43 protein-coding genes and 1 pseudogene are annotated in these 43,889 nt (G+C 68.5%); 14 read left to right on the top strand and 30 right to left on the bottom strand.

Annotated elements, in window-relative coordinates; all coding sequences use genetic code 11:
* Positions 1-1,176: elongation factor G (locus tag VKQ35_RS05525; protein ID WP_324359354.1), on the top strand; the 1,176-nt coding region annotated here is incomplete at its 5' end.
* A 104-nt stretch (positions 1,177-1,280) separates the two neighbouring features.
* Positions 1,281-2,681 carry an MFS transporter gene (locus VKQ35_RS05520; protein ID WP_324359352.1) on the top strand — a complete coding sequence of 467 codons (1,401 nt, stop codon included), beginning with the start codon at positions 1,281-1,283 and terminating at the stop codon, positions 2,679-2,681.
* Between the two features lie 22 nt (positions 2,682-2,703).
* Here the strand turns inward: VKQ35_RS05520 and VKQ35_RS05515 are convergent, their stop codons facing one another.
* Genes VKQ35_RS05515 through VKQ35_RS05505 form a run of 3 tightly spaced genes read right to left on the bottom strand, consistent with a single transcriptional unit; the run spans position 2,704 to position 6,804 of the window.
* On the bottom strand, positions 2,704-4,173 hold the full coding sequence (locus VKQ35_RS05515) for an efflux transporter outer membrane subunit (protein WP_324359350.1): 1,470 nt from the start codon (positions 4,171-4,173) through the stop codon (positions 2,704-2,706).
* A complete protein-coding gene (locus VKQ35_RS05510) occupies positions 4,157-5,683 on the bottom strand; it encodes an MDR family MFS transporter (protein ID WP_324359348.1) in 1,527 nt (508 codons plus the stop codon). Before VKQ35_RS05510 ends, VKQ35_RS05515 begins: the two co-directional genes overlap by 17 nt.
* A 20-nt stretch (positions 5,684-5,703) precedes the next feature.
* Positions 5,704-6,804 (bottom strand): HlyD family secretion protein, encoded by a 1,101-nt coding sequence (locus VKQ35_RS05505; RefSeq protein ID WP_324359347.1) that lies wholly within the window; start codon positions 6,802-6,804, stop codon positions 5,704-5,706.
* Positions 6,805-6,969: 165 nt separating this feature from the next.
* On the opposite strand from VKQ35_RS05505, the gene VKQ35_RS05500 reads away from it, so the two are divergent.
* Both VKQ35_RS05500 and VKQ35_RS05495 read left to right on the top strand, forming a co-directional pair.
* On the top strand, positions 6,970-7,920 hold the full coding sequence (locus tag VKQ35_RS05500; RefSeq protein WP_324359345.1) for a LysR family transcriptional regulator: 951 nt from the start codon (positions 6,970-6,972) through the stop codon (positions 7,918-7,920).
* 1 nt (position 7,921) lies between these two features.
* The gene (locus tag VKQ35_RS05495) at positions 7,922-8,305 is read left to right on the top strand and encodes a VOC family protein (protein ID WP_324359343.1); all 384 of its coding nucleotides are present in this window, start codon (positions 7,922-7,924) and stop codon (positions 8,303-8,305) included.
* Here VKQ35_RS05495 and VKQ35_RS05490 read toward each other — a convergent pair.
* Together VKQ35_RS05490 and VKQ35_RS05485 are read right to left on the bottom strand one after the other, a co-directional pair.
* The gene (locus VKQ35_RS05490) at positions 8,302-8,943 is read right to left on the bottom strand and encodes a glutathione S-transferase family protein (RefSeq protein ID WP_324359341.1); all 642 of its coding nucleotides are present in this window, start codon (positions 8,941-8,943) and stop codon (positions 8,302-8,304) included. The two genes, VKQ35_RS05495 and VKQ35_RS05490, sit on opposite strands and share 4 nt — an antisense overlap.
* Before the next feature lie 107 nt (positions 8,944-9,050).
* Positions 9,051-9,674 carry a DUF2306 domain-containing protein gene (locus tag VKQ35_RS05485; protein ID WP_324359339.1) on the bottom strand — a complete coding sequence of 208 codons (624 nt, stop codon included), beginning with the start codon at positions 9,672-9,674 and terminating at the stop codon, positions 9,051-9,053.
* Positions 9,675-9,857: 183 nt separating this feature from the next.
* Between VKQ35_RS05485 and VKQ35_RS05480 the strand changes: the two genes are divergently transcribed.
* Complete coding sequence (locus VKQ35_RS05480) at positions 9,858-10,622, top strand: LytTR family DNA-binding domain-containing protein (protein WP_324359336.1); 765 nt, start codon at positions 9,858-9,860, stop codon at positions 10,620-10,622.
* On the opposite strand, the gene VKQ35_RS05475 is transcribed toward VKQ35_RS05480, so the two are convergent.
* From VKQ35_RS05475 to VKQ35_RS05465, 3 genes are read right to left on the bottom strand one after another with little or no spacing between them, the layout of a single operon-like run.
* The gene (locus VKQ35_RS05475) at positions 10,619-12,445 is read right to left on the bottom strand and encodes a DUF885 domain-containing protein (RefSeq protein ID WP_324359334.1); all 1,827 of its coding nucleotides are present in this window, start codon (positions 12,443-12,445) and stop codon (positions 10,619-10,621) included. The genes VKQ35_RS05480 and VKQ35_RS05475 overlap by 4 nt on opposite strands.
* 26 nt (positions 12,446-12,471) lie before the next feature.
* Positions 12,472-14,283 carry a DUF885 domain-containing protein gene (locus VKQ35_RS05470; protein WP_324359332.1) on the bottom strand — a complete coding sequence of 604 codons (1,812 nt, stop codon included), beginning with the start codon at positions 14,281-14,283 and terminating at the stop codon, positions 12,472-12,474.
* Between the two features lie 33 nt (positions 14,284-14,316).
* Positions 14,317-16,062, bottom strand: coding sequence for a DUF885 domain-containing protein (locus VKQ35_RS05465; RefSeq protein WP_324359330.1), 1,746 nt, complete (start codon positions 16,060-16,062; stop codon positions 14,317-14,319).
* A gap of 220 nt (positions 16,063-16,282) precedes the next feature.
* Between VKQ35_RS05465 and VKQ35_RS05460 the strand changes: the two genes are divergently transcribed.
* Genes VKQ35_RS05460 through VKQ35_RS05450 form a run of 3 tightly spaced genes read left to right on the top strand, consistent with a single transcriptional unit; the run spans position 16,283 to position 19,662 of the window.
* Complete coding sequence (locus VKQ35_RS05460; RefSeq protein ID WP_324359328.1) at positions 16,283-17,569, top strand: M20/M25/M40 family metallo-hydrolase; 1,287 nt, start codon at positions 16,283-16,285, stop codon at positions 17,567-17,569.
* Positions 17,570-17,573: 4 nt separating this feature from the next.
* Entirely contained in the window at positions 17,574-18,791 is a 1,218-nt protein-coding gene (locus VKQ35_RS05455; protein WP_324359326.1) for a TIGR03862 family flavoprotein, read from the top strand.
* 19 nt (positions 18,792-18,810) lie between these two features.
* On the top strand, positions 18,811-19,662 hold the full coding sequence (locus tag VKQ35_RS05450; RefSeq protein ID WP_324359324.1) for a phytanoyl-CoA dioxygenase family protein: 852 nt from the start codon (positions 18,811-18,813) through the stop codon (positions 19,660-19,662).
* Here the strand turns inward: VKQ35_RS05450 and VKQ35_RS05445 are convergent.
* Both VKQ35_RS05445 and VKQ35_RS05440 read right to left on the bottom strand, forming a co-directional pair.
* Positions 19,659-20,399 (bottom strand): dienelactone hydrolase family protein, encoded by a 741-nt coding sequence (locus VKQ35_RS05445; RefSeq protein ID WP_324359322.1) that lies wholly within the window; start codon positions 20,397-20,399, stop codon positions 19,659-19,661. The two genes, VKQ35_RS05450 and VKQ35_RS05445, sit on opposite strands and share 4 nt — an antisense overlap.
* Entirely contained in the window at positions 20,396-21,229 is an 834-nt protein-coding gene (locus VKQ35_RS05440; RefSeq protein WP_324359320.1) for an SDR family NAD(P)-dependent oxidoreductase, read from the bottom strand. The genes VKQ35_RS05445 and VKQ35_RS05440 overlap by 4 nt, the downstream gene beginning before the upstream one ends.
* 106 nt (positions 21,230-21,335) lie before the next feature.
* On the opposite strand from VKQ35_RS05440, the gene VKQ35_RS05435 reads away from it, so the two are divergent.
* Complete coding sequence (locus VKQ35_RS05435) at positions 21,336-22,205, top strand: phytanoyl-CoA dioxygenase family protein (protein ID WP_324359318.1); 870 nt, start codon at positions 21,336-21,338, stop codon at positions 22,203-22,205.
* Here the strand turns inward: VKQ35_RS05435 and VKQ35_RS05430 are convergent.
* The 14 genes from VKQ35_RS05430 to VKQ35_RS05365 form a co-directional block, all read right to left on the bottom strand.
* On the bottom strand, positions 22,202-22,414 hold the full coding sequence (locus tag VKQ35_RS05430; RefSeq protein ID WP_324359315.1) for a hypothetical protein: 213 nt from the start codon (positions 22,412-22,414) through the stop codon (positions 22,202-22,204). The two genes, VKQ35_RS05435 and VKQ35_RS05430, sit on opposite strands and share 4 nt — an antisense overlap.
* The gene (locus VKQ35_RS05425) at positions 22,411-23,346 is read right to left on the bottom strand and encodes a DUF5996 family protein (RefSeq protein ID WP_324359313.1); all 936 of its coding nucleotides are present in this window, start codon (positions 23,344-23,346) and stop codon (positions 22,411-22,413) included. Before VKQ35_RS05425 ends, VKQ35_RS05430 begins: the two co-directional genes overlap by 4 nt.
* Positions 23,343-24,431, bottom strand: coding sequence for a tetratricopeptide repeat-containing glycosyltransferase family protein (locus VKQ35_RS05420; RefSeq protein WP_324359312.1), 1,089 nt, complete (start codon positions 24,429-24,431; stop codon positions 23,343-23,345). The genes VKQ35_RS05425 and VKQ35_RS05420 overlap by 4 nt, the downstream gene beginning before the upstream one ends.
* On the bottom strand, positions 24,428-25,486 hold the full coding sequence (locus VKQ35_RS05415) for a tetratricopeptide repeat protein (RefSeq protein ID WP_324359310.1): 1,059 nt from the start codon (positions 25,484-25,486) through the stop codon (positions 24,428-24,430). Before VKQ35_RS05415 ends, VKQ35_RS05420 begins: the two co-directional genes overlap by 4 nt.
* Positions 25,487-25,610: 124 nt before the next feature.
* Positions 25,611-27,692 carry a cell cycle histidine kinase CckA gene (cckA, locus tag VKQ35_RS05410; protein ID WP_324359308.1) on the bottom strand — a complete coding sequence of 694 codons (2,082 nt, stop codon included), beginning with the start codon at positions 27,690-27,692 and terminating at the stop codon, positions 25,611-25,613.
* 96 nt (positions 27,693-27,788) lie between these two features.
* Positions 27,789-28,901, bottom strand: a complete 1,113-nt coding sequence (gene flhB / locus VKQ35_RS05405; protein WP_324359306.1) for a flagellar biosynthesis protein FlhB — start codon at positions 28,899-28,901, stop codon at positions 27,789-27,791.
* 34 nt (positions 28,902-28,935) lie between these two features.
* Positions 28,936-29,691, bottom strand: coding sequence for a flagellar biosynthetic protein FliR (gene fliR / locus VKQ35_RS05400; RefSeq protein WP_324359304.1), 756 nt, complete (start codon positions 29,689-29,691; stop codon positions 28,936-28,938).
* A gap of 23 nt (positions 29,692-29,714) precedes the next feature.
* Positions 29,715-29,978 carry a flagellar biosynthesis protein FliQ gene (fliQ, locus tag VKQ35_RS05395; RefSeq protein WP_324359302.1) on the bottom strand — a complete coding sequence of 88 codons (264 nt, stop codon included), beginning with the start codon at positions 29,976-29,978 and terminating at the stop codon, positions 29,715-29,717.
* 79 nt (positions 29,979-30,057) lie between these two features.
* On the bottom strand, positions 30,058-31,617 hold the full coding sequence (locus VKQ35_RS05390; RefSeq protein WP_324359300.1) for an ABC transporter permease/substrate-binding protein: 1,560 nt from the start codon (positions 31,615-31,617) through the stop codon (positions 30,058-30,060).
* Entirely contained in the window at positions 31,614-32,399 is a 786-nt protein-coding gene (locus tag VKQ35_RS05385; RefSeq protein WP_324359298.1) for an ATP-binding cassette domain-containing protein, read from the bottom strand. Before VKQ35_RS05385 ends, VKQ35_RS05390 begins: the two co-directional genes overlap by 4 nt.
* 103 nt (positions 32,400-32,502) lie before the next feature.
* Entirely contained in the window at positions 32,503-35,505 is a 3,003-nt protein-coding gene (locus tag VKQ35_RS05380) for a TonB-dependent receptor plug domain-containing protein (RefSeq protein ID WP_324359296.1), read from the bottom strand.
* 371 nt (positions 35,506-35,876) lie between these two features.
* Positions 35,877-36,800 carry a LysR family transcriptional regulator gene (locus VKQ35_RS05375; protein ID WP_324359294.1) on the bottom strand — a complete coding sequence of 308 codons (924 nt, stop codon included), beginning with the start codon at positions 36,798-36,800 and terminating at the stop codon, positions 35,877-35,879.
* Positions 36,790-37,176: a MarR family winged helix-turn-helix transcriptional regulator gene (locus tag VKQ35_RS05370; protein WP_324359292.1), complete on the bottom strand. Its 387-nt coding sequence runs from the start codon at positions 37,174-37,176 to the stop codon at positions 36,790-36,792. Before VKQ35_RS05370 ends, VKQ35_RS05375 begins: the two co-directional genes overlap by 11 nt.
* Positions 37,177-37,179: 3 nt before the next feature.
* Positions 37,180-37,401 carry a hypothetical protein gene (locus VKQ35_RS05365; protein WP_324359291.1) on the bottom strand — a complete coding sequence of 74 codons (222 nt, stop codon included), beginning with the start codon at positions 37,399-37,401 and terminating at the stop codon, positions 37,180-37,182.
* A gap of 178 nt (positions 37,402-37,579) precedes the next feature.
* Between VKQ35_RS05365 and VKQ35_RS05360 the strand changes: the two genes are divergently transcribed.
* Positions 37,580-38,071 carry a nuclear transport factor 2 family protein gene (locus tag VKQ35_RS05360; RefSeq protein ID WP_324359289.1) on the top strand — a complete coding sequence of 164 codons (492 nt, stop codon included), beginning with the start codon at positions 37,580-37,582 and terminating at the stop codon, positions 38,069-38,071.
* 10 nt (positions 38,072-38,081) lie between these two features.
* Here the strand turns inward: VKQ35_RS05360 and VKQ35_RS05355 are convergent, their stop codons facing one another.
* The 4 genes from VKQ35_RS05355 to flgB form a co-directional block, all read right to left on the bottom strand.
* Entirely contained in the window at positions 38,082-38,546 is a 465-nt protein-coding gene (locus VKQ35_RS05355) for a helix-turn-helix domain-containing protein (RefSeq protein ID WP_324359287.1), read from the bottom strand.
* Between the two features lie 238 nt (positions 38,547-38,784).
* Positions 38,785-39,102, bottom strand: a complete 318-nt coding sequence (gene fliE, locus VKQ35_RS05350; RefSeq protein ID WP_324359285.1) for a flagellar hook-basal body complex protein FliE — start codon at positions 39,100-39,102, stop codon at positions 38,785-38,787.
* A gap of 16 nt (positions 39,103-39,118) precedes the next feature.
* The gene (flgC, locus tag VKQ35_RS05345) at positions 39,119-39,541 is read right to left on the bottom strand and encodes a flagellar basal body rod protein FlgC (protein ID WP_324359283.1); all 423 of its coding nucleotides are present in this window, start codon (positions 39,539-39,541) and stop codon (positions 39,119-39,121) included.
* 16 nt (positions 39,542-39,557) lie between these two features.
* A complete protein-coding gene (gene flgB, locus VKQ35_RS05340) occupies positions 39,558-40,013 on the bottom strand; it encodes a flagellar basal body rod protein FlgB (RefSeq protein ID WP_324359281.1) in 456 nt (151 codons plus the stop codon).
* A gap of 81 nt (positions 40,014-40,094) precedes the next feature.
* Between flgB and VKQ35_RS05335 the strand changes: the two genes are divergently transcribed.
* The 4 genes from VKQ35_RS05335 to VKQ35_RS05320 are packed head-to-tail and all read left to right on the top strand — an operon-like array spanning position 40,095 to position 42,582.
* Positions 40,095-40,370, top strand: coding sequence for a flagellar biosynthetic protein FliO (locus VKQ35_RS05335; protein ID WP_324359358.1), 276 nt, complete (start codon positions 40,095-40,097; stop codon positions 40,368-40,370).
* Positions 40,370-41,164 carry a flagellar type III secretion system pore protein FliP gene (gene fliP / locus VKQ35_RS05330; protein ID WP_414692312.1) on the top strand — a complete coding sequence of 265 codons (795 nt, stop codon included), beginning with the start codon at positions 40,370-40,372 and terminating at the stop codon, positions 41,162-41,164. Before VKQ35_RS05335 ends, fliP begins: the two co-directional genes overlap by 1 nt.
* A 44-nt stretch (positions 41,165-41,208) precedes the next feature.
* Positions 41,209-41,970 (top strand): retropepsin-like aspartic protease family protein, encoded by a 762-nt coding sequence (locus VKQ35_RS05325; protein WP_324359280.1) that lies wholly within the window; start codon positions 41,209-41,211, stop codon positions 41,968-41,970.
* A 42-nt stretch (positions 41,971-42,012) separates the two neighbouring features.
* Positions 42,013-42,582 (top strand): hypothetical protein, encoded by a 570-nt coding sequence (locus VKQ35_RS05320; RefSeq protein ID WP_324359278.1) that lies wholly within the window; start codon positions 42,013-42,015, stop codon positions 42,580-42,582.
* On the opposite strand, the gene VKQ35_RS05315 is transcribed toward VKQ35_RS05320, so the two are convergent.
* Both VKQ35_RS05315 and VKQ35_RS05310 read right to left on the bottom strand, forming a co-directional pair.
* Positions 42,579-43,061, bottom strand: coding sequence for a hypothetical protein (locus tag VKQ35_RS05315; protein WP_324359276.1), 483 nt, complete (start codon positions 43,059-43,061; stop codon positions 42,579-42,581). The two genes, VKQ35_RS05320 and VKQ35_RS05315, sit on opposite strands and share 4 nt — an antisense overlap.
* A 70-nt stretch (positions 43,062-43,131) precedes the next feature.
* Positions 43,132-43,889: pseudogene (locus VKQ35_RS05310) on the bottom strand (hypothetical protein); the annotation flags it as partial.

Raw genomic sequence — 43,889 nt, 5'->3', positions numbered from 1 at the left:
GGGATCGAGGCCGGCGCCTATGTGCTGAAGGCGGCCTACGCCGGCCAGTCCGGCAAGCTCGCCTATGCCCGGGTGTTCGGCAAAGCCCTGCCGGACGGCGCCGACTTCGTGCTGCCGGACGGTGAGCGCTGCCGGGCCGGCGGGCTGTTCTCGGTGCAGGGCGCGGCGATCAAGAAGATCGCCTCGGCCCCGGTCGGCGAGGTTTGCGCCATCGGCAAGGTGGAGGCGGCGCAAGCCGGCCAGATCCTCTCGACCACCGGCAAGCCGCAGACGGTGACGGCCGCCGCGACGCCGCGCCGGCCGCTGTTCGCCGTCGCGCTCTCGGCCCGCAACCACAAGGACGACGTCCGCCTCTCCGGGGCGCTCGGCAAGCTGATCGAGGAGGACCCCGGCCTACGCCTCACGCATGACGCGGAGTCCCGCCAGGTGCTGCTGGCCGGCCAGGGCGAGGGCCATGTGCGGCTGGCGCTCGAGCGGCTGAAACGCCGCTTCGGCGTCGAGATCGACACCCAGCAGCCGAAGACCGCCTACCGCGAGACCATCCAGCGCGGCACGACCCAGCGCTCGCGGCACAAGAAGCAGTCCGGCGGCCATGGCCAGTTCGCCGACGTAACGGTGGAGATCCGGCCCCTGCCCCGCGGCTCGGGCTTCGTCTTCAGCCAGCGCGTGGTCGGCGGCGCGGTGCCCAAGCAGTGGATCCCCGCCGTCGAGCAGGGCGTCCGCGACGGGCTGGAAAAGGGCCATCTCGGCTTCCCGGTCACCGACCTGGAGGTCACGCTGACCGACGGCCAGACCCACAGCGTCGACTCCTCCGAAATGGCCTTCCGCATGGCCGGGCGCCTGGCGATGGAAGAGGGCCTGCCGGACTGCGGCGCGGTGCTGCTGGAGCCCATCGAGAAGCTTACGGTCTATTCGCCCTCGCCCAGCGCCTCGAACGTCACCTCGGCGCTCACCGCCCGGCGCGGCCAGATCCTGGGTCTGGCCCCCCGGGAAGACTGGCGCGGCTGGGAGCGGATCGAGGCCTATCTGCCGCAGTCCGAACGCCAGGGGCTGATCGCCGAACTGCGCGGCCTGACCCAGGGCCTGGGCGCCTTCGAGGCCGACTTCGACCATATGGCCGAACTGACCGGCCGCCTGGCGGCCGAGGCCAGCGAGGCGGCCCGGCCACACGCTTGATCTGACGCCAAAAACCTCCCTCGGGCCCTTCGCTCGGGGGAGGAACTGCGCTACCCCTTCCGGCAAGCGCGGGATCACGCCGCGCACAGTTCGGGAGAGGGACCATGACCGCAGCCGCCGGCGCGCCCGCCGCCAAGATCAACATCGGCAAGCTGGCGATGACCTCGCTCGCTGCGTCCAGCATCGAATGGTACGACTTCTTCATCTACGGCACAGCGGCGGCGCTGGTGTTTCCCAAGCTGTTCTTCGCCGCCAGCCTGCCGCCCGCCGTGGCGCAGCTCGCGGCCTTCTCGACCTTCGCCGTGGGCTTCATCGCCCGGCCGGTGGGCGGCGTGATCTTCGGCCACTTCGGCGACCGGGTCGGACGCAAGACCGCTCTGGTGACCGCGCTCTTGATGATGGGCTTTGCGACGACGAGCGTGGGCCTCTTGCCAGGCTATGCGAGCCTGGGCGTGCTCTCTCCGCTGATCTTGATCCTGCTGCGCTTCATCCAAGGCCTGGCCGTGGGCGGCCAATGGGGCGGCGCGGTGCTGATCGCCATCGAGAATGCGCCGCCGACCAAGCGCGGCTTCTACGGCAGCTTCGCCCAGATGGGCGTGCCGGCCGGCGTGATCCTGGGCAACGCCATCTTCCTGATCATGGGCGCGACGGTGCCGCCGGACAGCTTCCTGGCGTGGGCCTGGCGCGTACCCTTCCTGCTGTCGATCGTCCTGGTGGGCCTCGCGCTCTACATCCAGCTGAAACTCGAGGACACCGCCGACTTCAAGGCCGCCCAGGCGCTGGCCGCGAAGAAGCAGGAGGACGAGGCCGCGGCGCTCGCCGCCGAGACCGGCGTCAGCCTGACCCAGGCCCAGGCCAAGATTCGCGCCGCCCAGGGCTCGCCGATCCTCAAGGTCCTGGCCAAGAACCCCAAGGAGATCGCGCTGGCGGCGGGCGCCTTCGTGGCCGCCAACGGCACCTTCTACCTGATGATCACCTACGCGGTGTCCTACGCCACCAGCACCCTGCACGTGGCCAAGACGTCCATCCTGTGGGTGGTGGTGATCGCCAGCTGCTTCTCCGCCCCGGTCCTGCCGTTGACCGCCTGGCTCTCCGACCGGGTCGGACGGCGCGGCGTCTTCATGGCCGGCGCGGCGCTGGCGGCGGCCTGGTGCGCCTGGCCGTTCTTCCATCTGCTCGACACCGCGGCCTTCCCGATGATGCTCCTCGCCATCGCCGGCGGCCTGATCTTCAACTCGACCATGTACGGCTGCCAGGCGGCCCTGATGACCGAGCTGTTCTCCACCGAGTTCCGCTATTCGGGAGCCTCGCTGGGCTATCAGATCGGCGCCATCTGCGGCGGCGGCTTCGCGCCGCTGATCGCCACGGCGCTGTTCGCCAAATACCACTCGTCCGCGCCGATCGCCGTCTACATGACCGGCCTGTGCCTGGTTTCGCTGGTCTCGGTGTTCCTGCTCGCCGAAACGCACAGCAAGGCGCACCGCGACGCCATGGCGGTAAGCTAGGGCCGCAAGCTGGGACCGCGCCCTAGCGGGCGGCGCGCCAGTCGGTGGCGGTGGCGGCGTAGAGGGCCACGAGATCGCTCATCCGGCGGCCCTGGGCTTCGACGAGCGCCCGGCGCGCGCGGCTCAAGGTGCGCTGCGCCTGGACCACGTCGACCATCGGCCCACCGCCCAGGCGCAGGGCGTTCTGGGCGTCCTGCGCGCCGGCTTCGGCGGCCTGATTGACCAGTTCGAGCGACGTGATCGACTGCTGGTCCGTGCCGAGGTCCGAGAGCACGTCGGAGACCTGCACGAAGGCCTTCAGCACCGTCTGTTCGTAGCGGGCGAGCGAGATGCGCGCATCGGCCTCGGCGGCCGCACGATTGGCCTTAAGGGTCCCCCCATGGAACACCGGCGCGGTCAGCCCGCCCAACACGGTCCAGGCCGCGGAGTCAGCCTGGAAAATGTCGCCGGGTTTGATAGCTTCCTGGGTCAGCACCGCCGACAGTTTGATGTCCGGATACTGCGCGGCCACGGCCACGCCGATGGCGGCGGTCGCGGCGTGCAGGTCGGCTTCGGCGGCCAGGATGTCGGGGCGATTGCGGACCATCTGCGAGGGCAGGCTGACCGGGATCTCGGCCGGCGCCTTAAGGGTCTTCAGGTCGAAATCGGGCGCGGTCCATTCCGACGGCGACTTGCCGACCAGCAAGGCCATCTGGTGACGGGCGATGTCGAGGTCGCGCTGCAGCGGCGGCAGCAGGGCCTCGTCCTCGGCCAGCTGGGCGACGCCGCCGGAGAGCGCGGCGTGCGCCTCGCCGCCCGCCGCCTCGGCCTGGCGGACGATCTCGATCACGCGGCGGTCGTCGGCGACGATGGCCTGGCTCTCGGCGATCTGGGCGCGCAGGCTGGCGATCTTCATGGCCTGCATGGCGATGTTGCCGCTGAGCGTCAGATAGGCGGCATCGGCCTGGCGCGCCATGGCCTCAGCCTTCGCATTGGCCTGCTCGGTGGCGCGCTTCTTGCCGCCGAACAGGTCCAGGTCGTAGCTCACCGATCCGCCCACCTGGTAGAGGTTGATGGTCGGGCTGGAGATTGGCGGCAGGCCGGGAAAGCCTGAGAAACCGAAGGCCGCCAGGTTGATCCGTTCCCGCTCGGCGGCGGCATTGGCGTCCACCTGGGCGAACTGGCCCCCGCGCACGGCGCGGGCCTGATGCTGCGCCTTTTCCAGAGCGGCGCGGGCCTCGGCGATGGAGGGGCTGTCGGCCAGCGCCTGGCGGATTGCGCCGTCCAGGTCGGCCGAGCCGAACGCCTGCCACCAGGGCCCGGCGGTGCGCGCGTCGGGGCTCAGCCGCACGCCGGGCGCGGCCGCGTCGCCGGTCATGGCGAAGCCGGCCGCGGCGGGGCCCTTGGGGCCCTCCGGCGCCTTGAAGTTCGGCCCGACCGTGGCGCAGGCGCTCAGAGTCAGGGCCGAGGCGGACGCCGCGAGGAGGGGAACAAGTCTAGTCGATCGCGGCATGCATGGGCTCCCCGCCGACAGCCCGTGGTTTGCGCATAAGCAGCAGCATGGGCATGCAGGCGATGGTGATGATGAGCATCAGGCGGAAATCGTCGACATAGGCGACCATCGAGGCCTGACGGGTGACCTCTCCGTTGAGAGAGGTGATTCCGGCCGCGGTGGCCGGGTTGAGCATGCTGGGCAAGGTGGCGCGAACCACGGCATCGGACGTGACGACCTTGCCGGCCAGGCTCGAATGCATGGTCTGGGTGTTGGCCACGACCAGCGCGTTCATGATCGAGATGCCGACGCTGGAGCCCAGATTGCGGATCAGGGTGTAGACGCCCGAGCCCTCCGGCCGCAGGTGCGGCGGGATGGTCGCAAAGGCCAGCGTCGAGAGCGGCACGAATAGCAGGCCGATGCCGAGGCCCTGGACAATGCCAGAGGTCACGAACGGCCAGACCGTCATCGACAGGTCGAAGTGCAGCATCTGCCAGAGCGCCGCGCAGCTGATCAGCAAACCCGCGAACAGGATCAGCCGCGTGTCCACCTTGCCGATCATCCGGCCGACGAAGAACATGGCCACGAACGAGCCCAGGCCGCGCGGCATGCTGACCAGGCCCGAGGTCAGAACCGGATAGCCCAGCAGGGTCTGCATCATCGGCGGCAGCAGCGCCATGGTCGAGAACAGCAGGATGCCGATGAAGAAGCCGAAGATGCTGGCGGTGACGAAGTTGCGGTCGCGGATCAGCGCCTTGTCGAAGAACGGGTGAGCCGTGGTCATGGTGTGGACCACGAACACCCAGAGACCGACGATCGCCAGGATCGTCTCCGTCCAGATCTCCCGCGACTGGAACCAGTCCTGGCTGGGCCCGCGGTCCAGCGCCATCTGGAAAGCGGCGATGAACAGGGTGAGCATGCCGAAGCCCAGGAAGTCGAACTTCTTGGCGGCCCTCAGGCGGTCGCCGGAAATGAAGAACAGGACGCCCAGGAAGGCCAAGATGCCGATCGGCAGGTTGATGTAGAAGCACCACCGCCAGGAGAAGTTCTCGGTGAAATAGCCGCCCAGCGCCGGGCCCAGGATCGGGCCCAGGATCGCGCCGGCGCCCCAGATCGCCATGGCCTGGCCATGCTTCTCCGGCGGGTTGATGTCGAGCAGCACCGCTTGACTCAACGGGATGAGGGCCGCGCCGAACACCCCCTGCAGCACCCGGAAGAGCACGATCTCAGGCAAGCTGGTGGCGATGCCGCACAGCATGGACGCAGCCGTGAATCCGCCGATCGAGATCAGGAACATCCGCTTGCGCCCGATCCGGTCGGCGAGCCAGCCCGAGAGCGGCGTCATGATCGCGGCGGAAACGATGTAGGACGTCAGCACCCAGGTGATCTGCTCCGGCGAGGCCGAGACGGAGCCCTGCATGTGCGGCAGGGCCACGTTGGCGATCGTCGTGTCCAGCGAGTTCATCACCGTCGCCAGCATGATCGAAATGGTGATCGGCCAGCGGTTCTTGGCGTCGTGTGGGGTGACCATGGGGGCGGCCTTCTACCGCCCTAGCGGCCCTGGCCGGAGGCTTGGCCAGAAGCTTGTCCCGGCGCCACGACGTCGACGGTCACCTTGGCCGAGAGGCCGGCGCGGCCGGCCATGTCCGGCGGCGGCTTGTCGAAGGCGATGCGGACGGGCAGGCGCTGGACCACCTTCACCCAATTGCCGGTGGCGTTCTGGGCCGGGAGCGCGGAGAAGGCTTGGCCAGTGCCGGGCGAGAAGCTCGCCACATGGCCTTTCAGGGCGCCGGAATAGGCGTCGATCTTGATCGTCACCGGTTGGCCGACCTTCATGTGGGCCAGCTGGTCTTCCTTGAAATTGGCTTCGATCCAGGGCTCACCGGACAACAGCCAGAAGCCCGTCTGCGAGGCGTTGAGATAGGTGCCGACCGGCATCTGGTCGACGCGGGTGACGATGCCGTCGGCGGGCGCGACCACCGTGCCGTAGGCGATATTCAGCCGGGCGCGGTCAAGCTGGGCCTGGGCCTGCATCACCGCCGGCGCCGCGGGGGCGGCCAGGTTGGGATTGCCGCCGAGGTTGGCCAGGACCTGGGCCGCCTGCTGCTGGGCGCCGGCGAGCTGCGTGCGCGCGGCCAGCACGGCGTGGTTGGCCTGGTCGACCTGGGCCTGGGAGGCGACGCCGACGTTGGCCAGGTTCTTCTCGCGGGTCGCCTCGGTGGTCGCGTAGGCGAGCTGGTCCTTGGCGGCCTGCACCATGGCCTGCTGCTGCTGGTAGCTGGCGCGGAGCGCGGCGACCTGCAGCGAGGCGTTGGCGACGGTGGCCTGGGCCGCCTCGGCGGTCGCGGCCAGGTCGCGGGTGTCGAGCCTGAAGAGCAGTTGGCCGCGCTTCACGACCTCGTTCTCATGGACGTAGACGTCGGTGACCCGGCCGCCGATGGAGGGCGCGACCGGTGCCTTGGCGATCTGCACATAGGCGTCGTCGGTGGTCTGGGTCTTGCCGCCGGTGATCAGGAAATAGGCGACGATCGCGGCGATCAGCAGCGGGCCGCCGACGATCAGCGGCCAGCGCAGCCGCTGCATGACACTGGGCTTCGCCCGGGTGTCGACATCGGCGTTGCCGCGCAGCGGGATGACTTCAGGATCGCTCACGCGAGCCCCTTTCGGAATTGGATATTTGCGGACCTGAACGCCGCAGACGGGACATCGGACGCTGGCCTTCCCTGGCCGCGCCGGCGTTCCCGTCGAGACCTGAGATAGGGCTGCCCTGGCGATGACTCAAATGATATGTTGTCACGCAACAAATGAACATGGCTCATGATCCAGGATCTCAACCTGCTGCGGGTCTTCGACGTCCTGCTGGAAGAACGCAATGTCACGCGCACCGGCGCCCGGCTCGGGCTCACCCAGTCGGCGGTGAGCCACGCGCTGAACCGCCTGCGGTACATGTTGAACGACGACCTGTTTGTGCGCGGTTCCACCGGCATGCAGCCGACCCCGCGCGCGGTGGAGATGGGACCCCAGGTGCATGCCGCGCTGAACCAGCTGCAGGCCGCGTTGGCGCCTTCCGACTTCGACCCGGCCACCAGCCAGCGACGCTTCAGCGTCGTCACCGGCGCCTACGCCAGCGCGGTCCTGGCGCCGGCGCTGGCCAGCCGCCTGGCCGAGGCCGCGCCGCAGGCCGAGCTGACGATCGCCGAGCTCGCGCTGGACGTGCTGGAGCGGATGGACGCGCGCCGCATCGACTTCATGGTCGGCAGCGTGTTGGCCGCGCCGGACCGCTTCGCCCGTGAGACCATCCTCACCGAGCAATTGGTCTGGGTCGTCCGCGCCGGCCACCCGAAGTTCCAGGGCGTCGAGGTCGACCTGCAGAGGCTGGTGTCCGTCCCGCATGTCGTCATGGCCCGCGGCATGCCGGGACTGCTCGAGGACGGCGGCGAGCGCCGCGCCTTCGTCAGCCGGGCGAGCTGGGAGGACGCCGGGGCCTTGGAGGCGGCCCTGGCGTCGCGCGGCCTGACGCGGCAGGTGGGGGTCTCCGTGCCGGACACCTACACCGCGCTGGCCATCACCAGCCGGACCGACATGGCGACCCTGATCCCGCGGCGCCTGGCGCTGCTGTCGGCGCAGGGCGGGCGCGTGCGGCTGATCGATCCGCCCTACGAAAGCCCGTCGGTGGACATCAGCCTGGTCTATCTGCGCGAACGGCTGGCCGAGCCGGCCATCGCCTGGATGCACGAGCAGATCCGCGCCGTGGCCTCGGGGCTTTGACATGCAACTCACGCTCACCGCCCTCCTGGTCCGCGACTACGATGAGGCCATCGCCTTCTACGTCGGCCAGGCCGGTTTCACGCTCAGCTCCGACACCGACCAGGGCGGCGGCAAGCGCTGGGTGGTCGTGACGCCCCCAGGCGGTGGTCCTGGCCTGTTGCTCGCCAGGGCGTCAGGCCCCGAACAGATCGCGCGGGTCGGTGACCAGACCGGCGGGCGGGTGTTCCTGTTCCTGGAGACCGACGACTTCGCCCGCGACCACGCCCGCATGACCGCCGCCGGCGTGCGCTTCCTCGAGGCGCCGCGCCACGAACCCTACGGCGTGGTCGCGGTCTTCGAGGACCTCTACGGCAATCGCTTCGACCTGATCGAGCCGCGCAGCTAGGCCGGCTGCGGCTGTTGCGCCTGCGCGGCGGCGATCAGGCCGTCGTCGATCTCGCGGGCGCGGATGGCGGCCGGGCGGCTGGAGACCCGCTCCCAATAGCTGGTGAACGCCGGTCGCTTGTCGATCGAGCCGAACTGCATGCCCCAGCCGATCTGCGAGCCGGTGTAGACGTCGGCCGCGCTGAACGTGTCCCCGCCGATGAACTTGTGGCCGGTGACCGCGGTCTCAAGGGCGTTCAGGGTGTCCTCTAGCGAGCCGAAGCCGGCCATGCGCTTCTGCTCCGGCTTGGGCTCGAAGCCCAGGCTGCGGGAGCTGACGGCAGGCTCGACGCAACCCGCGCCGAAGAACAGCCAGCGATAGTAGGCCCCGCGTTCGCCGGCCGGCGGTGCGAGGCCGGCCTCCGGGAACGCATCGGCGAGATAGGCGCAGATCGCCGCCGCCTCGGTGACGACCACATCGCCATGCTTGATCGCCGGGATCTTGCCCATCGGATTGATCGCCAGATAGTCGGCGCCCTTCAGCGTCGAGGCGTAGTCGAGGATCACCGTCTCGTAGGGCGCGCCCACCTCTTCCAGCATCCAGCGCACGATCCGGCCGCGGGACATGGGGTTGGTATAGAAGATCAGCTCTTTCGACATGGCTTGGTCCTTTGTGTGAGGGGTCCGTTTCCCGCCAGGCCGCAACATGGCGCCCGCTTGCTGACAGCATCATGTCAGCAAGCGGGCCCTGTGCTCAAGGAGGGGGCTCAAGCCATCGCCGCCGTGGGCCGGCGTGGCCGGAATACGCCGCGCACGTAAAGCTCGGCGACGATCAGGTTCGGAACCCAGGCCAGCCAGGAGATGGCGCGGTAGGCGGTCATGAACTCGATCCCCATCATCTGAGACAGCGGAATATAGACCCGCAGCAGGACGGCTCCGAAGGTCAGGGCGAAGGAGCGGATCATCCACTGGCGGTGCTCGGCGTAGCGGCCAGTCATCGCCAGCCGCAGCCCCTGGACATTGACCAGCAGCCAGATCACCGCCAGCAGGCCGAAGCCCGCCCGCGCGACGGGCCCGGCGGTCGCGCCGCCGGCCAGCAGCAGGCCGCCCGTCCCGCCGACAATGCAGGAGAAGATGTAGATGCGGCCGAGCCACCGATGCAGCCGCGGAACCCGCGCGCGCAGACGGGGCAGGAACTGCCAGGGGCCAACGAGCAGGGCGGTCGAGGCCAGGCCCGCGTGGACGAAGAGCCAGGGCCGCGCCATCAGGTTGGCGCCGACGTTCGGCGGGATCGGCATGTGGGGCACGAGATAGCGGTATGAGACGAGCGCGATGAGCACGCTTGAGACCGCGCCGAAACCCCACAAGCCTCTGGAAACATAGGAATTCACAGGACACCTCCGATTGCTTGAGGCGGGTATGGCTCGGGACGTTTTCGGGGGCGAGACGCCTTCCCGCAAACGGCGCCAATTCTGCGCGAAGGGCGACGCGAGGCCGGATCGGTCCCCGCGAACGGGGCGATTTCTGCGCGAACGGGCACGCCGCCGGGCGCCGGCCATGGCAGGATCGCGGGCGTGACCCGACCGATTCCCGTTCGCACCCCAGGCCGCACCGACGGCAAGACCCTGGCGCGGGACTTTGTCCTGATGACAGCCATGGGCCTGTTCCTGGCCGCGCTCGGCCCGTTTGGCAGCATCAGCTCGCCCATGCTCGTGCGCCTCGTTTACTGGCCGGGCGTGATCGTCGGCGGCGGCGTGATCGGCGTCGCGGTGGACGAGTTCGGCGGTAAGCGCTTCGCGAACCCCTGGCTGCGTTGGGCTTTTTCCTCGGTGGTGATGACGCCAGGCGTGTGTGTCCTGGTCTGGTTCGCCTCCCGCGCGGCGTTCGGCCCGTCGCCGATGCGGATGTTCACCGATCTTGTCTGGCAGGTCTTCGTGATCAGCGCGGCGGTCATGGGCGTTCGCCAGCTGATCGGAGAGCGGCCTTTGCGAGGCGAGGCGGTTCCGTCACCCGAACCCGTCAGCGACGAGGCCTTCCGCCAGCGGTTGTCGGCGCGGCGCCGCGAGGCCCGGTTGATCGCGGTGGAGGCGGAAGACCACTACCTGCGGGTCCACACCGACGCCGGATCGGAGCTGATCAGCGCCCGCTTCGCCGATGCGCTCGCCGAACTCACAGGCGTCGCGGGCTTCCAGGTCCACCGCTCCTGGTGGGCGGCCGGCGACGCCATCGAGGGCGTGCGCTGGCGCCGCGGCCGGGGCGAACTGCGCCTGGCCGGCGGCCTCACCGCGCCGGTCAGCCGCACCTACGCCGCCAAGCTGAAGGCCGCGGGCTGGTTCTAGGCCTGCGTCGCGATCCACTCCGAGACGTGGCGCTGCAGCACCGTCAGCGGCATGGCGCCGGAGAGCAGGACGGCGTCATGGTAGGCCTTGAGGTCGAACTTCGGTCCCAGCTTGGTTTTGGCCTCGTCGCGCACCTTGGCCCAGACGGTGTGGCCGACCTTGTAGCTGTTGGCCTGGCCGGGCCCGGCGAAGTAGCGCTCCACCTCGCGCTGCGCGCGGGTCTTCGTATTGCCGATGGTGTCGACCATGTACTGGGTCGCCTGTTCGCGGGTCCAGCGCTTGGCGTGGATGCCGGTGTCGGTGACCAGACGCGCCGCGCGGAACAGGAAGCTCTGCAGGAAACCGGCCTCGCCCAGCGGGTCGAAGTCGTTGGCGCCCATCTCCTGGGCCAGCTGCTCGGCATAGAGCGCCCAGCCCTCGACGAACGCGGAGAACTGGCCGCCGGTGCGCCTAAGGATCGGGATCTGCGTCGACTCCTGCGCCAGCGCGATCTGCAGGTGGTGGCCGGGGATCGTCTCGTGGTGCGCCAGCGTCCAGAGATTGTAGCGCGGCCAATCGGACGTCTCCTTCAGGTTGATGTTGAAGGCGGCGGCGCGGGAGCCATCCAGAGAGCCGGAGTTGTAGTAGCCGTTGGCCGCGCCATCCTGGATGAACACCGGCACGCGGCGCACCTCGACCTTGGCCTTGGGGAGCGTGTTGAAGGCCTTGGGCAGCAGCTTGTAGACCTCGACGATGTGGCCGTTCAGCAGCTTCAGGATATCGGCGCGCCCGGCGTCGGTGTTGGGGAAGACCTGATCGGGCCGGTTGTTGAGCTCGACCAGCCGCGCGCCGACCGTGCCCTGGCTCAGACCCTGCTTCTTCAGGATGGCGTCCAGGCGGCCGGAGATTTCCGCCACCTGCTCGCGGCCCAGCTGATGGACCTGTTCGGGGGTGTAGTCGGTGGTGGTCGAAGCCTTCACCGCGTCGGCGTAGTATTCCTCGCCGTTCGGCAGCGCCCAGGCGCCGCTGTCGGGCTTGGTCCTGGCCTTCAGCGCCGTCATGGCGGCGATCTGGCGGTCGAGCGCCGGGAAGACGGACGTCTCGACGATCTTCGTCGCACGACCTTCCCAGTCGCCGCTGAGGTTGGCCGCCTTGGCCTTCTTGACGATGGAGGCGACCAGGATGGTCTGCGCCGCCGGCTGGTCGCGCAGCGCCCTCATCTGGCCGATGGAGAGGTCGCAGATGAAGGTGGCCGGGATCGCGCCCAGCGCCACGTCATGCTTCTGGCGGGCGAGGTCGTTGTCCATCTGCCCGGCGAAGGCGTTGAGGCGCGCCAGATAGGCCTCGGCATCCTCGGCGTTGGCGACCTTGTGCGAGCTGTCCAGGAAGTCCGGGATGCCCTGGTAGGACCCGCTCTGCTGGCTGATCACGTAGGGCCGGAAGTTGCCGCCGGTGTCGCCGAACTTCCACTTGTCGCCGTTGCGGACCGCCTGCTCCTGTCCGTAGAGCACCACGTCGTAATCGACCTTCGACGCCGCCGAGAGCTTCGCGCGGTCGATGGCGTGCAGGTCCTTGGCCCAGCCGCGGGCGCGCTCTAGCCGCTTGGCGCGGCCGGCCTCGGAATTGTCGTCGAGCTTGAAGCGCAGCGGCGCGCGGGGGCCCTTGTCGAGGCCCAACGAGGTGGCGCGCATCGGGCTCTCGTCCACCCCGATCTCGAACATGGAATCGAGCTTGGCGCGCAGCTTGGCGTCTTCCGAGCCACCCTGAGCGAGAGCCGGCGCGGCGGTCATGAGGGCCGCGCCTGCGGTGGTGGCGAGGAAGCTGCGACGGTCGAATTGGTTCATGATTTCAGATTCCCCGGAGATTTTTCTCAGGCTTTTTGTGAAGCGATATAGCCGTCCACACGATCCTCCAGCACGGTCAGCGGCATGGAGCCGGAGAGCAGCACGGCGTCGTGGAACTGGCGGATGTCGAAGCGCGGGCCGAGCGCCGCCTGGGCCTTGTCGCGCAGCCGCAGGATCGAGACCTTGCCGACCATGTAGGTGCAGGCCTGACCGGGGGTCACGCAATAGCGCTCGATCTCCTGCTGGGCGAGCGGGATGGGATCGCCGTCGATGTCGCTGAGCGCCTGGCTCGCCTGTTCGCGGCTCCAGCGCAGGGCATGCAGGCCGGTGTCGGTGACCAGGCGCCCGGAGCGCAGCAGGGCGTCGTGGATGTAGCCCAGCTCCCAGTCCGGATGATCCTTGTAGAAGCCCATCTCCTGCGCGAGCTGCTCGACATAGAGCGCCCAGCCCTCGCCATAGGCGCCGAAACCGCTGGCCTTGCGGATCATCGGCAGATCGGCCTGGCGCTGCAGGGTGTTCTGCAGATGGTGGCCCGGGATGCCCTCGTGGAAGGTCGTCGTCGGCATGTCCCAGAAAGGCGCCTCGGCGGTGTCGCGCAGGTTCAGCCAGTAAATGCCAGGCCGCGTCCCATCCAGGCTGCCCGGCGTGTAGTGGGTGGACGAGCTGGCTTCCGTCTCCTTCGGGATGCGGCGGATCTCCAGCGGCGTCTTCGGGAGCGTCCCGAAATATTCCGGCAGGCGCGCCTGCATCCCCTGGACCAGCGCATTGAGGTCGGCGACCTCCTTGCCCTTGCCCTCGTCGGTGTTGGGATAGAGGTACTTCGGGTCTTTGAAGAGGACGCGGTAGCGGTCGGCGACGCTGCCTTGCGTCATGCCAAGCTTGGCGAACAGCACCTCGGCGCGGGCGTTCAGCTCCTTGGTCACATCGAGGCCCAGCTTGTGGACCTGCGCAGGCGTCATGGTGGTGGTCGTCCGCGTGCGCAGCGCCAGCGCGTAATAGGCGTCGCCGTCCGGCAGCCGCCAGACGCCAGCGTCGTGGGTCGCCCTGCCCTTCAGGCCCTCGAGATAGGCCATCTGGCGGTCGAGCGCCGGGATGACCTTCTGCTCGTACACCTGGGTCGCCTGTCCCGCCCAATCGCCGTCGATACCCTTGGCCCTGGCGCGTCGGGCGAGCGAGGCGACGAGTGTCGACCTGTCGGCCGGCGCGCGCAGGGTCTTCATCTGGCTGAGCGCGCCGGCGATGCAGAAGTCGGGCGGGATGACGCCGAGCGCCACGTCGTGGCGGGCGTGTTCGACCTCCTGGTCCATCACCCGGGCGAATTCGCCGAGCCGCGACAGATAGGCCTCGCAGTCCTCCCGGGTGGCGATGGTGTGCTGGCTGTCCAGGAAATCCGGCGTGCCCTGGTACGCGCCGCTGATCTGCGAGAGCACATAGGGCGAGTTGCCGGTCGGGTACTGGAAGCGGCGATTGCCCTCGTCGGCGGCCTCGAGGGTGTAGAGTACGCTGTCGTAGTTCACCGCCGCTATGCCGGTCAGCGCCTTGCGGTCGATCTTCCTTAGGCGCGCGAGGTTGGCGGCGGTCTCCTGCTTGCGCTGCTCGACCGCAGCCAGGGAGGCGTCGCGCAGCTTGAACTTGGCGGCGGCGCGCGGACCCTTGTCGAGGCCGAGCGACGTCACCTGCTCGGGGCTATGGTCCAGCGTCTGGTTGAAGAAATCGTCGAAGGCCTTGTTGAGCTCGGCCTCCGCGCCGGACGTAGGCTGGGCGTGTGCGCCTGAGGCCACGGCCAAGGCGCCGGCGGCCGTCGTGGCCAGGAAACCCCGGCGGTCGAGTTGGTTCACCTGTTAGTCCCCCGAAGAAAAGCGTCCGCCCGATCAGGCCTTGTGCGCGGCGATGTAGCTGTCGACCACGTTCTCCAGCACCGTCAGCGGCATGGAACCGGCGGCCAGCACGGTGTCGTGGAACGAGCGGATATCGAACCGCTTGCCCAACGCCGCCTTGGCCTTGGCCCGCAAGCGCAGGATCGTCACCTTGCCGACCATGTAGCTGCAGGCCTGGCCCGGATTGACGCAATAGCGCTCGATCTCCTGGCCGGAATAGGCCGGCGGATCGCCCTCGATGCCGCTCAGCGTCTCGACCGCCTTCTCGCGGCTCCAGCGGAGCGCATGCAGGCCGGTGTCGGTGACCAGGCGCCCGGAGCGCAGCAGGGCGTCGTGGATATAGCCCAGCTCCCAGGCGGGCTCGCCCTTGTAGAAGCCCATCTCGTCGGCCAGCTGCTCGGAATAGAGCGCCCAGCCCTCGATGTAGGCCCCGAAACCGCCGGCCTTGCGCACCATCGGCAGGTCGGCGTCCTGCTGCAGGGTGAGCTGCAGATGGTGACCGGGAATGCCCTCGTGGAAGGTGGTGGTCGGCATGTCCCAGAAGGGCGCCTCGGCGGTGTCGCGCAGGTTCAGCCAATAGATGCCGGGCCGCGTCCCATCGAGACTGCCGTTGGTGTAGTGCGTCGAGGCGCCGGCCTCGGTCGACGCCGGGATGCGGCGGATCTCCAGCGGCGTCTTCGGGAGCGTCCCGAAATACTCCGGCAGGCGCGCCTGCATCCGCTGGACCAGCTGGTTGAGGTCGGCGATCTCCTTGGCCTTGCCGGCGTCGGTGTTGGGATAGAGGAACTTGGGGTCCTTGTAGAGCTGGGCGTAGCGCTCGCCGACGGTCCCCTGGCTCATGCCGATCTTTTTGAAGAGGACATCGGCGCGGGCCGAGAGCTCCTTGGTGATGTCGAGGCCGAGCTTGTGGACCTCCGCCGGCGTCATCGTCGAGGTGGTGCGCACCGCCAGCGACTGGGCGTAGTAGGCCTCGCCGTCCGGCAGCTTCCAGACGCCGGCGTCGTGGGTCGCCTTGGGCTGCAGGCTGGCCAGCAGCGCCATTTGCCGGTCGAGCGCCGGCAGGACCTTCTGAGTGTAGAGGCCGCTGGCCTGCCCCGCCCAATCGCCGGCGATACCCTTGGCCTTGGCGCGGTCGACGAGCGAGGAGACCAGCGTCGACTTGTCGGCCGGCGCGTGCAGCACCTTCATCTGGGCGAGCGCGCCGGCGATGGCGAAGTCCGGCGGGATGACGCCCAGGCCCACGTCGCGGCGGACCCGCTCGCACTCCTCGTCCATGACGCGCGCGAAAGCGTCGAGGCGGGCCAGATAGGCCTCGCAGTCGTCCTTGGTGGCGATGGTGTGCTGGCTGTCCAGGAAGTCCGGCACGTCGCCCCAGGCGCCGTTGATCTGGCTGATGATGTACGGGCTGCCGGCGCCCTCGTGGCCATAGACGAACTGCCTGTTCGCCGTCTCGGTGGTCTGCAGATCGTAGAGCACGCAGTCGTAGTTCACCCCCGCCATGCCGGTGAGCGCCTTGCGGTCGACCGTCTTCAGGCGCGCGAGCTGTTCGGTGTTGAGCTTTTTGTCGTGCTCCTGGGCGGCGATGGAGGCGTGGCTGAGCTTCGACTTGTCGGCCTTGCGCGCCCCGACGTCGAGGCCGAGCGAAGTGGAAAGCTCCGGGCTCTCGTCCAGCTCGATGGTGAAGAGCTCGTCCAGCAGCTTGTTGAGCTTGGCCTCGTCGGCGCTGGGCGCTGCCTTCACGGCGGATCCCGCAAGCGCCAGGGTCGCGCCGGCGGTGAGAAGGACGTGGCGGCGGTTCAGCAAGGTCTTCGCGCTCCGAAAAGGCTCTGGACGGAAGGCTTAGGGGGTCGCGCGGCGCCCGCCAAGCCGCCGGCGCCGTTTGGGGGCCGAAAATCCGGGCTGCGGCGCATGGCCGGGTGAGATATGCCGGGCCGTCAAAGCCCTGGGGGTCCGCCGTTCCATGTCCGCAGCCCGTTTCGCAACCGCCGTTCTTTCGCTGGCCCTGATCGGCGCGGCCCCGGCCCCGAAAGCCGACCCAGCCGACCAGGCGGTGCAGAAGATCGTCGCCAGCCCGCAGTTCAAGGCCGCGGTCGCGACGCTCGACCGCGAGCACGAGCGCACGGTCGCCGACATCGTCACCCTCACTGAAATCCAGGCCGCGCCCTTCCACGAGGCGCCCAAGGGCAAGGTCTTCATGGCCATGCTGAAGGCCGAGGGCCTGAGCGACGTCGAGGTGGACCCGGAGGGCAACGTCATGGGCCTGCGCCGCGGCACGGGCCCGGCCGGCGGCCCCGTCGTGGTGCTGGCCGCCCACCAGGACACGGTCTTCCCGGAAGGGACCAATGTGAAGGTGAAGCGCGAGGGCACGCGGCTGTCGGCCCCGGGCATCGGCGACGATACGCGAAGCCTCGCGGTCCTGCTGGCCTATGTCCGCGCGCTGGATGCGGCCAAGATCCAGACGAAAAGCGACATCCTCTTCGTCGGCGACGTAGGCGAGGAGGGCCCCGGCGACCTGCGCGGCATGCGCTACCTGTTCGGCAAGGGGAAGTACAAGGACCGCATCAAGGCCTTCTTCTCCATGGACGGCATCAGCGCGGCGGGGGTGACCTATGGCGCGGTGGGTTCGCGGCGCTATCGCGTGGCCTTCCATGGGCCGGGCGGCCACAGCTTCGGCGCCTTTGGCATCGTCAATCCGATGGCCGCCATGGGCCATGCGGTGGACCAGCTCTATGAGGTGAAGGTCCCGGCGCACCCGAAGACCACCTTCTCGGCCAGCGTCGTCAGTGGCGGCGTCAGCGTCAATTCGATCCCCGCCGACGTGACGCTGGAGGTCGACATGCGCTCCGAAAGCGCCGCCGAACTGGCCAAGCTCGACGCCCGGTTCCTGGAGATCCTCAAGGAGAGCGCCGAGCACGAGAACGCCGCGCGCGACACCCGGCTCGGCAAGGTGACGGTCACGCCCAAGCTGATCGGCGAGCGGCCCACCGGCTCGACCAGCCCGGACTCGCTGATCGTCCGCACCGCCTCGGCCGCGGCGCGGGCCGCCGGCTACACGCCGCAGCTCGACATCTCGTCGACCGACGCCAACATCCCGATCAGCCTGGGGATTCCGGCCGTGACCATCGGCTCGGGCGGGACCGGCGGCCGCGCGCACTCGCTGGACGAATGGATCGACGTGGCCAAGTCCGAGAGCCTGCGCGGCATGACCGTGGGCCTCGCCGCCCTGCTCGCCATGGCAGGCGTCTAGGGCCTTGGGCAGTGTCGCCGTCATCGGGGCCGGCCCGGCCGGCCTGATGGCGGCCCAGGTGCTGGCGGAAGCCGGCCAGGCGGTGACCGTCTATGACCGCATGCCGTCGGTCGGCCGCAAGCTCCTGATGGCCGGCCGCGGCGGGCTGAACCTCACCCATTCCGAGCCGCTGGACGCGTTCGTGAAACGCTATGGGCCGCAGGCCACGCGGCTGGCGCCGCTCATCGAGGCCTTCCCGCCGTCGGCGCTGATCGCCTGGGCCGGGGGCCTGGGCCAGGAGACCTTCGTGGGCTCGTCAGGCCGGGTGTTCCCGAAGGCGTTGAAGGCCTCGCCCCTGCTGCGGGCCTGGCTCGCGCGGCTGCGGACCTTGAGCGTCGAGATCCGCACGCGCCACGACTGGACCGGCTGGGACAAGGACGGCGCGCTGCGGTTTCGCACCCCTGACGGCGAGACCGTCGCTCGGCCCGACGCCACGGTCCTGGCGCTCGGCGGCGCGAGCTGGCCGAAGCTGGGCTCGACCGGCGACTGGCCGGACCGGCTAAGCGCTGAGGGCATCGCGGTGACGCCGCTGAAGCCCGCCAACGCCGGTTTCGACGTGGCCTGGAGCGACATGGTCCGCGACCGCTTCGCCGGCCAGCCGCTGAAGGGCGTCGCCATCACCTTCGGCCGCGTGCGCGTGCGGGGCGAGGCCATGGTGACCAGGCACGGCCTGGAGGGCGGCGCGATCTATGCGCTCTCCGCCGCCCTGCGCGACGCCGTCGCCAAGGACGGTTCGGCGAAGCTGTGGATCGACCTGCGCCCCGACGCTGCCGCCGACCAGCTTGCCGCCCGCATCGCCCAGCAGCCCGCCGGCCAATCGGTCGCCAACCGCCTGCGCAAGGCCCTCCACCTGACGCCGCTGGAGACCAACCTGCTGCGCGAGGCCCACGGCAAGGATCTGCCGTCGGACCCCGCGGCGCTGGCGACAGCGATCAAGGGCGCGCCGCTGACGCTGACCGGCGTCCGGCCCCTGGCCCGCGCGATCTCCACCGCCGGCGGCGTCGCCTTCGAAGGCCTGGACGACCAACTGATGCTCACCGCCCGGCCCGGCGTCTTCGTGGCCGGCGAAATGCTGGACTGGGAAGCACCCACCGGCGGCTATTTGCTGCAGGCCTCATTCGCCACCGGCCTCGCAGCGGCCAGGGGCGTATTGGGCCGGCTCGAAAGCGGCGTGGTACAATAGGCGTCTGAGAGGCCGCGACATGGACGCAAAGATTGCCAGTTTCGACGCCGACGCCGCCCTTGTTGATACTTGGGCCGCGAAGATCCGCGACCAGGGCTTCACGGTCATCGAGGACTTTGTCGACGCGGCGGGCCTCGCCGCCTTCCGCGCGGCGTTGGCGCCGTTCCTCGGCAGCCATCGCGGCCGCAACGACTTCGAGGGTTTCGAGACCGAGCGGGTCTACACCCTGGTGGCGCGGGCCAAGGTGTTCGAGGACCTGGCGACCGAGCCCAGGCTGATGGCGCTCTTGAGCCGCTTCCTGGAGGGCAGTTTCCTGCTCTCGGCGACCCACGCCATCAACCTGAAGCCCGGCGAAACGGTGCAGTCGATCCATGCGGACGACGGCTTCTACCGCCAGCCGCGCTCGGCGCCGGCGGTGGGCTATTCGGTGATCGGCGCCATCGACGCCTTCACAGCGGCGAACGGAGCGACCGAGGTGATCCCCGGCAGCCACCTGTGGGACGAGCAGGAGGTCGCGCGCCGCAAAGCGGAGCCCGGCGGGCTGGAGAAGCTGCTGGTCCCGATGGAGATCCCGGCCGGCGCGGCCTTCGTCTTCCCGGGCAAGCTCTTGCATCGGGGCGGCGCCAATCGCACGGACAAGCCCAGGCTCGCCTTCACCAACCAGTATTGCGCCGGCTGGGCGAGGCCGCAGGAAAACTTCTTCCTGTCCGTGCCCAAGGAGATCGTGCGGAGCATGTCGCCGCGCGCCCGGGCGCTGTTGGGCTACGAGCTCTGGCCGACCTTCATGGGCATGGTGACAGGCTCGCATCCGGCCAAGTCGCTGGAGCCCGGCTGGACGCCGCCGATCGTCGCCCAAGCGCCGCGAGGCTAGCCCAGCCGCCGCTTCCAGAGTGCGAACAGCCGCTCCCAGTGCCGCTCGGCGGCCGGCTTGTCGTAGACCGCGCCGCGCTGCGGGAAGGCGAAGCCGTGGTGGACGCCTTCGTAGAGCTCGACCTCGGCGTTGAGGTTCTTGGCCTTCACCAGTTGGTCCAGGGTCTGGACCATCTCCATGGGCGCATAGCTGTCGTGCTCGGCGCAGGCGAAATAGAGTTCGCCCTTGGCGGTCTGAGCGGCCAGGTGCGGGCTGTCGGCCTTGTCCGTGACCAGCTGCACGCCATAGATCGAGGCCGCGGCGCCCACCCGGTCGGGATAGCGGGCGGCGAAGTTGATCGCATACTGGCCGCTCATGCAGTAGCCGAGGGTGGCGATCTTGCCCTTGCTCGCCGCCGGGTCGCGGTCGGCGTAGTCGAGCAGGGCGTCGCCGTCGGCCATGATCATCGGGATGGTGATCGAGCCCATGAGCTCGAAGATCCGCGCCCGCGCCTCGGCTTCCGGCAAGGGCGGCAGGTCCTTCAGCTCCAGCACGCCTTTCCGGTAGTAGAGGTTGGGCAGCATGACGTAGTAGCCGGCCGCCGCGATCCGCCGGGCCATGTCGCGCAGCTCCTCGCGGATCGCCGGGGCGTCCATGAAGAACAGCACCACGGGATGCGGCCCATTGCGCTCCGGGTGGACGATGAAGGTGGTGGTCGCCCCATCCTTGGTGGCGATGTCGATCGTCTGTTCGATCACGAGGCCTGCACTCCGACCAGTTCGGACGGCTCGACGCCCTGTTCCTTCAGGAAGGGCTCGGCATAGTTGATCGTCCCCGTCAGCGTCTTGGGGTCGCCGGACGCCAGGCGATAGACCGCCTCGGCGATGTACTTGATCGGCTGGACGCGATCCTTGGTGGCCTCGGTGATCAGGCCATGGACGGCGACGCCGGGCGTCGCCACCAGGCCCGGCGAGACCACATTGACCGCGATGCCGTCGTCGTAGACTTCCGAGGCCAGGCCCGTGGTGAAGCGCTCCAGCGCGGCCTTGCACATGCCGTAGACCGTGCCACCGCCGCGCCGGTTGTAGGGCAGCTTAGGGTGGATGCCGGCGCCGGAGGAGATGTTGACGATCCAGCCCTGCTTCTTTTCGCGCATCGCCGGGAGCACGAGCTGAGAGAGGTGGAAGGGCGCGTAGACCTGCACCTCCATCATCAGCTTGAAGCGCTTCTCGGGAAAGTCGGTGACCGGCATGAAGTAGGTGATCGCCGCATTGTTGACGAGGATGTCGATGGGCCCGAAGGCCGCCACCGCCTCCTCGACCAGCCGCTCGCGCTCGGCGGCCTGGGCGAGATCGGCCTTGATGAAGGCGGCGTTGCCGCCCGCAGCCTTGATGCGCTCGACCGTGTCATGCAGCGTGCCGGGCAGCCGGCTTTCGCCGCTCTCGGCGGTGCGGGCCGAGACCACGACATTGGCGCCCTCCATGGCCAGGCGCACGCCGATGGCCTCGCCGATGCCGCGGCTGGCGCCGGTGACGAGCGCGTTCTTCCCCTTCAAGGGGCCGTTGGGATTGATACGGGGCTCACTCATCACGGTTCCTCCAAATGACTTTTGTTCTAATGGCTCAACGCTTGCGCGCCTTTCGCCCGAGCGCAAGGTTGGCGGCGCAAGGTTGAAGGGGCAAGGAGCGCCTGATTTGCGGATTCCCGACGAGAAACTGGCGGAGGTGTTCGACCGAGGCTTCACCGTGGTCGAAGGCTTCCTGGACAAGCAGACGCTGGCCGACGCCCAGGCGGGCTTGTGGGACATCTACCCGACCCCTGAGGCCTATTTCGCCGACCCGGCCGCCTTCGCGAAGTTCACCAAGAGCCAGTTCGCGGGCCTGCGCTTCTTCCCCTACCCCTCCTGGGGCCTGAACAAGGTGCCGGTCTATCCGGACCTGATCGACGCGGCCGAGCGCTTCCTGCAGACCAAGGAGATCGACTGCTACAAGATCGAGCTCTGGGCGAAGTACGCCGGCGCCATCGACTACGACCAGACCCATCACCGCGACTACGAGAACCACACCATCGTGGTGCCGCGCGCCGACCAGCTGATGCCGCAGATGACCTGCTTCATCCTGCTGTCCGACGTGACCGAGCTCGACGGGCCGACCAAGGCCGTGCCGCTGGAAAAGACCCGCGACATCCCACTGGGGATCACTCAGACCCAGGTGGGCGACTTCTGCGACGATGAGGTGGCGGTCACCGGCCCGGCCGGCTCGATGCTGATCTACAAGACCGACGTCTTCCACCGCGGCTCGAACTTCAAGGCGCCGGGCCGCTCGCGCTTCGTCATGCCGGTGGATTTCAAGCCGCGCGGCTGGCGCTGGCAGGGCAAGCTCGCCTGGCCGGACCGCACCCTGAACCCCGGCTGGAAAGAGGCGATGGTGAACATGACGCCGCGCCAGCGCGACCTCTTCGGCTGGCCGCCGCCGGGCGACCCCTACTGGAACGCCCAGACGCTGAGCGACGTCGCCCTGCGCTATCCCGGCATCGACCTGACGCCCTACGGCGCAAGCCCTTAATCCCGGTCGCGGACTTCGAGGCGGCCGACGATCAGTTCGTCGATCTCCAGGCGCCGGATGCGCGCGCGCCCGACGGCCAGACGACCGACGGCCAGCGCGCCGATCGACACCGCGCCGATGGCCAGCGCGCCCAAGGCCGCCGCGCCCACGCCGACCGCGATCCAGGCGGGAAACGGCAGCGGCCGTTTGGCGCGAACCGGCTCGCTCATGACAGGGTGTCCTCTGGGGTTGGGCGTTCGAGCTCGGCGCGCGGCCAGCGGGCAAGATCGGCGGCGGCCTCATAGGTCGATTGGAAGAAGGCCAGCAGGGCGGCGTCCGGGTCGGCGGCGGTGCGGACCGTCTCGTAGGGCAGGACGAACTCGCCGAAGGTCGGATCGTACCTCGCCGCGTCGGGACGCACGGCGGCGGCCTTGAAGCCCGCCGGTTCTGGATAGGCGTAGGCGTAGAACATCGGCGCGATCCCGGGCGCGCCCGGCCAGAAGCCACAACTCGACACCTCGTGCGAATAGGCCTCGAGGCTCACCGAGGCCGGCGCCAGGGGCGACCCCGGATGCGGCGGCGCGCGGCGGCCGGAGAAGCGCGTCACCGCCAGGTCAAAGCTGCCCCAGAAGAAATGCACCGGGCTCGCCTTGCCGATGAACCGGGCGCGGAAGAGCTTCATCACGCGGTCCGCCTGGACCAGGACGCGCCAGAACCGCTGCGCCGCGGCGGCGTCATAGGACCGGTGCGTCTCGTCCGCCTCGAACGGGACCGGGGCCTCGATCTCGCAGGGGACCGTCCAGATGTGCGGGGTCACGCCCAGGGCCGCGAGCGCGGCGAAGACCTCGCGATGGAACTGGGCCACGCTGATCGGACGCAGCGCGACCGTCTCCGTTCGGCCATCGCTGCAGGCGATGCGCAGCACATGGTCCAGGAAGTCGAAGACGATCTCGATCGAGCGCCCGCCCGCCGGGATCGGTGAGGTCGTCAGGCCCCGCGCGCTGACATAGAGCGGCACATGCCACCAGTGGTTCACCGGCGGGCTCAACGCCATCCGCACCTTGCCGACCACCTGTGTCCACATGTGCAGGGTGGCCGCGGTGTCGGCCCAGTCGTCATAGGCGAGCGCCGGCCAGTCCCTGGGCGCGCCGTGGGCGGTCATGAGCGGCGCGCCGCCAGCGCCGCGCGGACCTCGGCGATGACGCTCGCCCAGTCGCCGGGCGTGGGCTGGCGGAAGATGCGAATGGACGGGTACCAGGGGCTGTCGGCGCGGTTGCGCAACCAGCGCCAATCGACGCTTGGCGGCAGGAGCAGCCAGGTGGGCTTGCCCATCGCGCCCGCCAGATGCGCCACGGCGGTGTCGACGCTGATGACCAGATCGAGTCCTTCGACGATCCGGCGCGTGTCCTCGAAATCCGCCGCGCCGGTGTCATCCGGCAGCAGGCTCACGACGCCTGGCCAGGCGCGGATCTCGTCGACGAGCTCGCGCGGCAGGGAGCGGTTCCTGTCGTTCATGTGCTGCGGATTGCCGACCCCCACGAAGCCCACGCCCACGCCGCCCTCGCGGCTCGGCAGATAGGGCGCGGGCGGGATGGTCTCCAGCGTCGTGCCGAGCAGGCCCGGGATGGACGCCAGCAGGATCCAGGCGTCGTGGCCGTTCACATCGACGCGGCCGGCGGCGGGCGTGGTCCGCACCCCGAGCGGGGCGAACAGGCGCGTCAGCGAGGGCGAGCAGAGCAGGTTCACGTCCTGGGCGCGCGCCTTGAGCAGCGGCGCGTAGCGGGCGAACTGAATCTGGTCGCCCAGGCCCTGCTCCGGCACCACCAGCAGCGACCCGGTCGGTTCGCCCTTCCATTCCGGGAAGGTCAGGCGGGCGTTCCACTCCTGCCGCGGCGGGCGGGATTCGTAATAGGGCCACCCCTCGGCATAGCGGCCTTCGCGCAGCAGCAGGAAGGCGTATTGCCAGCACAGATTGGCGTCGTCGGGATAGGTCTCCAGGCCCTGGAGGAAGGCGGCTTCCGCCTCCTGCACACGGCCCTGGGAGTCGAGCAGGTGGCCCAGATTGGCCGCCAGCAACGGATCGCGAGGCGCCCGCTTGTGGAGGCGGCGGTACATCGCCTCAGCGTCCGCATCGCGCCCTTCCGTGGCCGCGGCGAACGCCAGCTTGAAGCCCTCGACGAACGGCAGGTCGTCGAACTCCGCGGGAACCGGCGCGTGCGCAGCCGTCCCCGGCGGCGCCTGACTCACGGCTGGCCGAGCTCGGCGCGGACCTCCGCCACGACGCTGGCCCAGTCGCCGGGCGCCGGCTGGCGGAAGATGCGGACGGAAGGATACCAGGGACTGTCCGTGCGGCCGGTCAGCCAGCGCCAGTCGCCCTTGTAGGGCGCCAGCAGCCAGGTGGGCTTGCCCATCGCCCCGGCCAGGTGGACCAGGCCCGTGTCGACGGTGATCACCCGCTCCAGGCCCGCCACGACCTGGCGGGTGTCTTCCATGTCCCGGGCGCCGGTGGCTTCACGGTCGAGACGTCGGACGCCGGGCAGGCCGGCCAGGCCGCTCGCCTGGGCTTCCGACATCGAGCGGTTGGCGTCGTCGGGGTGGATGGGCGCGCCGCGGGTGACGAGACCGATGCCTTCGCCGCCTTCGAGACTCGGAAGGTAGGGCGGCTGCGGGATGTTCTCGAGCGTCGTCCCCATGCGCCAGGGCAGCGACGCCGACAGCACCCAGGCGTCGTGCGTCGGGATCACGGCCTGCCCCTCGGCGGCGATCACCTCGCAGCCCAGATGTCCGAACAGCCGCTTCAGCGGGGGTGGGCAGACGATCGTCACCTGAACGCCCTGCGCCTGCAGCGGACGCACGTAGCGGGCGTACTGGATCTGGTCGCCCAGGCCCTGCTCCTGCCAGATCAAGAGCGACTTGACCGGCTGCCCCTGCCATTCGGGGAAGCTCAGCGCGGGTTTGCGATGGTCGCCCGGCTTGATCATGCGCGCTTCGTAGAACGGCCAGCCCTCCTGGTAGCGGCCGAGCCGCAGCAGCAGGAAGGCCAGTTGCCGCTGCAGCGCCGGATCCTTGGGGTCCCGCTTCAGCGCGTCGCGATAGACCGCTTCGGCGTCGGCCCATCGGCGGCCGTCTTCCAGCAGCAGACCCAGGTTGAGCGCGGTCGGAGAGGTCGGGTTGGCGGCCTGCAGGCTGCGGTAGAGGCGCTCGGCCTCAGCTGAGCGGCCGGCGTTGTGCGCGGCGACCGCCATCTCCCAGACCTGGGCGGCGGTGAACGTCTTGGGGGTTTCCGGAGCGGCGGGCGGCACGAGCGACTTTCGGACTGGAGGACTTGAGAAACGGCGGATGTTTGGCGTCGCCCATGTCCGAAAGCAAGACTTAGGGGTGCGAAGGCAAGCGCGGCGCGTTGTCACCAAGCGTTTGGGGAGCCGTCTACGCCGCCTTCTGCAGCTCCTGCTTCACCCGCTCGGCCAGCGTCTTGATGTCGATCGGCTTGGGCAGGAAGGAGACGTTGGTCTCGCCTTCCAGGAGGTCGGAGAACTCGCTCTCGGCATAGCCGGAGATGAACATCACCGGCGCAGCGCCCAGATAGCCGCGGGCCTGTTTCAACAGGTCCGGCCCCTGCATGCCGGGCATGACCACGTCGGAGATCATCAGGTCGATGGTCCCGGCATGGGTTTCGGCCAGCGCCAGGGCCTCCTCGCCGCTGGCCGCCTCGATCACCTCATAGCCGCGGGCGCGCAGCAGCTTGGCGGCCACGCCGCGCACAGCGTCCTCGTCCTCAACGAACAGGATGCGGCCCGCGCCGGAGAGGTCGCGCGCCACCGGCCGCTTGGGCGCCTGGGGCACGGGCGCCGGCGCGACGCCGGCCACCGGCACGTGCACCGGCAGGAAGATGCGGAACGCCGCGCCTTCGCCGGGCTTGGACTCCACCGCGATCCAGCCGTCCGACTGCTTGACGATCCCATAGACCGTGGCCAGGCCCAGGCCCGTCCCCTCGCCCACCGGCTTGGTGGTGAAGAAGGGGTCGAAGATCTTGTCGAGCACCTGCGGCGGGATGCCGGGGCCGTCGTCGGAGACCTCGATCATCGCCTGGTCGCCCTGCGCGGTGGGATAGCCGAAGCCCTGGGCCTGCTCCTGGGTGACGCGGGCGGTGCGGATATTGACGCAGCCGCCGCCGTGCGCGCGGACGCTGTCGCGGGCGTTCACGGCCAGATTCATCACCGCGGTTTCCAGCTGGCCGCGGTCGGCGCGCACCTGCGGCAGGTTGCGGCCGTAGTCGGTGGTCAGCTTGACGTCCTCATAGAGCACGCGGCGCAACAGCACCTCGAACTCGCTGATCAGTTCCCCGAGGTCGAGGATCTCGCGCTGCACGGTCTGCTTGCGCGAGAAGGCGAGCAGCTTGCGCACAAGGTCGGCGGCGCGGGTCGAGGTCTGCTTGATCTCGTTCAGGCCCTCATAGCTGGGATCGCCCACGGGGTGGCGCGTGGCCAGCACGTCGAGCTGCATGAAGATGGCGGTGAGCAGGTTGTTGAAGTCGTGCGCCACGCCGCCGGCCAGCTGGCCGATGGCCTGCATCTTCTGGCTCTGGGCCAGCTGCAGCTCGATCTGCTTCTGCTCGGAGACGTCCACCAGATAGGCGACCCAGCGGCCGTCACTCTTCGAGAGATAGAGGTGGGCGATGCGGGTCGGGTCGTAGGCCAGACGCACCTCGACCGGCGCGCCGGCGCCGGCGCCAGCCGCCAGCTTCTGGGCGGCGTCGACGCGGCTGGCCGGGTCGATCAGCTCGCCAAAGGTCTGGCCCTTCTCGCCGCCGCCGGCCACGGCCTTCAAGGCCGGATTGGCTTCGACGATCGTGGCTTCGAACGGATCTTCGCCCTCCAGCAGGGCCGCGCCGAACGGCGAGGCCGCGGCGAAGGCGTCCAGAACCTTGGGCGGCGGCGGCATGGCGCCGGTAAAGGCGCTCAGCACCTCCATGGCCGCCGACGGCAGCGCCAGCGCACCGGCGCCCGGGCCGGTCAGGCGCACCAGGAAGCGGCGGGGGCCCAGCGGCGAGACCAGGGTCTCGTGCTCCGTGCCGCCGATCTTGATGGTCGCCCGGCTGGCTTCGCCGCGGCGCGCGGCGGTCAGGGCCGCGAACAGGCTGGCCGCCGAGGCGCCGGATTTCGGCAACCGCGCGCCCAGGCCGATGGTCGACTTCCAGGCGGCGTTGGCGGCCTGCACGCGGCCATCCGGCGCGGCGATGGCGGCGGGTTCGCTCAGCGCGTCGACGATCAGCTCCGCGCTGGGCTGGGTCTCGCTGGGCGTGTCGCTGGACCCGCGCAGGACGAAGAGGCCAAGGCAAGCCACGCCCGCCAGTCCGACGAGCAGCAACAGACCCGCCACGGTCGAGGGCCCGGCGTTGATCATCGGGGCTGCGGCGAACACCACGGCCAGCAGGAAGAACACCACCGCCCCGGCGAGCAGCAGGTCGAACCCGCCCTTACGGCCTTTGCGGACCTGCGGCTCGGCCATGGCCTGCGACAGCGCCTCCTTGTCAGCCCGGGACGGGCCTCGGACAACTTCGCCCGGCGAATCGGTCACTGGCATTCTGTCACACAGATCATCGGGTTACAGGCCGAGGTTCCGCAGGTCGCCATTGCGCAGTTTCCGCGCGGCGACCGCGCGGCCGGCGCTGAGGATGAAGCCGATGATCTTGGCGACGGCCTCATAGTGCGCCGGCGGGATGATCTCGTCGATCTCGACGGCGGCGTAGAGGGCGCGGGCCAGGGGCGGATCCTCCAGCACCGGCACGCCGGCCTCCTCGGCGATCTCGCGGATCTTCAGCGCCAGGCTGTCCATGCCCTTGGCGACGCACATCGGCGCGGGCGTTTCGCCCTGGTCGTATTTCAGCGCCACGGCGTAGTGGGTCGGGTTCATCACCACCACGGTGGCGCCCGGCACCGCCTGCATCATCCGCCGGCGGGCGCGCTCGTTGCGCAGCTGCTTCTGGCGGGCCTTGATGTGCGGGTCGCCTTCGGACTGCTTGTAGTCCTCCTTGGTCTCTTCCTTGGTCATGCGCATGCGCTGCAGGAACCGCTGGCGCTGCCAGAACCAGTCGGCGCCGGCGACCACCACCAGGAAGGCCCCAACCGCGAACACCAGGCGGCGCAGGATGTCGGCGGCGAAGGTCATCATCGCCAGCGGCTCGAGCTTGGCCAGGTCCTCAAGCTCGGTCATGTGCGGATTGAGCACCCACCAGGCGAGCAGCGCGGTCAGCGTCACCTTCACCAGCGACTTCAGGAACTGCATGAAGCCGTCGAGGCCGAACACCCGCTTGAAGCCGGAAAGCGGCGACAGCTTGCCGAAGTCGAGGGAGAGCCGTTCGGGACTGAACAGGAAGCCGGTCTGGATCAGGTTGCCGGCGACGCCCGCCACGCAGGCCGCAGCGAGCACCGCGCCGATCACCGGGGCGGCGGCGATCACGGCGGACTTCATGATCGCCACGCCGCCATCGCCGTCGAAGCTCATGGCGTCGGGATGCGCCAGGAACGGCGTCATCGCCGTCATCAGGTTCCGGGAAAGATAGCCGCCGGCGAGCGCCACGACGGTGGCCGCCGCGGCCAGCGAGGCCAGCGGGGCGACGTCCGGCGTCTTGACCACCTCGCCGCGCTCGCGCGCCTGCTGGAGTTTTCGCGGGGTCGCCTCTTCTGTGCGGGAGGCGGCGTCGTTCTGATCGCTCACGGCCGATCACCCATGCGAAGGCTTGGAGCGGTCATCACGCGAACATGCCGACGAGGTCGCGGTAGTGATCGATCCACACCATGCCGATGGCGCCCAGGCTGAGCGCGAAGATCGACAGGGCGAGCAGGATCATCAGGGGCGAGGCGACGAAGAAGATCTGGAACTGCGGCATCACCCGACCGACCAGGCCGGTGGCGATGTTGAAGATCAGCGAGAAGGCCACGATCGGGGCTGCGAGCTGCAGCCCGAGCGCGAAGGAGCGCGACACCGTCTGGATGGCCAGCGCATTGGCGTCGGCCAAGGGCAACGGCCGGGTGAACGGGAACAGGGTGTAGGACCGCACGATCGCCGACAGGAACAGGTGATGCATGTTGGTGGTCATGATCAGCACCAGCCCGAAGAGGCCGAGAAAGGTGCCGAGCGTCGACGACGGCGCGGCCTGGGTCGGGTTGGTGGTCTGGGCGAAGCCCAGCGTGGATTGGATCGAGATGATCTCGCCGGCCGCCGCCAGCGACGACATGAACAGCCTAAGGATCACCCCGATCATCAGGCCGATGGCGCTCTCCTTGATCACCGCGAAGGCGACGCCGCTGACATCGCCCGGGATCGCCGGCACGCTGGCGCCGATCACCGGGAACAGGATGAGGGCCAGCAGTATCCCGAACGAGAGCCGCACGCGAACCGGCACGAAGGTCTCGCCAAGCCCCGGGATCGCCATCAGCATGGCGCCCATCCGCGCGAAGATCAGGCCGGCGGCGAAGACCTGCTGGGCTGGGGCGTAGTGCTCCATGAAGGGCTTTTCCCGCCCCGCCGTCAGAGACTGGCGATACGGGCGGCGATGTGGCGCATGAAACCGTTCATCAGGGCGCCCATCACCGGCAGGAAGACCAGCAGCGAGACGAAGATCGCCACGATCTTCGGCGCGGCCACCAGGGTCGCTTCCTGGATCTGGGTCAGCGCCTGCAGGAGGCCGATCCCGACGCCGACCAGCAGCCCCACGATCAGGCACGGCGCGGCGAGCTGGATGGTGAGCCAGATGGCGTCGCGCCCGACGTCCAGAACCTCGGCGCCGCTCATAAGAACCTCTTTGGAAAGCTTGACGAATTCGCTTGGTTCGCGAACTCCGCCACCATGGTCCGGCATGGTTAATGAAAGCCTACGGACTGGGCAGAATCTGCCGCTCCAGAGCCTTCGCCGCCTCGGCGGGCGAGGCTTTCTGCTGGTCCCGGTCGACGCTGAGATTGGCCGCCTGCATCTGCGCCACGGAGATCTTGCCGATCAGGGGCTGCAGGGCCGCGATCAGGCGTTTGTCGTGGGCGCGCCTGGGCGAGATCAGCACGACCGCGTCATAGGGTGGGATCGCGCCCTTGGGGTCGGTGAGGATCACGAGTTTGTCGGCGGCGATGCGGCCGTCGGAGGAAAATGCGCTGATCACATCGGCCTCGCCGCCCATCAGCGCGCGGTACATGAAGGTCGGCTGGTAGGACCGCTGGGTCTTGAACTTCAGACCGTAGGCGCCTTCGACCGCCTTCCATTCCGGCCGGGACAGGAACTCCAGGTCCGAGCCGAGCGTCAGCTTGGGCGCCTCGCGCGCGAGGTCGGCGATGGAGGCGATGTGCAGGGCCGCCGCGCGGTCGGGGCGCATGGTGAGCGCATAGGCGTTCTCGAAGCCGAGTGAGCCCAGGACGGTGACGCCATCGCGCCGCTTGAGCTCGGCGGTGAGCTGTTTGAGCACCTCGGCGCGGCCGGGATTGTCCTTGCGGTTCAGGGCGTTGGTCCAGAGTGTTCCGGAATAGTCGACATAGGCGTCGATCTCGCCGGCGGCGAGCGCGCGGTAGGCGACGGCCGAGCCCAGGTCCTCCTTGCGGCTCACCTGCGCCCCAGCCGTCTCGATCCGCTGCGCCATCAGTTCGGCCAGGATGTACTGCTCGGAGAAGTTCTTGGCGCCGACCGTATAGGCCTGGGTCCGGTCCAGCCCGACGGCCAGCGGCGTCACCGCAAGGGCCACGCCGGCCAGCAGGACCCCGACGCCGATCAGCACCAGCCGCGCGCTGCGTTTGCGGGTTCCCACCTCGATCAGGCCTAGCAGCTGGTCGGCGGCGAGCGCCAGCACCGCCGAGGCCGCGCAGCCGAACAGCACATAGACCCAGTTCTCGGTCTGCAGGCCCGCGAAGATGTAGTTGCCGAGGCTGGTCTGGCCGACCGGGGTCGAGAGCGTCGCCGCCCCGATGGTCCAGACCGCGGCGGTGCGCACGCCCGCCATGATCACCGGGGCCGCCAGCGGTAGCTCGACCTGCCACAGCCGCTGGCTCGACGTCATGCCGACCCCGTCCGCCGCCTCCTTGATCGCGGCGTCGACGCCCAGGATGCCGGCCGCGCCGTTCCTAAGGATCGGCAGCATGGAATAGAGCGTCAGCGCCAGCAGCGAGGGCAGGAAGCCCAGCGCCGAGAACCTATGGCCGAACGTCGCCTTGGCCAACGCCGAGAGCGCCAGCAGCAGCGGATAGAACAGCGCCAGGAGCGCCAGACTGGGGATCGTCTGGATGAGGCTCGCGCCGGCCAGCACCGGCCAGCGCAGGCGCGCGCTGCGGCTGGCGGCGATGGCCAGCGGCAGGCTGATGGCGACGCCGAGCACGAGCGCGCTGAAGCTCAGCAGCACATGCCAGCCGAGGTATTCCGGCAGCAGGGCGAAGGCGGCGGCGAGCTTCGGGCTCATGCCGCCGCGTCCGGCGTCTTGGCCAGCTTGGCGCGCAGCCGCTCGGCCTGGCGCCGCGGCGCCTCCAGCAAGGCGCGCACCCCCTCGTCCCGCGCGCTGGCCAACAGGTCGGCGGGCGTTCCGTCGGCGACCACGGCGCCGTCGCGCAGCACCACAATCCGGTCGGCCAGCAGCACCGCCTCGGCCATGTCGTGGGTGACCATCACCGTGGTCAGGCCAAGACGCTCGTGCAGCGAACGGTAGTCGGTCCCGAGCGCGTCGCGGGTCAATGGATCCAGCGCCCCGAACGGCTCGTCCATCAGCATCAGCTTGGGCTCCGCGGCGAGCGCGCGGGCGACGCCCACCCGCTGGCGCTGGCCGCCGGAGAGCGCGTCCGGCGTGCGGCCCGCGACCTCCAGCGGCAGGTCGACGAGGCCCAGCAGGTTGGCGACCCGCGCGTCGGTCCGCCCCTTGTCCCAGCCGAGCAGCTTGGGCGTGATGGCGATGTTCTCGGCCACCGTCAGGTGCGGGAACAGGCCCACCTCCTGGAACACGTAGCCGATCTTGCGCCGCAGGACCGGCGGGATCAGCGCCGCCACGTTCTGGCCGAGCACCCGCACCTCGCCGGCGTCCGGCGTCACCAGCCGGTTGATGGTCTTCAAGAGCGTGGTCTTGCCTGACCCCGAGCCTCCGACCAGCGCGGTGAAGACGCCGGGTTCGAACGTCAGGGAGACGCCGGCCAGCGCGGCGTGCGCGCCGTAGCGCTTCTCAACCCCTAAAAGCTCGATCGCCGGCCCCGCCATGGTCAAGGCCTAGCACGAGTTTGCGCGATGCCCACAGGCGACCGGCGCCTTTCCGCCCGCGCGGGCGGCGGATCTCCTCCGCCGCCCGCGGCAGACGAGCGCCCTAGAAGTCGGCGGTCAGGCCCACGAACACGAAACGGCCCAGCGAATCGTAGACCTGCGGATAGGTGTTGCCGCTGCAGGGGCCGGCCGGGCAGTTCGAGGAGCCGGTGAGCGGCGGGTCCTTGTCGAACACGTTGTTCACGCCCACCCGGAAGTTCAGGTTGTTGTGGACCGTGAAATTGGCCGTCAGATCCAGATAGCTCTGAGCCGCGAACGACTTGTCGGTCAGGTTCTGCAGGCCGGGGTTGTTCAGCTGCGGGTCTGAGCTGTAGGCGTCGAGCGTCACCTTGCCGAAGTAGCGCCACTGGGCCGAGAAGCTCAGGCTCTTCACCCAGTCGCCGTAGGAATAGGGCGTGGTCCAGGTGACGCGCAGCTTGTGACGCCATTCCGGAGCCGGGACGCCGCAGGTGGGGCCTTCCAGGCCCTTGCAGTTGTAGGTCGGGCCGCCCGGCAGGGGCTGGGTGTCCAGCTCGTTGAGCCAGGTGCCGACCATGGCGACTGAGACGCTGCCGTTGTCCCCCAGGCCGAGGTTCGACAGGTCGGTGCGGTAGTTGACGTTCAGATCGACGCCCGTGGTCTTCAGCGAACCGGTGTTGAGCGTGGTGTCCTGCACGAAGCCGGTGGTGTCGATGAACAGCGAGTTGTTGCCGGGTTCGCGGTGGACCAGGCCGCAGAAGCTGGTGTTTTGACCGCTGATGCACTGGCTGAGGATCAGGTTCGCGCCGACGGTGCTGATGAATTGATCGACCTTGATGTTGAAGTAGTCGAGCGAGATGTTCAGGCCCGGCGCGAAGCTCGGTTGCCAGACGACGCCGGCGGTATAGGTGTCGCTGATTTCCGGCTTCAGGTTCGGGTTGCCGCCGAACTCGCCATAGTACTGGTTGGCCGGGTTCTTCTCGATGGCCAGGACCTGGGCCGTGGTCAGGTGGAAGACGCTGGCGCAGGTGGCGACCAGCGGGTTGGCGGCGGTCAGGCCCGCACACGGGTCCTGGGTGCCATCCAGGCCGACAACCTGCGGCGCGAAGAGTTCTCTGACATTGGGGGCGCGGACGGCGCGGTTGTAGCCGCCCCGCAAGCGCAGACCGTCGATCACTTCCCACTCGCCGGCCACCTTGTAGGTGTTGGTGTCGCCGACCGAGGAGTAGTCGGAGAAGCGGTAGCCGAGTTCCAGGCCCAGGTACTTGGCGAGGGGCATGTCGCTCACCAGCGGGATCCGCGCCTCGCCGAACAGTTCATAGACGTCGAAGCTGCCATTGATCGGGGTCGCCGCGCCGCCGTTGCCGCTGATCAGGTTGTTATTGGCGAGGAAGTCGGCCGTCGCGTCGATGTGTTCGCGGCGGTACTCGGCGCCCAGGGCGACGCCCACGCCCTCCGCGGCCATCGGGCTCTTGATCCCGTAGTCGCCGAGCTTGCCGGTGAAGGCGATGCTCGCCACCTGCTCCTTGGTGTTGCCTTCCTGGAAGCTGTTGGCGTTCAGGAACTTCAGCGCGGCGGGCGAGATGAACTGGCTGGTGAAGATGTTCAGGGGCACGCAACCGGCGTCGGCGCCGGGGGCGCATTGCGGGCCGGTCGGTGTCTGGACGACGTTCAGCGCCTGCAGAATCCGGGCCTTGTCCAGGGTGCCGCTCCCCTCATTGGAGAGCTGGACCGCGCCGTAGAGGAGGTAGCCGTCGTAGTTCCAGTTCTTGCCCAGGTCGCCCTTCAGGCCGACGACGATCCGGTAATCCGCGTGACGGAGATCGACATCCCGCCCGCCGCCTTCGCCGGCCTGAAGCCGGCGCGCGACCGTGCCGGTGAACATGCCGGTGGGATTGGCCGCGCAGGTCGCCCCGGTGGTCGAGGGCAGCACGCTCCTCTCTTGGGTGCTGAGCAGGGGGTTGGCGCAGTTGATCGAGTAGGTTTCGGCGAAGATGCCGCCCGCGGCGATCTGCGACTGCGAGCGGTCGTTCATGAACATGGTGTCCATGTAGGCCTGGGCCCAGGGCGCGATCTCGTAGTGGGCGAAGGCGCCCAGGCTGTAGCGCTCGTCAGGCCGCACGTAGAAGTTCTGCGGGCCGAAGTTGAAAACGTCGGTGGCGGGGTTGCGCGCACGGAAGGTGTTGAAGGTGGTCGGGTCGACCAGGAATGCGCCGACGCGGGCTGGGAAGGCGGTGCCGGACCCGCCGCAGCCGGCGGCCGCGAAGGTCGTTGACGAGTTCAAGGTGCAGGCGCTGAAGTCGCGCTCACCCTGCAGGATCGGGTTGTTCTGGCGATAGGTGGCGTAGGCGGTGATGTTGCCCTTGCCGTCGGGCGCATTCACACCGAACACCAGGCTCACTTCCGAGCCTTCGCCGTCCCACAGGCTGTGCTGCGGCAGGGAGAACTGGCGGGGGTCGGTGGCGTTGGCCGCGGCCGCGCGGACCACGCTCTCGATCGCGCCGTCATGCTGGGTGTGCTGGTAGCCCGAGTACTGAGCGTCGAGACGCACGCCCTCGAAGTTCTTCAGCATGATGAAATTGACGACGCCGGACACCGCGTCCGCGCCGTAGGTGGCGGAGGCCCCGCCGGTCAGCACATCCACCCGCTCGACCAGGGCGGCGGGGATGAAGTTCAGGTCGACCGCGGTGGTGGACGCGTTCGGATCACCCGGCATCACCCGGCGGCTGTCGATCAGCACCAGGGTGCGGCTGGGCCCAAGACCCCGCAGGTCAACGGTGGCGGCGCCGGTCGCGGCGTTGGAGATCGACGAGCCCTGGCCAGCGAACACCTGCGGCAGGGAGTTGGTGATGTCTTCGATGCGCGTGACGCCCTGGGCCTTGATGTCGGCGTTGCCGATCGTGGTCACCGGCGCGATCGAAGTCAGGTTCGGCGACGGGATTCGCGTGCCCGTCACGACGATTTCGGAGACCTCGCCCGCGGCGGCGTCAGCCGTGGCGGCGGCGTGGGCGGCCATCGGTAAAATGACGACGGCCGCGGCTCCGCACAGGATCGAGGTGGTTAGGAGGTGGGTTCGTACAGCGCTCATCAAAATCATCCCCCGGCGCGCGCGCACCGGGCGCGACCTCGCGCCGGCTTGGCTCGCCTTCTATGCGGCGCGGGTGATCCACCCTCACCGCTCCTGGGATCAGCTAATCGGGCCTCCGTCCCGGTTATAAGTGAAATGACTTCACCTATTGAATGGAAAGGCCTCACAAGGCGAGCTTAGGGCTGCGTCTCTGGATCGGATCAGCTTATGTGGGCGCGACTCGATGCATCTCAGGACTTAGTTTTGTTGAGGAAATCCCGCACATCCACGCACTCAACTCAAGGATATCTTGGACCTCGGCCGAGCCGTCTGAGCCAGAACGGAAGGTTCTGTGTGATATATTTGCGTCAGATCGCGGCGCGCCGCCGGGATCAGGCGGCGTAGACCTGCAACGGCGGCAGCGGCGTCTCGTCGCGAGCCGGAGATGTGTCGGCCGAAATGGCCTGGCGCAGCCAGGCGATGAAGAGCTCGATCTCGTGGCCCTTCGTCGACATCGGGCTCCAGTCGAGATGGTAGAAGGAGCTGGCGCGAACCCCCTCGTCGCAAAGCCTCACGAGCGCGCCGGACTCGAGATCCTTCTTTGCCAGGATGGCGGGCGCCAGACACACTCCAAGACCGCTTTTCGCGACTTCCATCGCCAGCAGGTCTGTATCCACCACCAGGGCGGGCGCGCCGATCGGCTGCTTCCGCGCGCCGTGGGAGAACCACAGCGACCAGGGATGTTCGAGGGACTCGATCAGTGAGCTGTTCGAGGCCTCCTGCAGGGATGTCGCTTGCGCGATGCCGGGCGCCGAGACCGGCCAGAGGCGCTCGTGGGCGATGAGCCGGCTGGAGAGGCCCAGATCGGCGCCTGGCCCCGACCGCACCGCAAGGTCGATCTCAGACCCCCTCAGCGCCGCTGTGGACGCGACGCTTCTCAGGTCGATGTCGATCTCCGGGTGAAGCGCCTTGAAAGCGCGGAGGCGTGGCGCGATGAGCCGCAGCGCAACGCCCGCGTCCGCGCCGATCGACAGTCGGCTTCGCCCCAACTGCGGTCGGCGGTCCATGGCGTCGGTCAGCAGCGCCAAACTCGCCCGGACCCGCTTGACCAGATTGGCCCCCTCGTGAGTCAGCGAGACACGCCGTCCAATGCGCAGGAACAACTGGGCGCCCAGCCGCTGCTCGAGACTGCGGATCGCATGACTGATCGCGCTGTGAGTGAGATTCAGCTCTTCCGCGGCCTTCGAGAAGCTCTCGAAGCGCGCCGCAGCTTCGAAGGCGGCGACCGCCCTTAGGGATGGGGGCCTAGTGAGCATCTGCGGCCCTCGACATCCGACGCCCTGGCGGACGCAATAGGCGGGCCTCGCCCGCGATGCGGTCCAGGACGTCGCAGAGGGCTCGGCCCTTTTCCGACAGAAAAATCTGGTGGCTGCGGCCGTCCCACTCAGCGAGGTAGGCCTCAAGGAGTCCGAGGGCCGGCATGGCCGCCCAGTCGCTGTCGGGCGGCCCGTTGGCGCGCAAGCTCCTCGAGGCGGTCGACTGGGTGAACCTCGTCGCAGCTGCGATGTCGCAGACCGCCTGGCCTTCGCCCTCGGCGACGTGCAGGAAGGCGATGACCTGGTGGAGCGTGACGCCGGGGTGCAGCGCATGGAACTCCATCAGGGCGCGTAGCAGGCTGCTCCGGGCGCGCATCTGCTATCTCCGGCCCCGATAGCGCTCCATGGACACCGCGGCCTGCGCGGCCGGGGCGAGCCTCAACGCCGGGCGCGGACGTCGCTGCTTTATGGTCAGGGCGGCGTTCGGATAGGTCTCGCGGAGCGCCGTGACGAACCCCTCGAGAACCTTCTGATGGTCCCCGGCTTCGACAAACGTTTCGACGTCCAGCGAAACCGAAATCTGGCCCGCAAGCCTCATCATCGACGCACTCCATCCATCTGTCACTACAGTTGCATATCGCAAGCGATTGCAGTTCACAAGTGATTGGAATTCACGGGAGGCGGCGAGGGCGAACCAAGTGTATGAACTTGTAATTTGCAATCACTTCCCATACGCAAGCGCTTGAGGCGTCGCGGCGCTGAAAATTGGGGAGCTCACGATGACCATGTCCGCAGTCATGTCTCGCCGCCTTCTGCTCGAACTCGGAGCGGGCGCGTTCGCCGGAGCCGGGCTCGCATCGGCAGCCTCAGGCGCGCGGGCGCGGCCCGACGAGACCTCAAAAAACGAGATGATTGTCCGCAAGTGGTACAGGTTGTGGGAAACGGAAAAAACGAATTGGGCTCCCTTCGGCGCCCTGCTGGCCGACGACTTCACCTTTACGAGCGCCGCCCCCGACGATCACATCAGCAAGACCGCCTTCAAGAAGAATTGCTGGGACACTCAGATCGCACACATCAAAAGCTTCGACCTGGAGCTGGTGATGGCGAAGGGCGATTTCGTGACTGTGAAATGGCTCTGCCACACCGCGGACGGAAAGGCCTTTCGCGACGTGGAGGTTCATCGGCTGCGGGGTCTCAAGATCGAAGCGCTCGAATGCTATTTCGGCGGACCCGCGGGCTTTCCAACCGCGGTGGAGTCGCAAAAGAGCTAGCGAGATGTGATTAGGCGGCCGCGACGGTTTTGGCAGCGACACGCCGGCGCTTGGCCTGCGGGGGCCCCTCGCCAAGATGGGTTTCGCGCAGCTCCGCCATGAAACGCGCCCACGCTTTCGGACCACCTTCCATCATGTCCCAGATATGCGGGCCTTGCCGGGGGCTGTCAGGATGATGATTGCGGCCCCAAATGGCGATTTGGGCGATCACCGGCAGCAGTGAGATGCTCTTCTCCGTCAGGCTGTAGATCGCCTTGAGCTTGTGGGTAGGATCGTCGCGGCGGGTCAGCAATCCCTCGGCCACGAGCATCTTCAGGCGGTCCGAGAGGACGTTGGAGGCGATGCGTTCGTCGGAGACCAGCAGTTCTCCAAAGTGACGCCTGTTCTGGAACATCATGTCTCGGAGGATGAGCAGCGTCCATCGGTCGCCGAAAATCTCAAGCGAAAGGTTGATGGCGCAATTTGATTTGGGCACGGCGCTCCCGATCGTAAAAGGTCTGCAGCTCGGTCAAGGAAACCAGACGGCGGATCTCACTCTCGTCCCACCTTCAGAGCCGCTATTCCAGGTGCAGGTCGGAAGCCGCTAGCCTCTACATAAGCAAGCGATTGTGTTTTGCAAGCAAGTCTGCAGGGTCCGGCTCTGATCCGGCAAGCGGCGCCCACTCGCGGCGCTGCTGGATCCCGGCTTCCGCCGGGATGACCCGCTTACGCGGTCAGATCGGCATCCGCATGATTTCCTGGTAGGCGCTGATCACCTGGTCGCGGATGGCCATGACCGTGTTCAGGCTCTGCTCGGCGGAGGAGACGGCGGTGACCACGTCGATCAGCTGGGCCTTGCCCTGGGCCTGGGCGACCATCTGGCCTTCGGCGGCCTTGCTGGTCTTCATGACGTCGTTCATGGCCGACTTCAGGATGTCGCCGAAACCGCCGCCGGGGGCGGCGACCTCCGCGCCCAGGGCGGCGGGATCGGCGGCGGCCATGGTCTTCTGGACGGCGCCATAGGCCTTGGCGGCGGCGAGGGCGGTCATCATGGCTTAGGTCCGCTCCCTACTGCTTCAGGATGTCGAGGGTGCGCGCGTCCATGGCGCGCGCCGTCTCGATGACGTTGAGGTTGGCTTCGTAGGCCCGCTGCGCGTCCTTCATGTCCATGGCCTCGATCAGCGGATCGACGTTGGGAGTCTTCACATAGCCGGTGGCGTCGGCCGAAGGATTGGAGGGGTCGAAGGTCGAGTTGAAGGGCGTTTTGTCGGGCACCGCGCGGCTCATCTTCACGCCGGTCCCCCCATTGCCGACACTGACCGCCTGGAACACCGGCGCCTGGCGCCGATAGGGGTCGCCGCCGGGGGTCTTGGAGGTCGAATCGGCGTTGGCCAGGTTCTCCGCGATGATCCGCATGCGCGCCTGCTGGGCGCGCAGCGCGGAGACCGCGATCGACTGGGTTGTGGCGGTCATGGATTTGTCGTCGGCCATCTAGTCTGCTCCTGCCCTAGCCGCCGGGCTTGCGGATGGCGGTCTTCAGCATGCCGAGCGACTGCTGGTAGAGGGTGACGGCCGCGTCGTAGTCCATCCGCGAATTGGTCAGCTTGACCATCTCGTCCTCGAGCACCACGCCGTTGCCGTCCAGCGTCTCCTCGGAATCCGGGCTCTTGGCGACCTTGAAGGCCGCGGCCAGGCCCTTGCTCGCGCTCTTGGGCTGCATGTGGCCGGGCTGGGTGGCGGCCATGGGGCCGGCGGCGATGGCGGCTCCGCCCGCCGCGGCGGCGCCGGCGGCGCGGTTCACATGCGCCTGGAAGCTGAACGGCTTCAGGTCACGGGCCGCGTAGCCAGGCGTGTCGGCGTTGGCCACGTTTTCGGAGATGACGCGCTGACGGTCGGCGAGATACCCCAACCGGCTCTTCAGCATCTGGAGAATGGGAAGGTCGCCAATGTCCATGACGGGCATGGTGAATAAACAGGGTTAACCCGGACTTAAGGCCTTTGCAGTCTCCTGCGCGCTGGATCTCCAGAGCCCCGCAGAAGCGTCATGCCCCTCGCCGAATTCGCCAGAGCCGTCTTCGCCCTCGCCCTCACGCTGGGCCTGATCGGCCTGGCCGCCGTCGCGCTGCGCCGCTACGGGCCCGGCGCGTTCAGCCGCTTCGGCGGCCCCAAGGCCGACCGGCGGCTGACGCTTGTCGAGACCCTGGTGCTGGACCCGGCGCGCCGGCTGGTGATCGTCGCGGTCGACGGCAAGGAGCGGCTGATCCTGCTGGGCGAAGGCCAACTCGTGTCGGAGATCGCGACTCCGAAAGGCCGGTCCTGATGTTCGAGCTCGCAAAGGCCATCCGCACGCTTCCCGCCGCCGAATGGCGCCGCGCCGCGATCCTGGCGGCGCTGACGACGCTGGCCAGCCTCGCCTTCCCGGCCGCGGCCATCGCCCAGGCGGTGAACATCAACCTTGGCACCGGGGCTGGCCTGACCGAGCGCGTCGTGCAGCTGATCGGGCTGATGACGGTGCTGTCGCTGGCGCCCTCGATCGTCATCATGACCACGGCGTTCGTGCGCATCGTGGTGGTGCTGTCCTTGCTGCGCACCGCGCTTGGCCTGCAGCAGAGCCCGCCCAATTCGGTGATCATTTCGCTGGCGCTGTTCCTCACCGCCATCGTCATGGGCCCGACCCTGCAGAAGTCCTACGACGAGGGCATCAAGCCCCTGATGGACCAGCAGATGGAGCTCCCCGCCGCCTTCGACGCCTCCGCCGCGCCGGTGAAGGCCTTCATGCTGCAGCAGGTGGACCGCGAGGACCTGGCGCTGTTCATCAAGCTCTCGCGGATTCCCAAGCCCGCGACCGCGCTCGCCACCCCGATCCAGGTGGTGACGCCGGCCTTCATGATCAGCGAGCTGAAGCGCGCCTTCGAGATCGGCTTCCTGCTGTTCGTGCCCTTCCTGGTCATCGACCTGGTGGTGGCCAGCGTCTTGATGAGCATGGGCATGATGATGCTGCCGCCGGTGGTGATCAGCCTGCCGTTCAAGCTGATCTTCTTCGTCCTGGTGGACGGCTGGCGATTGGTGGCGGGAAGCCTGGTCTCCAGCTTCCACACGGTTCCAGGGACGTAGGCGGCCCGCTAGGGTGACGGCCCGACCCTTAAGGATCGCGGCGCATGTCGAACGAGGGCGGCCCTTGGGGCCGCGAAGAGCCAGAGGCGCCAGCGGCGCCGCGCCGCCCGCCCTGGCGGCTGTTGATCTGGCTGGCCCTGATGGCGGCGATCGCGGGCGGGATCTGGCTGCTGTCGCGCGCCTTTCCCGGACGCCTGGGCGCGCTGGACGACCAGGGCGCGGTTCTGCGCACCGCCACCATCCTCGTCATCCTGTCGCTCGGCGTGTTCCGGGCCCGCAAGGTCCACTGGGGCCGCGCCGCGAAATTCGTCGGCCTGTGGGCCGTCGTCATCGCCGTGCTGGTGGTCGGCCTGACCTACCGCGACGAGCTGATGGGCGTGGGCCAGCGGATCCGCAGCGAGTTCTCCTCGTCCTATCCCGTCGCCAGCGGCCCGCGCCAGCTGGTGGTGACCGCCAGCGAGGGCGGCGGCTTCATGATCATGGGCAAGGTCAACGGCCAGCCCGTGCGCTTTCTGGTGGACACCGGCTCCAGCGACACCGTGCTCAGCCCCGCCGACGCCGAGCGGCTCGGCATCGATTCCAAGGGCCTGCCGTTCGATCACCTGGCGGAGACGGCCAACGGCACAGGCTATGGCGCGCGCTACACGGCCCGCACGCTGGAAGTCGGGCCGATCCGCGTCGACGACATGCCGATGGTCATCAACCAGGCGCCGATGAGCTTTTCCCTGCTCGGCATGACCTTCCTGAGCCGGCTGGAGTCGTTCCAGGTGCGGGGGCGCCAACTCTATCTGACTGCGAAGCCCTAGAGGCCGCCCCATAGCGGCCAAGTTATGGCCCTAGCGTGCCGCATGCCTTGGAATCGCCAGATCGCCTGCCTGCTCGCGACACCGCTCCTTCTGGCCCCGCTGGCCGCCCGGCCGGCGCCGCTCGAGGACGAGAACATTATCGTCAACGTCCCGCACGACTTCCAGGTCGGCAAACAGAACCAACAGGGCCCGATGATCATCGCGGAGTACGTGCCCCACGGCGAGACGGTCCAGGCTTGGTCGCGAATGATCACCCTTCAGGTGTTCCGCAACCTCAAGCACTTCGACCCGGCCAAGTTCGGAGGCGGGCTGCGGCAGAGTTGGACGTCGGCTTGCCCCGGGGCCGAGGTGCAGGACCTGAAGGAGGGCCAGGAGAACGGCTATCCGTTTTCACTCTGGCTCTTCACCTGCCCGCTGAACCCCGCCACGGGAAAGCCCGAGAATATGTTCGGCAAGTTCATCGGCGGGAACGACGCCCTCTACTCCGTTCAGTACGCCTACCGGTCCGGCCTGACGAAGGAGGTCATCCCGCCGACCATGACCTATCTGGGTGGAATTCAGGTCTGCGACACCCGATTGCCGGATCGTCCCTGCCCGACCGTGACGCCCTAGTTGGTCGGGTCGTGGAACAGGGTGAACTGGCCGCTCGTCGCGCAGGCCACCCTGCCCTTTTCAATGCTGACCGTCGCGAGCCGGCCGGCGCCGGGTTCGAAGAAGGCCTCGCCGGCCGCGGTCTTCACGCGGATCGCCGTCGGGCTGGTGAACTGGCAGGCGGGGTGGCTGAGGACGCCGAAGCCGCCGCTGGTGTCGACGTCCTTGCAGATCATGTGGCCGAACTGACGGGCAAGGGTCGAGCCGTCGTAGTCCGTGGCCCGCTCGTGGGCCGCATAGCCGCGGGCGCGATAGGCCGCCGCCGAAAGGGGCGGACAGGGCGGGCCGGCGCCAATCCAGCCCTGCTCGCGCTCGAGCCGGTGATGGCCTGCCGAATTGGCCGCGAGGATCGCCCACACCAGGGCGGCGCCCGGGATCAGGCCCAGCCAGAGGCCCCTCAGGTCGCGCGGCTTGCGGCGTTCGCCATAGTTGAGGGGCAAGACGTAAGCTCCCGGCCTCGGGGTGAGGCCGGGAGGATATTACGTTCGTAAACTAGACTGTCAAAGGTCCCTAGACGTCGGGCGTGTCGTTCTTCTGACGCGCCATGCGGCGGCTGGGCAGGATCTTGGCCAGTTCCTCGGCGTTCAGCTTGCCGCGGTGGGTGACGTCGGCCGCGTCGAACTTGGCCTGCAGCGGGGCCAGCGGGCCCTTCAGCTCGCTCTTCTCGATGAAGCCGTCGAGGTTCGAATCCAGCGACCCCATCATCTGCGAGGCGTACAGCTTCTGCTGCAGGTCGTTGCGGACGTGGGTCACCGTCTCGTCGGCCCAGCGGTAGTTGACCCGGAAGTACATCATCTCGTCGGGGGTCTGTTCGCCCCAGGTGACGTTGCGCTTCGGGTCCGGGTTGGCCGGATTGTGCGAGGAGTTGTCATAGACCCAGGTGGCCACCAGCTTGGTCCCGGCCTTGACCAGGATCGGCTTCACCGGATCGTAGTCGCGCTGCCAGTTGAAGTCGTACTTCGGCAGGCTGAGCAGCATGTTCTCCTTGCCGTCCGGCGTCACCGCCTTCAGCTCCACGTGGTAGCCGCGGTAGTGGGAGTGCGGATAGAGCGTGTAGAGATAGGCGTCGGCCGGGAAGGTCAGGTAGGCGACCTCCTGGTGGCGCGCCTCGCCCGCCGGGATGTAGAGCGCGAAGGTCGAGATCACCGTCGAGCGCTTGATGTACTCGGGCGGCGCCTTCAGCGTGTAGAAGCCGACCTGGGTCTTATCGACCGTTTCCTTGCCCATGGTCGTGTAGTGCATCTGGAAGTGCAGCTTGCCGCCCGCGG

This window comes from Phenylobacterium sp., from assembly GCF_035309685.1.
GTDB lineage: Bacteria > Pseudomonadota > Alphaproteobacteria > Caulobacterales > Caulobacteraceae > Phenylobacterium.
The sequence above is the reverse complement of the archived record's forward strand: the minus strand, read 5'-3'. Positions and strand labels throughout refer to the sequence as shown.

What these genes read in the sequence shown, in the direction of transcription:
- VKQ35_RS05495 (WP_324359343.1), top strand. Translation starts at nt 7,922, where the DNA reads ATGCAACTCACGCTCACCGCCCTCCTGGTCCGCGACTACGATGAGGCC.
- fliE (WP_324359285.1), bottom strand. Translation starts at nt 39,102, where the DNA reads ATGATGACCGCCCTCGCCGCCGCCAAGGCCTATGGCGCCGTCCAGAAG.
- flgB (WP_324359281.1), bottom strand. Translation starts at nt 40,013, where the DNA reads ATGCCCGTCATGGACATTGGCGACCTTCCCATTCTCCAGATGCTGAAG.
- VKQ35_RS05460 (WP_324359328.1), top strand. Translation starts at nt 16,283, where the DNA reads ATGTCCGCAGCCCGTTTCGCAACCGCCGTTCTTTCGCTGGCCCTGATC.
- flgC (WP_324359283.1), bottom strand. Translation starts at nt 39,541, where the DNA reads ATGGCCGACGACAAATCCATGACCGCCACAACCCAGTCGATCGCGGTC.
- VKQ35_RS05475 (WP_324359334.1), bottom strand. Translation starts at nt 12,445, where the DNA reads ATGAACCAATTCGACCGTCGCAGCTTCCTCGCCACCACCGCAGGCGCG.
- VKQ35_RS05450 (WP_324359324.1), top strand. Translation starts at nt 18,811, where the DNA reads ATGGACGCAAAGATTGCCAGTTTCGACGCCGACGCCGCCCTTGTTGAT.
- VKQ35_RS05390 (WP_324359300.1), bottom strand. Translation starts at nt 31,617, where the DNA reads ATGAGCCCGAAGCTCGCCGCCGCCTTCGCCCTGCTGCCGGAATACCTC.
- VKQ35_RS05360 (WP_324359289.1), top strand. Translation starts at nt 37,580, where the DNA reads ATGACCATGTCCGCAGTCATGTCTCGCCGCCTTCTGCTCGAACTCGGA.
- VKQ35_RS05370 (WP_324359292.1), bottom strand. Translation starts at nt 37,176, where the DNA reads ATGCGCGCCCGGAGCAGCCTGCTACGCGCCCTGATGGAGTTCCATGCG.
- VKQ35_RS05515 (WP_324359350.1), bottom strand. Translation starts at nt 4,173, where the DNA reads ATGCCGCGATCGACTAGACTTGTTCCCCTCCTCGCGGCGTCCGCCTCG.
- VKQ35_RS05425 (WP_324359313.1), bottom strand. Translation starts at nt 23,346, where the DNA reads ATGACCGCCCACGGCGCGCCCAGGGACTGGCCGGCGCTCGCCTATGAC.
- fliR (WP_324359304.1), bottom strand. Translation starts at nt 29,691, where the DNA reads ATGGAGCACTACGCCCCAGCCCAGCAGGTCTTCGCCGCCGGCCTGATC.
- VKQ35_RS05365 (WP_324359291.1), bottom strand. Translation starts at nt 37,401, where the DNA reads ATGATGAGGCTTGCGGGCCAGATTTCGGTTTCGCTGGACGTCGAAACG.
- VKQ35_RS05440 (WP_324359320.1), bottom strand. Translation starts at nt 21,229, where the DNA reads ATGAGTGAGCCCCGTATCAATCCCAACGGCCCCTTGAAGGGGAAGAAC.
- cckA (WP_324359308.1), bottom strand. Translation starts at nt 27,692, where the DNA reads ATGGCCGAGCCGCAGGTCCGCAAAGGCCGTAAGGGCGGGTTCGACCTG.
- VKQ35_RS05375 (WP_324359294.1), bottom strand. Translation starts at nt 36,800, where the DNA reads ATGCTCACTAGGCCCCCATCCCTAAGGGCGGTCGCCGCCTTCGAAGCT.
- VKQ35_RS05380 (WP_324359296.1), bottom strand. Translation starts at nt 35,505, where the DNA reads ATGAGCGCTGTACGAACCCACCTCCTAACCACCTCGATCCTGTGCGGA.
- VKQ35_RS05430 (WP_324359315.1), bottom strand. Translation starts at nt 22,414, where the DNA reads ATGAGCGAGCCGGTTCGCGCCAAACGGCCGCTGCCGTTTCCCGCCTGG.
- VKQ35_RS05325 (WP_324359280.1), top strand. Translation starts at nt 41,209, where the DNA reads ATGTCGAACGAGGGCGGCCCTTGGGGCCGCGAAGAGCCAGAGGCGCCA.
- VKQ35_RS05320 (WP_324359278.1), top strand. Translation starts at nt 42,013, where the DNA reads ATGCCTTGGAATCGCCAGATCGCCTGCCTGCTCGCGACACCGCTCCTT.
- VKQ35_RS05385 (WP_324359298.1), bottom strand. Translation starts at nt 32,399, where the DNA reads ATGGCGGGGCCGGCGATCGAGCTTTTAGGGGTTGAGAAGCGCTACGGC.
- fliP (WP_414692312.1), top strand. Translation starts at nt 40,370, where the DNA reads ATGTTCGAGCTCGCAAAGGCCATCCGCACGCTTCCCGCCGCCGAATGG.
- VKQ35_RS05510 (WP_324359348.1), bottom strand. Translation starts at nt 5,683, where the DNA reads ATGGTCACCCCACACGACGCCAAGAACCGCTGGCCGATCACCATTTCG.
- VKQ35_RS05490 (WP_324359341.1), bottom strand. Translation starts at nt 8,943, where the DNA reads ATGTCGAAAGAGCTGATCTTCTATACCAACCCCATGTCCCGCGGCCGG.
- VKQ35_RS05335 (WP_324359358.1), top strand. Translation starts at nt 40,095, where the DNA reads ATGCCCCTCGCCGAATTCGCCAGAGCCGTCTTCGCCCTCGCCCTCACG.
- VKQ35_RS05520 (WP_324359352.1), top strand. Translation starts at nt 1,281, where the DNA reads ATGACCGCAGCCGCCGGCGCGCCCGCCGCCAAGATCAACATCGGCAAG.
- fliQ (WP_324359302.1), bottom strand. Translation starts at nt 29,978, where the DNA reads ATGAGCGGCGCCGAGGTTCTGGACGTCGGGCGCGACGCCATCTGGCTC.
- VKQ35_RS05500 (WP_324359345.1), top strand. Translation starts at nt 6,970, where the DNA reads ATGATCCAGGATCTCAACCTGCTGCGGGTCTTCGACGTCCTGCTGGAA.